This is a genomic window from Myxococcus dinghuensis (assembly GCF_024198235.1).
GTDB lineage: Bacteria > Myxococcota > Myxococcia > Myxococcales > Myxococcaceae > Myxococcus > Myxococcus dinghuensis.
On the sequence record NZ_JAKCFB010000021.1, the window covers coordinates 1 to 55,615 of the forward strand.

Sequence of the window (55,615 nt, forward strand, 5' to 3'; positions counted from 1 at the left end):
CTTGCCGGCCACGGCGGCCTGGGCCACCGTCGTGGGCGCGGTGGAGGCGGCGGCGGGCGTCGCCACGGGCTCCGGCGGGGCGACGGCGGGCGCGGGCGTGGGCTCCGCCACGACGGCGGGCGGAGGCGCGGCGGCGGTCTTCGCCGCCACGGGCGCCGGGGCCAGCTGCTCCGTCAGGTCGTGGTTGACCGAGCGCACCGCGTCCTCGGCGATCTCCACCGTCTCGTCCGTCAGCTTGCGGTCGCCGTGGGCGAGCACCACGCGGTAGGTGCCCACGCGCAGCGACAGCCGCGCGGGCGTCATGTCCACGTTCTTGCCGTCCACCTGCACCACCAGGCCCGGCGGCGTGGAGGTCACCAGCAGCAGGCCGCTGCGCGCCTCCTCGAGCACGGCCGGGTCCTCCGGCTTCTGCGCGCGCGAGGCGACCTTCGCCGCGCGGGTGCGCGGGGCCTGCCGCGCGGGTGGCTCCCGCGGGGCCTTGGCCTGCTGGGTCCGGTTGTGCTCGCGCGACTGGAGGTCGGTGGCGATGCGCAACAGCTCCACCAGGTCACCCCCCGGCGTCTTGCGCAGGCTCAGCGCCTCCGTGAACTCGCTGACGGCCTTGTCGTAGTCGCGGTCCTCCAGCGCGGCGAGGCCCGAGGCGCGGCGCGCGCGGGCCAGGCCCTCGCTCGCGTCTTCCGCGCGGGGCGTGGGGGTGGGCTCGGGCGTGGCGGGCGGGGCCACGGGCGGCGGGGCCACCGGGGCGGTGGCGACGGGCGCGGGCGGAACGGGGTCGACGGCGCGACGCTTGCGCACCACCACGTAGGCCATGGCGTTGAGCGCGAGCGTTCCGACGACGATGACGGCAATCCAGGTCTTCTGTCTCATCGAATGTTTCATCCCGTCACCCGCACCGGGGACCGCGGATGCATGAAGCCGTCGCTCAGGCGACGAAGTACCAGAACAGGGCCGTCGCCAGGGCGGCGAACCCGGCCGTCGCGACGATGGCCCAGGGGAAGGGCGGGGCGGCGGCGGCCTCCAGGGGGGCCAGCGACAGCGAACCGCTGCCGGGCACCGGGCCGCGCGCGGTGGGGGAGGTCCGCTCCTCGGGGGGCGGCGGCGCGGGCCGCGCCGAGGACGCGCCCGGCGTGCGCTCGCTGGTGATGCCGCTGGCCTGCGAGGAGCCGAAGGTGGACAGCGCGGTGGCGTGCTGGCCCGTCTTGTCCGGGGGGAACAGCGACGTCACCAGCGTGGCCAGCTCCCGGCCACCGGACGTCCAGCTCTGCGCCGCGCGGAACCGCTCCAGGTCCAGGGCCAGCTCGCGCGCGCTCTGGTAGCGCGCCTCCGGGTCCTTCTGCAGCAGCCGCAGGATGATGCGCTCCAGCTCCGGCGCGAAGCCGGGGGAGACCTCCGACGGCGGCGTCACCTGCGCCTGGGTGGCGGCGATGATGGTGGCCTCCACCGTGTCGCGCTTGAACAGCCGCCGCCCCGTGGACGCCTCGTAGAGCACGATGCCCAGCGAGAACAGGTCCGAGCGGTGGTCCAGCTCCCGGTTGGAGATCTGCTCCGGGGACATGTACGCGTACTTGCCCTTCACCACGCCGACGCTGGTGCGCTCCACGTTGACGGCGCTCTTCACGATGCCGAAGTCCGCCAGCTTGACGATGCCGTCGCGCGACACGAGCACGTTGCCCGGCGTCACGTCGCGGTGCACCAGCTTCAGCGGCGTGCCGTCCGGCAGCGTCTTCGCGTGCGCGTACGCCAGCGCGTCCGCCACCGCGATGCCCACGTCCACCGCCACCCGCTGCCCCAGGGGGAACGCCGACTTCCACGCGTGCCGCAGCACCCGGTCCAGCGACTGGCCCTGGATCCACTCCATGGCCAGGTAGTACTGGCCGTCGATCTTCCCGAAGTCGAACACCTGGACGATGTTGGGATGCGTCAGCAGCGCGGCGACCTTCGCCTCGTCCGCGAACATCCGGCTGAAGGCCTCCAGGCTGGCGTACTCCGGCAGCACCCGCTTGATGACGCAGGGCTTGGAGAAGCCATCCGGCCCGTCGATGGAGGCCAGGAAGATGTGGGCCATTCCACCCGCGGCGAGCCTTTGGAGAATCCGATATTTCCCGAAGTGTACCTCTTCCACGGGAACTGGCAGCGACGCGTCGAGCCTGTCCAACTTTCGCCTCAGGATTTAGCTGTAAGGCTTGAAAAGATACAGGCGGACCTCCTACCCCACAAGTTCGCGACCCGTGCGGGTGTCAACACATTTTGGAACTCAAGCGACCCGGTGGGGGGCGACCCCTCACCGCCGCGACTTGCGGCGCGCCTTGCGGCGGCGGGAGGGGCGGGGCGGCTCGGTGACCTCGGCGAAGCGCAGGCCGGAGACGCCCGCGTGCTCCAGGGCTTCCTTGATGCCCTCGGAGACGATGAGGCTGACGGGCCAGCCCCAGGTGCGCAGGACGCGGACGCCGGCGGCCCTGCGGGCGTCGATGCGCAGGCCCCGCACGGTGCGGTAGTGACCCACCCGCTCGGCGGGGACTTCGTCGGCGGTGTAGCGGGAGGCCTCGGCGCAGGCCGGGTCGTCGATGCAGGGGACCAGCCGGGTGGCGACGAGGACGAAGTAGGGCTCGCGCGTGCCCTCCACGTCGACGGGGAGCAGCTGCACGTCGTCGGGGGCCAGCTCGCGGAAGACGGTGGCGGCGCGCGCGTGGACGATGGGGGTGAGACCCGCGCCAGCCAGGGAGAAGTCCAGCGGCGCTCCCTCGGGGTCGGGGGTCACCTCGAGGCGGCCTCGGGGCGGGGCCACGGGGGTGCCGGAGGTGTAGAGCCAGACGGAGTCGGACTTGCGGCCATCCGGGCCCACCGGGTCGCTCAGCTCGCGCCGCGCGGGGTGGCGGAAGTCGTCGTGCAGGTCGAAGTAGCGGGTGGGGCGGGAGGCCCGCGCGGCGGCGCGGCGGGCGGCCGGCTTCGGGCGGGGCCGGTCCTCCGGGAGCTGCGGAGGAGGGAAGAGCGTCTCCCGCGCGGAGGGGACGTCGCCCCCGGCGCCCGGGATGCGCCGGGTGAGCTTCCGGAGCGCTTGGGTGAGCCGCCTGAACATCCGCCGATGTTACTTCGAGGGTCCGGGGTGGGGGCGAGCAGAACGTCCAGGCAGGCGGCTGCCCGGCGCGGAGCGGGGGAGGGCCGGCGGGTGGCCGCCCGTCCCGCTGGCGGCTACCACCCGGTGTGCAGTCCGTAGTGGCCGGCGCGGGTGTCCAGGCTGAGGAAGGAGAAGCGGCCCTCCGAGCACGTGCCGCTGTTGAGGAACAACTGGCTGCCGTGCTCCACGCGCATGCCCTGGTGGGTGTGGCCGGTGACGACGATGTCCGCGCTGCTGTCGCGCGCGCGGGCCAGGGCCCACTGCTGGAAGGTGCACCGGGCGGGGTCCGGCAGCGCGGGCATCAGGCGGGCATCCAGGGCCTGGAACATGCGGAACATCGCGCGCAGGCGCATGCGGCGCAGCCAGGCGCCGGTCCACACCGCGGCCTCGGAGAACCAGCGCGCCTTGCGGATGACCCAGTCGTGGTGGTGGCCGTGGGTGAACAGCAGCCGCACGCCGTCCGCCTCCACCACCCACTGCTCGGGCGCGCCCAGCACGGTGCCCGCCACCAGGTCGTGGTTGCCGTGGATGAAGTGGTACTGGGGCCGCTCGAAGCGCCGCACCAACTCCGGATGGGCGGCGCGGGCGGCCGCCAGCTCCTCCACCTGGTGACCGGGGGCGCGGGAGGTGAGCGTCTCGAAGATGTCCCCGAGCAGGACGATGCGCTCGAAGTTGCCCTCCAGCATGCGCAGGAAGCGAGCGAAGGCGGAGTCCTCGTGGCCGAAGTGGTCCGCCACGTCGCGTCTGCCCAGGTGCAGGTCCGATATCACCGCGATGCGCATGCCAGCTCCCTTCCCATGCGAGTGCAAGGGCGAGGCCGGGGGCGCGGCAGACGGCTCCGCGAGGCTCGCCAGGGTGGGTATGTAGCGTGCTCCTCTCTCATGTGCCCTGCGTTCTCCGAAACGGGGTCGCGCATGCCGCGCCCCGGACCTCCCGGGCGGGTGCCCGGGGCCCCGCCGACACTCGCGGTCCGTGTGGCCGGTCCGCCATGCAACCCTGCGCACGGGCGGCGCATCCGGCCACGGGGTGGGATGTCCGGAAGTCCAAAGGAGGCCGTGCCCCGGGCGGATGACGCGCGCGGTCACGTCTCATTCCAGTCACCGCGGCCCTGGCCGGAGGCGCCGGTCGGACGCGCCCGCGGCGGGGGACGGAACGGGCGCCGCCCACCACCCGCGCACGGTTCATGTTGCGTTCGTGTTGGTGTGACACTAACAATGTGTCCACTGAACACGAAGTCTGGGGGTGGACGGATGCTCATCGGGTACATGAAGGCGGCGCCGACGACGTACGTGATGCAGTTCGAGGGGGGCGGGGTGGTGCGGGAGGGGGCGGGGCTCTCGTTCTTCTACTGGAAGCCCTCGGCGACGCTGGTGAGCGTGCCGCTGTCGAGCGCGGACGCGCCCTTCGTGTTCAACGAGGTGACGCGGGACTTCCAGGCGGTGACGCTCCAGGGGCAGGTGACGTACCGGGTGTCGGACGCGCGCAAGCTGGCGGCGCTCCTGGACTTCTCGCTCTCGCCGTCCGGGCGCTACCGGTCGGACGACCCGGAGAAGCTGCCGGAGCGGCTGGTGCAGGTGGCGCAGGTGCGGGCGCGCACGGTGGTGCAGGGGCTGACGCTGCGCGAGGCGCTGGTGAGCGCGCAGGCGCTGGAGGCGCGGGTGCAGGAGGCGCTAGGGCAGGCGGAGGCGCTGCGCGCGCTGGGCGTGGAGGTGATGGCGTTCTCGCTGCTCTCCATCAAGCCCACGCCGGAGATGGCGCGGGCGCTGGAGGCGGAGGCGCGCGAGGGGCTGCAGCGCGAGGCGGACGAGGCCATCTACGCGCGGCGCAACGCGGCGGTGGAGCAGGAGCGGCGCATCAAGGAGAGCGAGCTGGCGACGGAGCTGGCCGTGCAGGAGCGCCAGCGCCAGATTCGCGAGGCGCAGATGGCGGCCGACATCGCGGTGGAGGAGCAGCGCTCGGCACTGATGGAGCGCTGGAGCCAGAACGAGAAGCAGGCCGCGGACGCGCGCGCGTACGGGCTGGAGAAGACGCTGGCGCTGGTGCGGGACATGGACTGGAAGACGCTGATGGCCACGTCCGCGGGGGGCGGGGACCCGGCGCTCAACATCGCGCTCGCCTTCCGGGAGATGGCGGAGAACGCGGAGCGCATCGGCGAGGTGAACGTGTCCCCGGACCTGCTGCACGCGCTCATGGGCCCCGGTTCGGCCACGGCCCCGGCCCCGGTTCAGGCGCTGGCCCCGGTCGCTCGCAAGCCGCGCTGAGGCCCGCGAAAGGAGGGCCACCATGTACGAGAAGATCGTCCTCGTCACCCGCCCCACGCGGCTCGCGGGGCTGGTGCAGCGGTTCAACACCAAGCGGCAGGCGAAGTTCTACGTGGAGCACGCGGGCCAGGACTTCCAGCAGTTCGAGCACGAGGACGGGGCCTACAACCGCGCGGTGGACACGCTGCGCGGCGCGCTGGACGTGGGGCTGCCGGTGCAGCAGGTGGACCGGGGGTTGGTGCCGACGTTCCTGTTCACCGGCAAGGAGGTGGTGGTCGTCGCGGGGCAGGACGGGCTGGTGGCGAACGTGGCCAAGTACGTGGGGGAGCAACCCCTGGTGGGCGTGAACCCGGACCCGGAGCGCTTCGACGGGGTGCTGCTGCCGTTCCAGGTGGCGGGGGCGCGCGCGGCGGTGCGCCGGGTGCTGGAGGGGCGGGCGCGCTGCCGCCGCGTCACGCTGGCGGAGGCGGCGCTGGAGGACGGGCAGCGGCTGCTCGCGTTCAACGACCTGTTCATCGGGGCACGGACCCACGTCTCCGCGCGCTACCTGTTGAGCCACGGGGGGCGGCGCGAGGCGCAGTCGTCCAGCGGGGTGCTGGTGTCCACGGGGGCGGGCTCCAGCGGCTGGCTGTCGTCCGTCTTCACGCTGGCCCGGAAGCTGACGGAGACGACGGGGGGCGTGCCGGGCGAGACGTGGAAGCTGGCGTGGGAGGAGCCGCGGCTGGCCTTCGTGGTGCGCGAGCCCTTCGTCAGCCGCCACTCGGGCGCGGAGCTGGTGGGGGGCTTCGTGACGTCGGACCAGGCGCTGATGGTGGAGTCGGGGATGGCGTCGGGGGGCGTCATCTTCAGCGACGGCATGGAAGAGGACTTCCTCGCTTTCGGCGCGGGGGCCCGGGTGCACGTGCGGCCGGCGCGGCAGCGGGCGGCGCTGGTCATGGCCTGAGTGGCGCGCCGCGGCGAAGCCGGTTCGGAGGAGGTCCGCCGGTTCCGCGCTATGGTTCCCGCACGGGGCCTCTTCCCGTCACGCCGGGAGACGACGCCTTCCCGGCCCTGCGCCCCGCTCGGGAGACTGCATGTCCAGGACGCTCGCGGTGATGACTTCCGGTGGGGATTCGCCGGGGATGAACACGGCGCTGCGCGCGTTGGTCCGCGTGGCGGCGGTGCGCGGCGTCCGCGTGCTGGGCGTGGAGTTCGGCTACGAGGGGCTCATGGAGGGGCGCTTCCGGGAGCTCACCCGCGTGGACGGGGAGGGCGGCCCGCTGGTGCCGGAGCCGGAGCTGGACGCGAGCGGCCACCTGGGCGGGACGATATTGGGGAGCGCCCGCAGCCAGCGCTTCCTCACCGCGGAGGGGCGCGCGGAGGCGGCGCGGCGGCTGGAGGGCCTGGCGGGGCTGGTCGTCATCGGCGGCAACGGCAGCCTGACGGGCGCGCACCTGCTGGCGCGCGAGTGCCGCACGCCCGTGGTGGGCATCCCCGCCTCCATCGACAACGACATCGGGTGCAGCGCGTCCGCCATCGGCGTGGACACCGCGCTCAACACCATCGTCGAGGCGTGCGACCGCATCTCCGACACGGCGCGCGCGCACCGCCGGGCGTTCGTGGTGGAGGTGATGGGGCGGCACTGCGGCTACCTGGCCATGGCGGCGGCCGTCTCCGCGGGCGCGGACGCGGTGCTCTTCCGCGAGCAGGGGCGCGGCGAGGCGGACATCCTCCAGGCGCTGGAGTCCCTGGTGCGGCGCAACCTGGCGGAGGGCCGGGCCAAGCGCCGGGTGCTGGTGCTGAAGGCGGAGGGCGTGGAGCTGCCCACGCAGGTGCTCGTCTCCCGGCTCCAGGAGCGCATCAAGGACATGAAGGGCGTGGAGGCGCGCGGCGTGGTGCTCGGGCACCTGGTGCGCGGCGGCGGCCCCACCCACCACGACCGGATGATTGCCGGGCGGCTCGCCTTCGGCGCCGTGGAGGCGGCGCTGGAGGGCGTCACCGACGTCATGGTGGGCTGGCAGTCCACGGTGCCCGGCGGCCAGACGACGCCGGACCCGTACGTGAAGCGCTACCCGCTGGAGCAGGTGCTCGCGGAGACGGCCGCGCTGCTGGATGGCTCGAGCCCGGTCACCCAGCGGCGCGTGAAGATGATGGAGTCCGTGCAGGGCGTGCTCGCGCTGTGACGCGAGGCGCGCCTCACTTCGCGGCGAGCGTCGTGTCCACCGGCGCGCACTTCACGTCGACGCCCTTGTAGTCGCCGTCGGCCGGCGGGGCCTTGGCCTTGTCGGGGGTGACGTCCATCAGCGCGCCCCGGAAGGTGATGGTGTACGCGCCGGGCGTCGTCGCGCCGTAGGCCTGGGAGATGTCCACTTCCCGGGTCACCGTCGCGCCGGGCTCCACCGTCACGTAGGAGTCCGCGGTGGGCGGCGCGCGCTTCACCATGGGGCCCTGGTACGGCAGCTCCACGCCGTCGCGCGACACCTCGAACATGTCGTTGAGGATGCGGCCCTCCAGCGGCGTGTTCCACGTGAGCACGTACAAGGGCTGGCTGGACGTGTTGGTGACGCTGAAGGACACCTGCACCGGTCCGCCCGCGACGAACCTCGAGGGCACCTTCATCGCGCAGGAGAGTCGTGCCGCCATGGGGGATGCCTCGTTGGTGGAGGGGGACTCGGCCGCCTCGGTCTCCTGCGGGGCCTGGGGCTCCGCCCGGGTCTCCTCCCGCTTCGAGGCGCAACCCGCGCCGGCGACGGCCATGGCCAGCAGCGCGATACGGCCCATCTGTCCGCGTGTCATGTGTGGGACTCCCGCCCTCGGCGGCGACGGGGGCGTCACGGCCCCGGGTCGCCGGAATGGTTGAGGGGCCTTCACATCACGTCGGCCGTGGCCTGTCACGGGACGCGTGGCGGGTGGGCGACCCACCGCGAGCGCGACTCAGGGCCGCGCGTAGGTCACCAGCAGCACCACGAGGGTGGCCGCATAGCCGAGCATCAACGGCCCGAGGGCGAGGATGGCGGTGTCGTAGAGGCTCTCACGCTGGTCGTTCATGACTTGCTCCGGTTCGCCGCGGAGGTGTGTTTCGCGGCACCCGGACACATGAGCAAGGCGTGGGCCAGCGTGGTTCGACGCGTGGCCCGAGGGAGGCGCCCGTCGCGCGGGCCCGCGGAGTGTCCGGACGTGGGACGAGACACGCGGGAGCGGGAACACGCGCGGGTGTGAGGGCCTGGCCCACGAACGAAAACGGGGGCGCTCGACCGCGCCCCCGCTTCGCTTCACGTCGTCGTCACGAAGGCCGCATCAGTTCTGCGCGGGCGTGTTCTCCGCGAAGTACTCGTGGCTGTCCGCGTTGTCGCGGGCGCGGGTCTGGTTGGAGCTCGTGAGGCTCTTGCAGGCGCTCTGGCCGTAGGCCCAGTCATCCGTGTCCGCCACGACGGTGAAGTGGCTCATCTCGTGGACGAGGGTGCCGCCCTTGGAGTCGGTGCCCGACATGGGCGCGCTCCAGAAGGCGTTGCACACGTAGATGCGGTACGGCTGGTTCTTGTAGACGTACGCGTACGCGCTGTCCGAGCACGCGCAGTCGACGATGACCGACTTGGTGTCGAACGCGGTCTTGATGGCGGCGTAGTGCGTCTTGATGAGGTTGACGTTCGTGGTGTTGATGGTGCCGAACCACGTGGAGAAGCGGGGACCAATCGTCCCGTTGAGGTAGGTGACCGCGCCGTTGGTCATGCTCTGGGCGGTGGTGAAGGCCGTGGTCACCGTGGCGGCCGGACGCGAGCCCGTGCAGCTCGAGGTGCTCAGCGCCTGCGCGGTGACGACGCCCGTCGAGTCCGCCACGGGGTGGACGAACGGGCGGCCCTCGATGGAGAGCGCCAGCGCGTCCGAGCGGAGCTGCGACAGGCCCTCGTGGCCGACGTCGGAGTGATGGCCGTCCGAGTCGTAGCGGATGCTGTACGCGCCCGTCACGGACAGGTCGTAGATGGCGCCGAGGTCGACGTCGTGGGAGACGCTCTCGCCCGGGGCCAGGCGCAGGAAGTCGCTGGCGACGGGGGTGGCCCACTTGTAGTGACGGCCGTTGTACTCCGCCTTCTGGCCGTTCACCGTGACGGCGAACAGGTCCTCCTTCAGGCCGTCGGCCGCCGTGTGCCACTTGAGCAGGCGCACGGTGTCCTTCGACACGTTGGTCAGCGTCACGCTCACCATCACCGCCTCGCGCGCGGCCAGCGAGGAGCGCGGCACGGAGAGGGTGACCTTCACGTCGCCGGCGATGGCGTCACGCGCCGTCTCGCCCTGCACGGGCGTTGAATCCTGCGTCTGCTCATCCGGTGCGCCACAGCCACCGAGCAGCGACACACTGACCACGGCACCCACAATCCAATTCAGACGACCACCTGAGCTGAGGCTCATGTCGGGGACTTCCTTTCGGGGGGCTACGCTTGGGGGAGTCACTACGCGGAGTGGCGACGGGCGCTCATTCGAAGAATGCGGCCCTGTCGCGTAATCCTGCTTATAGCGGCTCCCCGGTAATCCCGTCCAGGGCCCGACGCGTCATGCTTCAGGGGCGTGCGTAGGCGACCAGCATTGCCACCAGCGTGACGGCGTAGCCGAGCATCATCGGCCAGAGGGCGATGATGCCCATGTCGTAGAGGCTCTCACGCGCATTGTTTCGAATCATGAACGTGCTCCGGTGTGCGGCGAGGGATGTCTCGCCGCACCCGGACACATGAGCAAGGCATGGGCCATCCCCCACGCGCGCGAGGTTCCCTCGGGGTATCGCGGGGTTGCGGCGCGAAGAGAGATGGGGGGCGCGAGGCGCGCGCAGGATTGGCGCGCCTGGTGCTGTTCCGCGCCTGGGACGGCGGTGCGCGGACGCGGCATTTGCGTGCGCGCGGTCCGCGCCGGGTGACGTCACCGCGCGGCGGAGGCGGCCTCTTCCTGGGCGAGCTTGCGGACGAGCTCCAGGGCGCGCCGCACGTGCTCGCCCACGCGAATCTGGGACTCGAAGCTGTCGCGGACGACGCCCTTTCGGTCCACCACGAAGGTGACGCGGCCGGGGAGCATGCCGAGGAAGGACGGGGCCACGCCGAAGGCCGCGCGCGCCGTGCCCTGCTCGTCGCTCAGGAGGGTGAAGGGCAGCCGGTGCTTCGCGGCGAAGCCCTGGTGGGAGGCGGTCGAATCGCTGCTGATGCCGATGACCTCCGCGCCCGCGGCGACGAAGTCCTCGTACTGGTCCCTCAGGCCGCAGGCCTGCACGGTACAACCCGGTGAGTCGTCGCGCGGGTAGAAGTAGATGACGAGCACGTTCTTGCCCACCAGCTCGTGCAGGTGCACGAACTGGTCGTCCGAGCGCTTCAGCACGACGTCGGGCACCGAATCCCCCTGCTGCAGCGGCTTCTTCCTCGTCATGAAGTCCTTCCCACGCGTCGCCGGAGGGTGGGCCCGGCGTGCCCAGGGCAACCAGTCAAGCATGCCCCGAAGGGAGGGGCGAGCCTGCGGGCGGGCGCGGCTCTCGAGAAGCGAGAGGCGACGGTGGGGTGCATCTCCCCCACGCCGGATGCATCCAATCAGGTGTGGGGGAAGCGAGGGCGCTCCCCCGTCCGGCAGGCGACAGCCCTGGGCGCGGCCGGACCCGAAATTTCGGGCACGGGGGGCTCTGGCGTCTTACCTTTCGACACAGGACGTGAGAGCTTATCTGGGGAACAGGGCGGAAACTTTCGCCGGAGTTGCGCAACGCGACGTTCAGGCGTAGGACGCAGCTTTCCGGGGGGTTGGTCAGGAGTGAACATGGTCGGCCTCGTCGTCGCATCGCACGGGCGTCTGGCGGAGGAGCTGGTCTCCACCGCGGAACAGATCGTGGGGAAGCTCCCCGCGGTGGCAACCTGCAACATCGAGCCGGGGACTCCCGTCGAGGACCTCCGCGCGAAGATGAAGCAGGCGGTGTCCCGCGTGGATGACGGGGAGGGTGTCATCATCCTCGCCGACCTGTTCGGCGGTACGCCCTGCAAGGAGTCGCTGATGATGTGTCAGCGCATGAACCTGGAGGTGCTGGCCGGGGTGAACCTGCCCATGCTCCTCAAGGCCAACTCCCTCCGCTCCGAGTCCCTCACCCTTCCGGAGATGGCCAACCAGCTCGCCTCCTATGGTCAGCGCAACATCACCTGTGCGTCCGCCCTGCTTCGAGAGGCCCAGCAGCAGCCGCGAACTTGACGGACCGACGCGGGTCGGCGATTCGAGACTGCTGTGATCACCCTGGTCCGCGTCGACAACCGCCTCATCCACGGCCAGGTCGTCGAGGCCTGGCTGCCCTTCCTCAAGGTCGCCCGCGTCGTCGTCGCGGATGACGAGGCGGCGTCCAGCCCCCTCATCCGCGCGGCCATGGCGCTGGCGGTGCAGAGCGCCATCGAGGTGCAGATCCTCCCCCTGTCGCAGGTGGACTTCGCGGCCCTGTCGAAGGACGGGGTGCGCACGCTGGTGCTGCTGCGGGACGTGGCGTCCGTGCCCTTCGCGTACGCGCACGGGCTGAGCCTGGGGGAGCTGAACCTGGGCAACGTGCACTTCGGCACCGGGCGGCGGCAGGTGTCGCCGTCCGTGTTCCTGGCGGAGGCGGAGCTGAAGACGCTCCAGCAGATGGCGGAGCAGGGCGTGCGCGTGGAAGCGCGCGCGGTGCCCGCGGAGAAGCCGGTGGAGCTGCCGGACCTGACCGAGCGGTGGACGAAGGCCGGGTGAGCGCGTGAGCGTCGTCTGGGTCCAGGTGGCGCTCGCGGGAGTGTGGGGCGGACTGGTGGCCGTCGAACGCAAGGCGTTCCTCCAGGCCATGATGTCGCGCCCCCTGGTCGCGTCCTCGGTGATGGGCCTGTTGCTCAACGACGTGCCTTCCGGGCTGGCCGTGGGCCTGCTCCTGGAGCTGTTCTTCCTGGGCACGGCGAACCTGGGCGCGGCGCTGCCGGAGAACGACACGCTGGCGGCCACCGCGACGAGCGCCGCGGCCGCGACGATGACGGCGGCGTCCGGCGCGGGCTCCACGCCCGCCATCTGGTCGCTGGCGGTGCTGCTCTTCATCGGCATGGGCCGGGTGGGGCGGCGGGCGGACCGGCTGCTGGAGGGCTACACGGCGCGGCTGGCCCGCGTGGCGCTGGCCTCCGCGGAGGCCGGCAACCTGACGCGCGCCATGCGGCAGAACCTGTGGGGCATGTGGCCGCACTTCGCGCTGTACGGCGTGCTGACGGCGCTGTGCGCGCTGGCGGGCTTCTTCGTGGAGCCGGTGCTGCAGCGGCTGCCCCACCTGCTGGTGCGCGGGCTGGCGTGGGCGTGGCCGGCCATGGCGTCCGTGGCGGCGGCCATCGCGGCGCAGGGCAGCCACGCGCGCCGCGCCCCGCTCTACGCGGCGTTGGGCGCCGCGGCGGTGACGGTGGCCATCGTCCTCTCGCTGCTCCTGGAGCGGCCATGAGCGCGGCGGAGACGGCCCTCCCGCGGAGCGTGCTGCTGCGCGTCTTCCTGCGCTCGCTGTTCCTGCAGGCGTCGTGGAACCCCCAGGGCATGCAGAACCTGGGGCTGGCCTACGCGGTGTTCCCCGCGCTGGAGCGGCTGTACGCGGCGGGCCCGGCGCGCGAGGAGGCGGTGCGCCGGCACCTCGTGTTCTTCAACACCCACCCGTACGTGGCGGCGGCCATCGTCGGGGGCGTGGTCTTCCACGAGGAGCGCATCGCCCGGGGCGAGGAGGCCCCGGACCGGGTGGTGGCCTTCAAGGCGGCGCTGATGGGGCCCCTGGCGGCGCTGGGGGACGGCTTCTTCTGGCTGTCGCTCAAGCCCGCGGCGGGCGCGGTGGGGGCGGCGCTGGTGCCGCTGTTGGGGCTGTGGGCGGTGCCCGCCTTCCTGGTGCTGTACAACCTGGTGCACGTGCTGCTCCGGGTGCGGTTGTACTGGCTGGGGCTCACCCTGGGGGACCGGCTGGTGGAGGCGGTGGCGCGGGCCAACCTGCCCGCGCGGGGCGCCCGGCTGCGCACGGTGGCGGCGGTGTGCGCGGGGGGCCTGGCGGCGTGGCTGGCGGTGTCGTTCGGGGCCAACGCGGGGGGGGCGCACGCGCCCCTGCTGGCGGCGGGGTGCCTGGCCCTGGGGGTTGCATCCTACGTGCTGGTCAGCCGTCGGGTGCCCAACTACGTGGTGCTCTACCTCGCGGCGCTCCTGGCCTGCGTGGCGGGGGCCTTCCTTTAGAGACGAGAGGTAGGAGTCGCGATGGCAACCGAGGCGAAGGGAACATACGAGATCATCAACGAGCTGGGGCTGCATGCCCGGGCGGCGGCGCAGATGGTCAAGGTGGCCAACCGCTTCAAGAGCGACGTCCTCATCGAGGCGCAGGGACAGCGCGCCAACGCCAAGTCCATCATGGGGGTGCTGATGCTGGCGGCGGCCCAGGGGGTGCAGGTGACGCTGACGTGTAAGGGGGACGACGCCGAGGCGTGTCTCCAGGAGTTGGCAAAGCTCATCGCCGACCGTTTTGGCGAGTCGAAGTGACAGGTGAAGATGCAAACGCGGTAGGTCCGGGAGGGAAGAACCGAACGTGAGCAGCCAGGCCACCCCCACACTGAGGTTGATGGGCATCGGCGCGTCACCTGGCGTGGCGGTCGGCCACGCCTTCATCCTGGACAGGAAGCGCATCCGCACGCCCAAGCTGCGGCTGGCCGAGGCGGAGGTCGAGCCCGAGCGCATGCGGATGAAGACGGCCGTGGACCTGTCCGACCGTCAGCTCGCCGAGCTCAAGGAACAAATCACGCGCACCGAGGGCAGCGACCACGCGCTCATCCTGGAGGCGCACCGGTTGATGCTCCACGACCCCATGCTGGTGGACGCGGTCAACCAGCTCATCGTGGAGGACCGCATCAACGCCGAGTGGGCGGTCCGCCGCGTCGCGCGGAAGATCAAGCACCTCTTCGACAACATCCCCGACGAGTACTTCCGCGAGCGGCGCTCGGACGTGGACTACGTCGCGGACCGCATCATCCGCAACCTCATGGGGCAGGTGGTGGACGAGGAGGTGGAGGTCCCCGCGGAGGCCATCGTCGTGGCGCACGACCTGCCCCCGGCGGACGCGGCGCTCATGGCCCGCAGCGGCCGGGTGGCGGGCTTCGTGACGGACCTGGGCGGGCAGACGAGCCACACGGCCATCGTCGCGCGGGCGCGCGAGACGCCCGCCGTGGTGGGCGCGGGCCGGGCCAGCGAGCAGATCTCCCCGGGCGACCTGGTGGCCATGGACGGCACCCGGGGCATCATCCTGGTGAACCCCACGGACGAGCAGTTGGAGAGCTTCCGCGAGGAGCAGCGCCGGCACCAGGAGGCCGAGCAGCTCGCGCTGGCCACCAAGGACCTGACGGCGGTGAGCACGGACGGCTTCCGCATCCGGCTCAACGGCAACATGGAGTTCCTGGAGGAGATTCCGTCGCTCCTGGCGCACGGCGCGGAGGGCATCGGCCTGTACCGCACCGAGTTCATGTTCCTGGACCGGAAGACGGCGCCCACGGAGGAGGAGCACTACCGCGCCTACCGGCAGGTGCTGGAGGCCATGGGCGGGCGCCCCGTCACCATCCGCACGTTGGACCTGGGCGGCGACAAGGTGCCGGGCAAGACGAAGCACGAGAAGGAGCCCAACCCGGCGATGGGCCTGCGGGCCATCCGCTACTGCCTGTCCAACCGGGAGCTGTTCCGCACGCAGCTGCGGGCGCTGCTGCGCGCCAGCGTGCACGGCAACCTGCGGCTGATGTTCCCCCTCATCTGCGGGGTGAGCGAGCTGCGCGAGGCCCGCAGCGAGCTGGAGGCGTGCCGCACGGAGCTGGGGCGCGCGGGCGTGCCCGTGGGCAAGCGCTTCCCGGTGGGCATCATGGTGGAGACGCCCAGCGCGGCGATGATCGCCGACCGGCTGGCGCAGGAGGCGGACTTCTTCTCCGTCGGCACCAACGACCTCATCCAGTACTCGCTGGCCATCGACCGCCAGAACCGCGAGGTGGCCTACCTCTACCGGCCGCTGCACCTGTCGGTGCTGCGCATGCTGGAGAGCATCGTGGGGGCGGCCAAGGCCGCCAACATCCCCGTGTCCATGTGCGGGGAGATGGCGGGAGATCCGCTCTACACGCTGGTGCTGCTGGCGCTCGGCTTCGACGAGCTGTCGATGACGTCCGGGCAGATTCCGGCCGTCAAGCGCTTCATCCGGCGGGTGCGCCGCGCGGACGCGGCGGAGCTCCTGAAGGACGCGATGGAGCTGACGACGGCGGAGGAGATCGAACGCTTCGTGCGCACGGAGATGGACCGGCGCTTCCTCGAGACGCCGGAGCAGGGGGGCTCCGCGGAGGACGCTCCCCTGTCGACGCCGCCCTCCGGCCGCACCACGGGCTGAAGGGCGCGCACCCCGCCCGCCGGGAGGACTTCCGGCGGGTGCCTGCTCGCCGGCCCGCCATCCAGCGGGCCTCCCTGGAGCCGGCGCGGGGCGCCATGGCCAGCTTTCAGGTCCGGGCTGCGTCGAGCCCGACCTGGGAGGAGGGCATGTTCAATCCAGCGGACATCCGGAAGGGCATGGTCGCGAGGGACCGGGACGGAGAGAACCTGGGCCTCATCACCCGCGTGGACGCCGGGGGCTTCTTCGTCGAGAAGGGCGCCTTCTTCGTCCGGGAGTGCCGGCTGGCGTTCTCGGACGTGACGGACATCGACGGGGAAGACGTCTACCTGCGCGAGGACCTGGCCCGCCTGCCCTCCGTACGGCCGGAGGTGCGGGAGGCGCGCGGGGACCTGTCCGAGCGGGCCCCCGTCGCCCTGGGGCATGACCTGACGGGCGCCCTGGGCGTCCTGCCGGCCGACGACGGGGCCGCGCCCCGGCATTGAGCGCGACGTCCTCTGCCGCTCCAGTCCGCGCTCAGCCGTCCAACTCGTCCGCGTTACGGGAGACGGGCCCCTGCCCCTGTCCATCCAGGTGCAGCCCCTTGCGGACGCGGTAGCGGTGGATGGCGCGCTCCACGGGGCGCAGCCCCAGGAGCGCGAGCAGGGCGATGGCGACCGTGATGGCCGCCGTCAAGGCGAAGCCGAGCCCCGACGAGAGGCCCACGGACGCGGTGAGCCACAGGTTCGCGGCCGTCGTCAGCCCCTTCACCTGTCCCCGGTCCCGCATGATGGCGCCGGCGCCGAGGAAGCCGATGCCCACCACCACCTGGCTGGCGATGCGGCTGACGTCCGCCTGGGCCCCGTGGGGCGGCCGGCCCTCCAGCGAGAACTCCACCATCACGCTGCACAACGTGAACAGGCACGCCCCCAGCGACACGAGGATGTGCGTGCGCAGCCCGGCGGCCTGGCCGCGCAGCTCCCGCTCCAGGCCCAGCACCGCGCCCAGGAGCGTCGCGAGCCCCAGCCGCATGACGATGTCGATCTCGTCCACGGCCGGGGACGCTACTACTCGCCCAGCTCGATCTTCTCGTCCTTGTCCGCTTCGGTCAGCTCGGGGTTGGGCAACGTGTTCAGTACCGCGCCCAGCAGCTTCGCGGTGGGCACGACGTACGGCGCCACGCCCTCGCCCAGCTCCTGGCTGTACTGCGTCACCCGCTGCGCGTAGTCCTCGTCCTTGGAGCCCCAGCTCCCCGCCGCCTCCGCCGACCAGACCTCCTCGCCGTCACGGCAGCGCACCAACTGCGCCTTCACCGCCGCGTCCGCGCCGCCGCCCACCAGCTCGAGCGTCGGGTCCAGCCACAGCACGCCCTCCACGCCCTCCACGCACTGGGCCCGGAAGGTCAGGTCCTCGGGGCGGCCGTCCTGCGCGACGTTGTCCTTCACGATGAAGTCGCGGTTCTGGTTCACCCACTGGCGGGCGATGAGGCTCCACAGGTCGCCCACCGGGCGCTTGCCGTCCGGCAGCGGCTGCGTCACCACCACCAGCCGCTTCACCTGCTGGCGGTCCACCTGCGCGTAGTCGTCCCGGACGCGGTGGTGCTTCACCGCGGAGCAGCCCGCCAACAGCCCCAGCCCGAGCAGGGGCGCCCATCGCATCGTCGTCATGTCCCTCTCCCGGCTCCCTCCGGAGGATGGAGGGAGCCTCGTCACTCGAATCAGGCGGCGCGCGTCGAGTCGCCCTCGCCCGCGGGCGCCTGCGGGAGGCCTCCCTCGGGGGTCGACTCGCGGCTGCGCCGGTCATGCATCAGCTGCATCACCGCGGCCAGCACCGTGAAGGACACCACCAGCGTGGTGATGAGGCCGATGCAGGCCACCATGCCCATGGAGCGCAGCCCGTTGTGGGCCGCGGCCAGCAGCGCCGCGAAGCCCGCCACCGCCGTCAGCGTGGAGGACGCGACCGCCGCGCCCACGCTGCGCAGCGCCACCAGCGGTGACGTGCCTTCCAGGAAGCGGTGCAACAAGTACAGGCCGTGGCTCACCCCGAAGCCCAGGAGGATGGGCAGGATGATGATGTTCATGAAGTTCAGCCGCAGGCCCGTCAGCGACATGATGCCCAGCATCATCGCCACGCCCACGCCCAGCGGAATCACCGACGCCAGCGCCAGCTTCACGTTGCGGAAGTCCAGGAAGTGCATCGCGAGGATCCACAGCGCGGTGAGCACCACGGTGACCTTGCCGTCCCACAACACGATGCGCGCCAGCTTGGCGTAGAGCTGCGTGGCGCCCGCGGCGCGGAACTCCTTCTGCGCGGTGGGCGTGGCCGGGTCGAAGTCGTTCTTGTCGTAGCGGCCCGGGTAGTACGTGACGGGGATGTCGCGCGTCTCGTCCGCGAACTGCATCATCTTCTGGCCGTCGAACAGGTCCACGCTCGAGTAGATGAACGTGAGGTAGCCCTTGTTCTGCGCGGTGGGCAGGTTCTCGAACTGGCTCTTGTAGTTGGCGGGCACGCCGTGCACGTCGAAGGGCTTGGCGTCCAACACCTTCATGAAGAACTCCGCCTTCTCCTGCATCTCCGGCGGCAGCGCGGCGATGGAGAAGCCCCGCGCCTCCAGGTTCTTCATCTCCTCCTTCCACTGGATGAGCACCTTCTCGTTGGCCTGGGCGGTCTGCGCCGGGGGCACGAAGGTGAAGATGCTCACCACCTGGTCGATGGAGGGGTACTTGTGCGCGTTCTGCGTCAGCTCGCGGTACACGCCCTCGGCCTCGTCCAGGTCCCGGGTGTAGACGGCCATGGGGTCGCTGGAGATGTTGAAGCGGACGTTGATCTCATCCTGGAGGAGCACGGAGGACATGCCGTCCGGGATGAGCGCGCGGGTGTTGTAGTTGAAGCCCACGCCGTGCTTCACGCGGTCGAGGAAGCCCAGCTTGCCCTCGGGGGGCTCGCCGGTGCCGGCCCACGGCACCGCGGCGGCGCAGATGAGCGCGACGATGGCGGTGCTCACGCCCAGCACCAGGCCGGGGCGGGGGATGCGCAGCTCCTGGCCCTGGGCGGAGTTGACCGGCGGCGGCTTCATCTCGCCGATGAGCTTCTTGGGCCACTCGGGGTTGATGCGGCCCACCAGCGCCAGCAGCGACGCGCTCCACAGGAACAACGTGAAGCCGAGGATGAGCGTGCCGCAGCCCGCGAGGAAGCCGAACTGGCTGAAGCCGCGGAACTCGCTGACCATCAGCACGAAGAACGAACCACCCGTCACCACCGCGGACACCAGCGCCGGCCGGCCCGCGTTGACGAAGGCGTCGCGGATGGCCACGTCGTACGGCTTGCCCGCGCCCAGCTCCAGCCGGGTGCGGAAGGTGAAGTGGATGCCGTAGTCGATGCCGAACCCCATCAGGATGCCGCCCAGGATGGACGTGATCATGTTGAGTTCGCCGATCGTCACGTACGTGAAGCCCAGCGTGTACAGCGTGCCGATCACCGTGCCGCTGACGACGATGAAGGTCGGCGCCAGCTTGCGGAAGAAGACGATGGTGATGCCGAAGATGGAGAGCAGCGCGATGATGGTCACCGGCTGCAGCGACTCCTCGATGGCGAACGAGTCGTCCACCGTCGTCTTGTACGAGCCGGTGTAGCCGTAGGCGATGGTCTGCCCGTCGCCCATCTTCTGGTAGTCCTCGACCAGCTTCGCGTTGCCCGGCTTCGCGGAGTACGCCGCCAGGTCACCGTTGAGCTTGTCCAGGTACTCCTTCGTCTTGCCGATCTCCGTCGTGTCCCACATCGGCTTGATGAGGATGAGCAACATCTTCTTGTCGTTGGAGATGTTGTAGTCGTCCCGGATGCTCTTCTTGCCGACGGAGGAGTACTTGTCGACCAGGTCCTGGAGGTTCAGCTCCACGGGCTTGGTGGCGCCCATGTCGATGTAGAAGGGGTTGCTGCGGCGCAGCTTGTCCTCGAGGAAGGCCATGATGCGGCGCTTGCCCTCGACCAGGTCCTCCGTCTTCACGAAGAGGACCATGTTCTGCTGGATGAACTCGACCGGCAGCTTGTAGGAGACGGTGCGGACGTTCTCCTTGTCGGCCTGGAGCATGCCGGCGATGTCGTCCGCGGTCTTCTTCATCGCGGCCTCGTCGGACGAGCGCATCGCGAGCATGAGGAAGCCGCTGCCTCCCACCATGTCGATGACCTGCTTGACGTCCTTCACCTCCTGGAGGTCCTGGGAGATGAGGTCCAGCTGGTTCGAGTTGATGCGCAGCTGCAGCGTCGCCCAGGTCGACAGGGCGAGCAGCGTCAACATCACGACCAGGATGGTGCCCGGCTTGCGGACCAACAGCTCCGCGAAGGCGTAGGCGAGGCGGGAATGGGAGTTCGGGTTGCGAGAGGCGCCACTCATGCGGCGGGGACCCTACCGGCAAACGCGCTCCCCCGGAAGCGCGGCCCGGCCGCTCGGCTGGTTTCCTGGTCGAGGCCCCTCCTCCACGCGGGCGCCGGGAAGCATTGACACCCCCGTGACAGCGTGGCTGGAACGCCCCTCGCCGGGCCTCAGGGCGGCTCGTGGGTGGGGACGCTCGCGGGGTGCGGGGGGGCGGCCGGGGGGGCGTCCCGGGGCGGCAGGAGGAAGGAGCGGGGGGCGCTCAGGAAGCGGGCCGCCACGGCCCGCAGGAAGGGCAGGGCCTCCCCGGAGGGCACGTCGCGTGCGCGGGCCGCGACGCCCAGGGCCAGCGAGAAGGAGACGGTGAAGTTGAGCAGCCCCGTCAGGGCCACGCCCCCCAGGGCCGCCAGGAACTCCGGTCGCAGCACCCCGTCCGCACCCAGCGTCCAGCCGGCCATGGCCAACTGGCCCAGCGCGAAGGTGACGTGGCGCACGTCCAGGGGCAGGCCGATGAAGCGCCCCAGCACCGACACCAGCCCGAGCAGGAAGCCCAGCGTCACGTTCGCGCCCAGGCCGGACGCCGCGTGCAGCAGCCCCTGGGCGAGCCTGCGCGCGCCCGCGTCGCCCAGGACGTGACGCAGGGCGCGGTGGTGGGCCAGGGCCTCCGGCAGCCGGCGGTAGACGACGAAGTTCTCCAGCCAGCCCCCGGCCACGCTGGACGCCCACAGCAGCACGCCCGTGAGGGCCGCGTACGCCGCGGTGGGGCTCCTCCACGGGTGGAGCGAGGCCACCGTGGATTGCGCCTTGGCCTCGGACAGGAAGGCGTGGTCGGTCAGGGCCTGCCACCCCAGGGCGATGAGCACCACGGCGGGGGCCACGCAGCCCAGGTTGCCGGCGAAGGCGGCCAACTGCGAGCGGGTGATGCGGGGGATGAGCTCCACCAGGCTCGACAGGCGCTCGCCCCGGGCGCCCTCGCTCACCGCGCCGGCCAGCGTGGCCGCCGTCACGGAGGGCTGCTTGGTGGCGAGCGTGAAGCCGAAGGCCTGGATGAGGACGAAGGCGACCGCGTAGTTGAGGCCCGTGGCCAGCCACGCGAAGAACGGCGCGAGCGCCACCGCGGCGATGGCGAACTTGAGCGTCACCGCGACCGCCGTCACCAGCCCGCCGCCCGCCGCCGACTCCACCATGCGGTGGAACTCCGCGGCGGTGGTGGTGATGTAGTGCTCGCCGGAGTGACCGGCGCGTTCGATGATCTTCCGCGCGAGCATCCGCACGTTGCGCCGCACCAGCTCCAGCACGGAGCGGTCCGCGTGCGCGCGGCGCAGGAGGTCCGACAGGAGCGCGAGCGCCTCCCGCCAGCGCGGCTCGCCCCGGGGCGCGCCCAGCACGCGGCAGATGGCCTCGATGCGCTCCAGGCCCCGGCGGATGCGCTCCAGCCGGTAGACCAGGTCCACGCTGACGCCCGCGGACTCCAGGTGCTGCGACACGCTCGCCACCACGCGCCGGCAGTCGCCCACGCACGTGCCCACGTCGCGCAGCGTGTCCGGCGCCGCGTCGCGCGCCAGCACGGCGTCGCACGTGAGGCGCAGGCGCAGGAAGGGCGAGGCCCGGAAGGACGTCTCCGGGTCGCGGTCCCGCACGTCCTCCGTCAGGCCCAGGGCGGCGGTCTGCACCGCCAGGAGCAGCAGCGCGTCGAGCAGGTCCGCCCGCACGCGCGTGGCCGGGAGGACGGCCGGGGGACGTGGCTCGCCGACGAGCTGCGCCAGCTTCGCCAGCAGCGCGGGTGACAGCGCGGCCAGCCACGCCGCGTCCTCCTGCGAGGGGAACAGACGCGGCAGCAGCTCCGACAGCTTCGTGGGCTCCGGCGGGGCGGGCAGCAGCGCGCGGGCCAGCCGGTCGGAGGCCTCCGACAGGAAGCCCTGGCCCGCGGGGAGGCCCACCTGGGAGAACAACTTCAGGCCCCGGCTGCCGTCGCACACGGCGGAGACCAGGTGGGTGAGGCCGGCGCGCAGCGCGGGCTCTCCCTCGAGCACGCGGACCATCAGCGCCAGGCGCGAGTCGGGGGCGGAGGTGCCGGCCTCCCCGGCGTCGTCCCCCAGGCCGTGGGCGGGGATGCGCTCGCGCAGCCACTCCACCCAGCGCTCCACCCAGTCCAGCCGCGCCTCGAGGCCTTCCTCGGGGAGGTCGCGCAGCAGCCGGTACAGGTCCCTCACGGCGGGGTGGCCCGGCGCGCGCGGCGCGTACTGCACGCAGAAGGCGTCCACCTCCCTCTCGGAGGGCCCATGGTGGACGCGCGAGGGCGTGGGCTGGGCGGCGGGGAGGGGGACGGTCATTCGGCCAGGACTGCGGGGGAGGGGCGAGCCTACGCCAGGCATCGCCCCCTCGGAACCCCTCCGACGGCCGCTGGCCCGGTGGCCTGGCCGGCGGAGGCGGGTGCGGCGACTACTTCTTCGCCAGCTCCTGGCGCATGCGGCCCAGCAGCAGGTCCCAGCCGCCCTGCTGGAGCAGCGGCTGCACCTGCGTGTCGCGGATGTCCTGGAGCATGGAGGAGCCGAGCACCGTCACGTCCACCACCTTCCACGAGGTGGCGTCCTTCACCAGGCGGTACTTCAGCTTCATCTCCTGCGTCTTCAGCGGGTGCTTGATGAAGACGGTGGAGTCCACCGTGGCGTCGCCGCCCGTCACCTGGGCGGGCTCGTAGGTGATGGAGTCCAGGTTCTTGAAGTTCTCCCGCACGCGGGGGAAGGCGATCTTCGCGAACAGGCCGTGGAAGAGGGTGACGAACTCCTTGCGCTGCTCGTCGGTACCCTTCGCCCAGGACTCACCCAGGAGGAACTTGCCCTGCTCCTCGCCGCCGAAGAGCTTGAGCGCGGCGGCGTCCCGCTCGTAGCGCACGGACTGCACCACCGTCTTCACCGGCTTGGCGACCGCGTCCTCCTTCGGTGCCGCGGCGAGCGCGGGGACGGCGAGGGAGAGGGCGGCCAGGAAGGAGAGGGTACGGAAGCGGGCGTTCATGTCGGGCGGTTCTCCAGAGGGAATGCTCGGCGTTCTGTTAGCCCAGGAGAACGCCCCCTGCCTCGCGAAATTCACGGGCGGGTGACGAGGCGCTCCTCCGTGGCCCGCCCGGTTGCCCTCCGTGGACGTCCACTGGGCGAATGAATCCGGCCCTTTGGGCGTTTGACTCCCCTAGGACCACACTTTAGTGTCCGACCCTCGCGCGACATACCGCGTATGCGCCGCGTCATGCGTCGTCATACGGCGCCCCCCTCTGCACACAGAGCCGACATGCCTACCGATTTCCTGTTCACGTCCGAATCCGTCACCGAGGGCCACCCGGACAAGATCGCCGACCAGATCTCCGACGGTGTGCTCGACGCCATCATCGCCAAGGACCCGCAGGCGCGCGTCGCGGTGGAGACGCTCGTCAAGACGGGGCTCGCCATCGTCGCGGGCGAGGTGACGACGAACACCTACGTGGACATCCCGCGCATCGTGCGCAGCACCATCTGCCGCATCGGCTACACCGACAGCTCGATGGGCTACGACGGCAACACCTGTGGCGTCATGGTGGCCATCGAGGGCCAGAGCCAGGACATCGCCCGGGGCGTGGACAACAAGAAGGAGCAGGGCGCCGGTGACCAGGGCATGATGTTCGGCTTCGCGTGCGACGAGACGCCGGAGCTGATGCCCGCGCCGCTGCACTACGCCCACGCGCTGACCCGCAAGCTGGCGGACGTGCGCCGCAAGCAGCACGACTGGATCCGCCCGGACGGCAAGAGCCAGGTGACGGTGGAGTACCGCGAAGGCCGCCCGGTGCGCATCGACGCGGTGGTGGTGTCCACGCAGCACTCCGAGGACGTCTCCAACAAGAAGATCCAGGAGGCCATCCGCGAGGACGTCATCGCGAAGGCGCTGCCCAAGAAGCTCATCGACAACAAGACCAAGTTCTACATCAACCCCACGGGCCGCTTCGTGGTGGGTGGCCCCATGGGCGACTCGGGCGTGACCGGCCGGAAGATCATCGTCGACACCTACGGCGGCATGGGCCGTCACGGTGGCGGCGCGTTCAGCGGCAAGGACCCGTCGAAGGTGGACCGCTCCGCGGCGTACATGGGGCGCTACATCGCCAAGAACGTCGTGGCCGCGGGCCTGGCCCGTCGCTGCGAGGTGCAGGTGTCCTACGCCATCGGCGTGGCGGAGCCGGTCAGCGTGATGGTGGAGACGTTCGGCACGGCGACGGTGCCCGAGGCGCGCATCGCCCAGGCCATCCGCGCCACGTTCGGCCTCAAGCCGCGCGAAATCACGGAGCACCTGGACCTGCTGCGGCCCATCTACCAGAAGACCGCCGCGTACGGTCACTTCGGCCGCACGGAGAAGGACTTCACCTGGGAGCGCACGGACCGCAAGGACGCGCTCAAGGATGCCGCCAGCGCCCCCACCAGTGGCAGCCGCCTGAAGGCCGTCTGAGTTTCCGCGTCGGTGGGCGCGCGCCCTTCGCGGTGCGCGCTCCTCCGCCGCCCACGCGCCTGTCCCTTCACGAGGGGCGGGCGCGTTTTCGTTTCCCGGCTCGCGTCCGAGGACCCTCGCGCACATGGCCAAGGCCGTCCGTCCGAAGAAGGCTCGACCCTCCCTCGTCGTCTCCAACGACATCCGCGACGTCGCGCTGGCCGACGCCGGGCGTGAGCGCCTGGAGGCCGCCGCGCGCGACCTGCCCGTGCTGCGCGCGGTCCAGGAGCGCTTCGCGAAGCAGGCCCCGCTCGACGGCGTGCGCGTGGCGGCCTGTCTGCCGTTGACCGTGGAGACGGCGCACCTCGCGGTGACGCTGAAGGCGGGAGGCGCCCTCGTCAGCCTGTGCGCCTCTCGCCCGGCGGACACGCGCGACGACGTCGCCGCCGCGCTGGTGGTGGACCACGACATCCCCACCTATGGGCTCCAGGGCGAGGACACGGCCACGTACCTCCGCCACGTTCAGGCGCTGCTGGACACCCGGCCGCAGCTCGTCCTGGAGGAGGGCGCGGACGTGACCGGCGTGCTGCACACGCGGCGCAGGGAGCTGCTGCCCCTGGTGCTGGGGAGCACGGAGGAGACCCCCACCGGAGCGCACCGGCTGAGGGCCCTGGCGCGGGCCGGCGTGCTCGGCCATCCGGTCGTCGCGGTAGGGGAGGCGCGCACGTGGCGCCTGTTCGACGCGGGGCTCGGGCGGGCGCGGGCCGCCATGGACGGGGTGCTGCGCGCCACCCGGAGGTCGCTCGCGGGCCGCGTGTTCGTCGTCGTGGGCCTGGGAGACACCGGACGGAGCGTGGCCCGACAGGCGCGCGCGCTGGGCGCGGAGGTGGTGGTGACGGAGTTCGAGCCCGTCGCCGCGCTGGAGGCCGCGATGGAGGGCTTCCGCGTCCTGCCCCTGGGCGAGGCCACGAAGCGCGGGGACGTCCTCATCGTCACGGCGGACGTGCCCCAGGTCCTCCGCGCCGAGCACTTCGAGAAGATGAAGGACGGCGCCGTCGTGGTGAACGCCAGCGCCCATCGCGCGGCGCTGGACGTGGAGGCGCTGGCGCGGCTGTCCCGACAGCGCGTCGACGTGGACACGGGCGTGGCGGAGCACACGCTGGAGGGCGGGAGGCGGCTCATCGTGCTCGCCGAGGCACGCCCGCTCCAGCAGGAGGGTGCTGGCGCGCGCGGCGTTCGCGACGTGGTCTGTGCCCACCATGCGCTGGTGGCCGAGTGGCTGGCGGCGCACTCGGGGACGCTGACGAAAGACGTCCACGCCGTCCCGCCCGCGCTCGAGGACACGCTGGCCCGGCTCGCGCTGCGGAGCCTGGGCCTGAAGTGCGACACGCTCACCGAGGCGCAGGCGCTCCACCTCGCCGCGTGGCGCGAGGGCACCTGAGCGCGGCGCCGGGGCCCGGACTCAGAGCAGGCCGTGGCCCTTCAGCGCGTCGATGGCGGCGACGAGCGCGGGGGGCTGGGCCGGACTCTCTCCGGGCGGGGACTGCACCGCGCTGACGAAGATGTGGCGCCCCTTCGGCGACGACACGTGCCCCACCAGCCAGGTGACGTCCCCCGTCTTGTGGGTGTACCAGCCCGTCTTCGCGCTCAACACCGCGCCGTCCTTCCACGGCCCGCCCTGGTTGATGCCGGCGCGGACGCTGGCCACGGTGTCGGGGCCGTGCACCAGCATCGCCTTGACCGCGGCGGAGACCTCGGGGCGCACCGGCAGCTCGTCGCGATAGAAGCGCGCGAGGAAGTCGAGCTGCTCCTCCGGAGAGATGCGCAGCGGCCCGCCGAGCCAGAAGAGGGTGATGTCCCCCGACGCGTCCTCCGTCCCGTAGTGGAAGCGCTTCAGCCACGCCTCCATGCGCGCGCGGCCAATCTTCTTCGCCGTGCCCTGGAAGACCCAGAGCGCGGAGCGGCGCATCGCGGTGTCCAGCGTCTGGTCCTGGTTCCAGGCCTCCACCCCGCGCTTCGTCCCATCCCACGTGTGGACATCGTCGACGTGGGCCACCACGCCCGTCTCCAGCGCGATGAGCGCATGAGGCACCTTGAACGTGGACGCGGGCGGCAGTCGCGTCGCGCACAGGGCCTCGTCGGAGCGTGTCACCTCGCGCGTCTCCAGGTTCATCAGCAGGAAGCAGCGCTTCGGCGCGGGCGGTGCCTTCGCGGGCTTCACGGGAGCCGCGCCGAGCGCGCTCCCCCAGGCGAGGAGGACGGTGGTGAGCAGGCCGGCGCGCAGGCGCTGGAGACGCGGGGACTTCGACATGTCGGGCTCCTGTGGGCGTGGGCTCGGAACAGGGGCCGCCCACGTGCGCGTATGTGGGAGCAAGGCGTGGGCCACATGGCCTGTCCCCGAGCTTCCCTGGGACGAGGTGGGCGGTGCCGGTCTCCGACGTGTCTTGAGGGCCACGCCCCGCGTGGCTTCGGGGCCGCGCGAGTGGTGTCGGGGGTTCCGCTTCTGAACAGGCGGACTCACGGGGCGCGAGGGGCCCTTGGGGGACGGCGCGGGGGTGGACACGCTCGGGAGACGATGCCTCCCTCCAGTGAACATCGACTCGTGCGAGTCGAGGACTACGCCCCGTTCATCGGCGAGGAGGCGGTGGAGCGCATCCTCGACAAGGCCCGCCCGCTCCAGGACCTGCGGGTGGCCCACGTCAACTCGACGTACTACGGCGGTGGCGTGGCGGAGCTGTTGTCGCCGCTCACGCTGTTGATGAACAGCGTGGGGTTGCTCACGGAGTGGCGCGCCATCCAGGGGCCTTCGGACTTCTTCAGCATCACGAAGAAGATGCACAACGCGTTGCAGGGCGGGTGCCTCCGCTTCACGCGGATGAAGCGGCGCATCTATGAAGAGGTCGTCTACCAGAACGCGGTGCGCAACCTGCTGGACCACGACCGGGTCATCGTCCACGACCCGCAGCCGTTGCCGCTCGTGCGGCACAGCCGCAAGCGGGGACCTTGGATCTGGCGCTGCCACGTGGACCTGTCCCAGCCGCTGCCGGAGCTCTGGGACTACCTGCGGCCCTATGTCGAGGACTACGACGCGGCCGTCTTCAGCGTGCCGGAGTACGCGCAGTCGCTGAAGACGCCCCAGCGCTTCTTCATGCCCGCCATCGACCCGTTCTGCATCAAGAACCGCGACCTGACCGAGGCGGAGATCGACGAGCGGCTGGCCCGCTACTGCATCCCCACGGACCTGCCGTTGGTGGTGCAGGTCTCCCGCTTCGACCGGTGGAAGGACCCGGAGGGCGTGGTGCGGGCCTTCCTGCTGGCGCGCCGCGAGGTGCCTTGCACGCTGGTGCTCCTGGGCAACATCGCCAACGACGATCCGGAGGGCCAGGAGGTCTACGAGGCGCTGTTGAAGCACCAGGAGGAGCGCGTCATCCTGCTCATCCGCGAGGACACCGCGCTCGTCAACGCGCTCCAGCGCCGCGCCGCCGTGGTGGTCCAGAAGTCACTGCGCGAGGGCTTCGGGCTCACGGTGGCGGAGGCGATGTGGAAGGGCACCCCCGTCATCGGCGGCAACGTGGGCGGCATCCGCCACCAGATACAGAACGGGCACAACGGCTTCCTGGTCGACTCCGTGGAGCAGTGCGCCGAGCGCATCGTCCAGCTCCTGAAGGACCCGCGGCTCCGGGAGCGGCTGGGACAGCGCGGCCGCGAATCGGTGAAGCGCCACTTCCTGCTCACCCGCTACCTGGAGCAGTACCTGGACCTCTTCGCCGGCTTCGAGGCGCGCTATCTCCTGAAGCACTGAGTCGCCGCGGGCCTCAGCGGGCCTCGGGCCGGGGCGCGCTGGTGAGGCCGAAGCGCTCGGCGACGAGCTGGTAGGAGCGCATGCGGTCCTCCAGGTCGTGCACCATGGTGCTGAGCATCAGCTCGTCGGCCTGGGCCTCCCGGGCCAGCCGCAAGAGCCCCTCGTGCACCGTGGCCGCGTCGCCGATGACCTGCGTGGAGAGGAAGTCGTTGGCCACCGCGCGCTCGTCGGGAGTCCAGGGGTACTGACGCGCCTCCTCCACGGAGGGCAGGGGGCCCGTCTTGCCGGTGCGGATGCGCACCCAGGTGAGCCCCAGCGAGCTGGCGATGTCGCGCGCGCGGGACTCCGTGTCCGCCGCGACGGTGCCCACGGCGAGCAGCACGCGCGGGGCGTGGGCGTGGCCCGCCTTGGCGAAGCGCTCGCGGTAGATGCGCACGGCGGGCAGGGTGTTCTGCGGGCTGAAGTGGTGCGCGAAGGCAAAGGGCAGGCCCAGCACGGCCGCGAGCTGCGCGCTGAAGAGGCTGGAGCCGAGCAGCCAGATCTGCGGCGCGTTCTCCGGGCACGGGACGAGCTTCACGCTGCTGAAGGCGCCCTCCCCGGCGGCCTTGCCCGCGAACAGCGACATCAGCTCCTGGACGTCGGAGGGGAACTCCTCGGCGGAGCGCGGGTCGCGGCGCAGCGCGTACGTCGTCGCGGGCTCGCCCCCGGGCGCGCGGCCCAGCCCCAGGTCGATGCGGCCAGGGTGCAGGCACTCGAGGATGCCGAACCGCTCCGCGACGGCGAGCGGCGAGTGGTTGGGCAGCAGCACGCCGCCGGACCCGACGCGGATGCGCGACGTCACCTGCGCGGCGTGGGCGATGACGAGGTCGGGCGCGGAGCTGGCGATGCCGGGCATGCCGTGGTGCTCGGCGTACCAGAGGCGGTGGTAGCCGAGCGCCTCCACGTGCTGGGCCAGGCGCAGGCTGTCGCGCAGCGCCTGGGCGCCATTGGAGCCGGAGCCGATGGGGGCGAGGTCGAGGACGGAGAGGGGGATGCTCATGGGGTCTCCTGGCCGGAGCGGATGAGGGGAAGCAGGACGTGGTCCACGACGTCCTCGATGCTCCCGTCGGTGATGGGCTGCCCCGACATGAGGCAGCGGTGGAAGAGCAGCGCGGGCCCCACGTCGAGCACGGGGGGACACTTTCCGGACAGCAAGGCGCGCAGTCGGTGGGCGGGAAGCTCGCCGCGCTTCTCGGCACGCTCGAGCGCGCGGCGCAGGGCTTGTCGCTGGCGCTGGAGCCACTCCTTGCGGAAGGCCGTCGCCAGCTCCGGGTGGCCACACGCGGTGGAGACCATGCCGCCGAGCACGCGCTGGAGCATCTGCGTCCGCGCCCCACCGGGATGCCCCAGGGCGGCGAGCAGGTCCTCGCGCAGACCGACGCCCGCCCCATCCGGTGGTTCGAGCGAGGTCAGTGAGGCGAGCGCGTCGACGGTCAGCGCCTCCTTGGAGTCCCAGCGGCGATAGAGCGTCGCCTTTCCCGCGCGTGCCCGCTCGGCCACGGCCTCCATGGTGAGCTGCTCGTAGCCGACCTCGCCCAGCACCTCGAGCGCCGCGGTGAGGATCTCCGCGTCCCGGGTGCTGTCGCGAGGACGCCCCGGACGGGCCGGACCCTCGCTCGCGACCTTCGACGCCATCGACTCGCTCCTCGCCAGACTGTCCGCTCGCCGGACCAATAATGGAACGCGACGCGTTCCGGAATTCACTCAGTAATGGTGGGGAGGGTGGGGCGCCAGCGATTCCAGCGGCGGGCGAGGAGGCGGCCGGAGGCTGGCGCGCGGCGACGACCGGGATGCGCGGTTGCGTTCGTAGGTGGAGAGGCGGGGGCCGGCTCGCGGTGAGGGAGTGGTCATGGCGAAGCGATGGAAGGCATGGGGGATGCTGGCCGTGGTCCTGGCGCCCGTGGTCGGTGTGGCGCAGACGTCGGGGCCCTTCATCCCGACGGGACCCGGAGGCGGCAAGGACCCGACGGAGATCGGCGACAAGCCGCCGCCGGACCCCACGGATGAGGGGGGCATCTGCCCCGGGCTGCCCGGCTCCGACTGATGCGGCGGCGAGGCGTGGCTCGACACTCGAGCATGGACGCCGTGGCCGCCGAGCGGGGCCACGGCGCTTCGCTGTCGGAACGCGATGCTAGGGTGCCTTCTTCGCCTGGAGCCGTTTCGCAGGGAGAAGTCATCGCCATGTGGCCCGTTCCTGTTCCTCCGCCGGAGTTGAGGGCGCTGCTGCGCTCCCGCTCTCCCTCCCTCGCGCGCGACGTCGAGCGATTCCTCGCGGATGCCCCGCGTGGTTGTGCGTACGTGCGTTCGGAGCGCGTGGCCTCGTCCCCGTTGCAGCCCTCGCTGCTCCACCGGCTGCGCGGGATGCGCGCGGCGCGTCCGGTGCTCGGCGTGCTCGACAGCAAGTTCGGCGGGGTGCCGTATGTCGAGGAGGCGGACCTGTCCTGGAAGGACCACCGCTTCCTCGGGCAGGTCCAGTTCGAGCAACTCCGCGATTCGCCGCCGGGGATGCCCGCCCAGGGACTCTTCGCGCTCGACCTGGTGGAGACGCGGTTCGGCGCGCCCGCGTTTCGCGTGCGCTGGTATCCGGAGCCGTCCGAGGTGCGGGCCCGTTCCGTCGTGACTCCGCGTTCCGTGGGGCGGTGGGAGGCGCGGATGGTGTTCGCTCCGGGGCTGTCGCTCCCAGGGGGGCCGGCCTGGATGGCGCCTCTTCCCACCGATGACGAGGAGCTCCTCGACGCCTGGATGGAGTGGACCCCGCATGGCTTCCTCGAGGACGAGTGGGGCGCGGAGCCCTGTCATCGCCTGCTGGGGCACGTCAGCGGAGGGCTCGAGGACCTCGGGCCGGTGCCCGGGCGCAGGGAGCCGCTCGGTGCCTACGAGATGCTGTGGCGCATCGACCTCGACCGCTCGGCGGATTTCGACTGGGGCACGAACTGGGTCTACGTGCTGGTCCACCGCGACGACCTCGCGGCGAACCGGCTGGAGCGCGCGGTGGTGGTGACCGCCAACGCGTGAGGCGGGCCGGGGCTCAGGCGCGCTTGCCGGTGGAGGGCTCCTCGAACGTCGCGCCCATCGCCCGAGCGCGCTGCTCCACCGCGTCGCGAAAGGGTGTGACCCACTGGTGGGCGACGATGAGCTGGTCGGGGCGCAGCTTCGCGAGCTCATCGAGGCCGCGCAGCACGTCCCGTTGGGTGAGCGCCTCGAAGGCGTCGTTCATCGTCGTGGTGAAGACCTGGACGGTGAGCCGCCCCGAGGCATCCCGCGTGAAACGGAAGCCGCTGCTCCAGTCCTTCTCGGAGTGACGCACCAGCCGGAGGGTGACGTCGGGCACCTTCAGCTTCGCGAGCAGGTGGAGGAACGCGGTCACCTCCGTCGCCGCGTCAGGCCCGTGGAGCCCCTGCACGCGGACCTGCAATTGCTCCAGCCTCGCGATGAGGGGGGAGGTGAGCATCGCCTCCAGCTGCCGCGTGAACACGGGCACGTCGAGGACTCGCAGCCGGGGGAATGCCTTCTCGTCCTGGATGACCTCGGCCCATCCATCCTCGGGGGACCGGCAGACGATGGACTCGAGGTGAGGCAGGTGCCGGGCCAGCTTCACGGGGCCCAGGTCGCTGTGGGCCAGCGAGCGCAGCGCCTTCATGACCGGATGCAAGGTGACGTCACGGTCGCCGCGACCCTCGAGGTGCTCGACGGTGGCCCAGAGCGGATGCCCCACGCTCTTCGCGATGGCGGTCGCGATGGACGTCGCGTTGCCCTGCTTCAGCACGGCCCGCGACAGGAACCCTCGTGAGAAGGTGCTCTCCGGCTTGAGCGCCGCGTCGAGCGGGCCGAGCAGCTCCGCGCGCGAGTCCTGGAGGAGCTGCTTCTCCCGCTTGCGCTCGGTGGGCGTGAGGGTGCGCTCACGGGCCGCGAGCTGGAGCGACAGCAGCTCACCCCGAGGGTGGCCCGCTTCGAGCAAGACGTCCGCCAGCACCGCGCGCAGCTCGTCGTCCTCGGGCTTCTCGAGCACCTGGGCCAGCAGCGCGTCCGCGTCGACGGCGCGCGCGGGGGTGCGCCCTGACGTGTCCTCCTGGAGGACCTGGTCCAGCGCCGCGAGCGCCCGTTGGTCCTCGTCGGACAGGGGCGCGTCGGTCGCGGCGAGCAGCTCGTCCCGGATGCGGTCGACGTGCCCCGCGAAGAAGGCTTCGTGGCCGATGTCCGGGTCGTAGCCGTCGCGCGCCTTCAGCATCGCCCGCGCCGCCTCTGCATCCCGGATGCGCCGCGCCAGGGGTGCCAGCCGCGTCCAGAACGGACGGGCGCCCGAGCTGGTGAACGGGGGCTCCACGAAGAGCTGGGCCACCCAGCGGTCGATGCGGGGGTCCTCCGGCCACGAAGCCAGCGCCTCGACGCGGGAGCGCCCCTGCACCGAACCCTTGTCGAGCAGCGCCGGGAGCAGCGCCGAGAGCGCCACCGGGTCCGGCTTCGTCCCCACCGTCTTCCAGTCGACGGGCGTGTGCTGCCTGCCGGCCGCGAGCCGTCCCACGGCGACCACGCGGTCGGCCAGCTCACGGTGGGGCGCGGTCCTCCAGGCGTCGAGCAGGCCGGTCAGGACCACGCTCCACGCGCCCCGGCTCGCGGGCTCCACGAGGGACGACAGCGCGTGCTTCGTCGGGGACATCGTGCTCCTGGGGGAGGAGGCTCACTTCGGGAAGGTCTCGAGGGTCAGCGACTCGGGGGGGACGGCCAGGTCGCGGGGCGAGCGGGCGTCGCCGGAGTGGTAGCGCCAACCGGTGCCGTCGTGGCGGAAGAAGGAGCGTTCCACGAAGGAGCGCTCCTTTCCCTTCTCGAACACCTTCGCGAAGAAGAGGACCTGGGCGACACCCTGGGCGTCCGGGGGCCTGCGGTCCATCACCACCAGCTTCGGGTACTGGTGGGCGCGGGCGAAGTCGCGCAGCTCGCGGATGACCTCCTCCTGGGGGCGGGCGCGGTCGGGGTGGTCCGGGTGGAGTGTCTTCCACAGGTAGGCCGCTTCCCGTTGGGCGAACGCGGCGTAGCGGCTGCGCATGAGACGCTCGGCGTCGGGGGGCTCGGCCTCGCCTCGGTGGAAGGGGGCGCAGCACTCGCGGTAGCGCAGGCCGGAGCAGCAGGGGCAGGGTGGGGCAGGGGGCATGTCGCGAAGAGGAGCCTACCCGGAGCGGGGACCGCGTGCTCGTCAGCACACACATCCGGGAACGCTCTTGCTGGCGGAGGTCTCCGGGCATACATCCGGGGACCGCGCCTATGAGCCTCCTCGAAGCCATCGTCCTGGGCCTGGTCCAGGGCCTCACCGAGTTCCTCCCCATCAGCTCCACCGCCCACCTGCGCATCGCCCCCGAGCTGTTCGGCTGGAAGGACCCGGGGGCGGCGTACTCGGCGGTCATCCAACTGGGCACCGTCGCCGCGGTCCTCATCTATTTCCGCAAGGACATCGTCTCGTTGACGGCGGCGTTCTTCCGGCAGCTCCTGAAGAAGGACCCGTTCGGCACCGTCGAGTCGCGGCTCGCCTGGTTCGTCCTGGTGGGGACGCTGCCCATCGGCCTGCTGGGGCTGGCCTTCAAGAAGGTCATCGAGACGCAGTTCCGCTCGCTCTACGTCATCTCCGGCAGCCTCATCGTCCTGGCGCTCATCCTGCTCGTGGTGGAGAAGCGCGCGTCGCACCAGCGGACGCTCGCGGACATGCGCTGGAAGGACGGCATCCTCATCGGCCTGTGGCAGGCGCTGGCGCTCATCCCGGGCTCGTCGCGCTCGGGCACCACGCTCACCGGGGGCCTGTCGCTGGGCCTCAAGCGCGAGGACGCGGCGCGCTACTCCTTCCTGCTCTCCATCCCCGCCACCACGCTGGCCGGCATCTTCGAGCTCAAGCACCTGCTGGAGGCCACGGAGCGGCCCTCCGCGGTGTCGCTGTGGGTGGGCACGCTGGTGGCGTTCGCCTCCGGCATGGCGGCCATCGCGTGGCTGCTGAACTACCTGCGCTCGCGCACCACGCTGGTGTTCGTGGTGTACCGCGTGGCGCTGGGGCTGCTGCTCCTGGGGTTGCTCCAGGCGAACGTGCTCCAGCCCATGTCGGGCGTGGAGAACGTGGACACCGCGAAGTCGCCCGGCGAGCCGCCGGTCGAGAAGCAGTTGAACGATTAGCGGGAGGGCATGGGTCGTGAGCGTGGAGGCGCTGTTCCAGGCATTGGAGACCCGGCTCGCGTCGCGTCCCGCGCGCGACGTGGACCTGCCGGGCTTCGTGCTGCGCGAGGCGTCCGTGCTCGTGCCGCTGTTCGAGCGCGACGGCGTGCCCCACATGCTCTTCACCCGCCGCCCCGCCACGCTGCGCACGCACGCCAACCAGTACAGCTACCCCGGCGGCGGGCGTGACGCGGAGGACCTGACGCCGCTGCACACGGCGCTGCGCGAGACGGAGGAGGAGCTGGGCATCGACCGGCGCGGCGTGCGCGTGCTGGGCATGTTGGACGAGGTGCCCACCATCTCCCAGTACCGCATCCGGCCCTTCGTCGGTGTCATCCCCGGAGACGGGAAGTACGCCCCCAGCCCCGAGGAGGTGGCCTTCATCCTCGAGGTGCCGCTGTTGAACCTGCTCGACCCGGCCATCCTGCGCATCGAGAAGAAGGAGGTGCTCGGGGCGGAGCGGGACCTGTACTTCTACACGTACGACTCCCACGTCATCTGGGGCGCCACCGCGCGCATCCTCCGCGACTTCCTCAACCAGGTGGCGCAGGTGCCCGGCGTGGAGTCGATGCTGGGCGCGCCTCGTTAGGCCCCGGGCGCTTCGCGCACCATCACCACCTTGGGGTAGGCGACGAAGAACCCCAGCCGCTCCATGTTGCGCTGGGAGGGCGTGCCCGGGTGCGTGCTGCTCGACGCCAGCGTGCAGCCCCGGTCGAGGGCCCAGGCGAGGCGCGCGGCGATGAGCGCCTGTTGGAGACCGAGTCCCCGGAAGCGCTCGCGCACGCCCGTGCCGGACAACGTCGCGACGCCGTCGTGGACGGCCACGGTGCCACCTCCCGCCGGCTCGCCGTCCGCCCACGCGAGGAAGCAGGTGGTCCCCGCCATCGTCGCGGCGGACAACATGAGGGCCGCCTCGTCGTCCGTGAGCTCCTCGCGCCCGAGGAACCCCTGTCCCACCGTGCGCGCGAACAGCGCGGCCTCGGCCGGGCGGATGGGACGGGCCTCGGCGCCCACGGTGGGGAGCGGGGCTCCGGGCAGGGCGCGCGCGAACACCTGCTGGAACTCGGACACGCGGTAGCCCCGGCGCGCCAGCTCCTGGGCGAGGGAAGGATGGGCGAAGGGCGTCAGCTCGATGGGCATGGGCCCGCCGCCCTGCCCCAGGTGGGCCTCCAGCCGGTCGAGCATCGCCGCGTCGACGGGTTCGTCGAGGCCCAGGGCGAGCGCCTGCGTGAGCGGAGAGCCAGGGCCGTTGAAGAGGGCCCGTCCTCCGGCGACGTCGAGGATGCCGTGGGCGGGCGTGGCGCTGCGGTTCTGCTCGGCTTGGGCCCGCTCGATGCGGCGGGCGAGGGCCACGTCCACGACGGGGCGCGAAGGTTGGGACATGCGCCGCACCTTCGACCACCGCGCGAGGCGGCGTCTATCCGCTTCCGACCGTCCTTGTCGTGAAGGCGCCTTCTGGTGGCTCCACCGCGGCCTTGCGCAAGCGCGCGGGCGTCAGCGCGAAACGGGCGCGGAACAGCGCGGTGAAGTGGCTCTGGCTCGCGAAGCCCGTGCGCCGCGCGATGTCCGCGAGCGGGTGGGGTGTGGTGAGGAGCAGCTCCCGGGCCCGCTCGAGCCTCCGCGCCAGGACGAACTGGTGCGGCGTGGTGCCCGTCGCCCGCTTGAAGCTCCGCGTGAAGTGCGAAGGGCTCAGGTCCACCACCGCGGCGAGCGACTCCAGGCCGAGCGCCTCCTCCAGGTGGGCCTCCACGAAGTCCATGACGCGGCGGAGCTGCCACGTCGCGAGCGCCGCGGAGGGGCTCCGGGCGCGGAGGCGCTGTCCATCGAGCCTCAACAACCGCGAGGCCAGCACCGTGGCCAGGGCCTCGACCTCCAGGCGGGACGGGGGCCCGTCCTCGTCCAGGGCTTCGCCGTGGGCCCGCAGCAACTCGCGAATCAGCGGGTCGCGCATCCTCGACGGGCCCAGCTTCCTCAGGGCCTCTTCCGTCCCGGGCGCACCGTGCAGTACCGCCAGCCGTCGCGGTTCGAGGAAGAAGGACGTCGCCTGGACGCCGCCGCTCCAGGCGAAGGCGTGAGGGAGGTCGGCGCCGACGATGCAGACCTCGTCTCGCGTCAGGCGGAGGTCCAGGGGGCGCCCGCTGGTCCTCCAGCGGCCTCGGATGCCGCCACCGCTCAGGGGCATGAGCAACTGCAAGGCGGGGTGGTGGTGCTCACCCGTGTCCAACTGCCCCTGTCGGTAGAGCGCCATGCCCACGCCCTGCCACGCCGCCGTCGTCATGGACCTCTGGGTCGCTCGTGTCATGTGCGTCGTCCCGACGAGGGCTCGGCTCCTGTCCTGAGTGGGGCCGCATCCGCGCACGCGGCGAGGTGACGAGACCTGGCGCCGCCGCGATGCCTCCCCGGGCCACGCGGCTCCGGGTCAGAACTGGAGGTAGACGTACGGGCGCGTCTCCACCGCGGACAGGTGGCGGATGCCCAGGCCGAGCAGCACGAGGGCCACGGCGCGCACGGGGACGGGCATCCGGACGAACAGCTCCGCCGTGGTGGTGTAGAGCTTCATGGGCGTGGCGTGGAAGAACACCGCCGCCGCGAGCATTCCCCACACCAGCGGGCTGACGTTGGCGATGCCCGGCACGCCCGCCATCATCCGCGCGTAGAACTCGCCCGCGTGGGTCAGGTCCGGCGCGCGGAAGACGACGCGCGTGAGCACGACGATGGTGAACGTCGCCAGCATGCCCACCGCCACGCGGGGGATGCCCGGCTTCTCCGCCTTGCCCACCGTCCACTCCCAGCAGCGCAGCACGCCGAGCGCCACGCCGTGTACGCCACCCCACACCGCGAAGCGCCAGTCCGCCCCGTGCCACAGGCCGCCCAGCACCATCACCGTCATGAGGTTGAACAGCACGCGCGGCTTCGACACGCGGTTGCCGCCCAGCGGCCGGTACAGGTAGTCCCGCAGCCAGGTGGACAGGCTCATGTGCCACCGGTTCCAGAACTCGCCCAGGTTCTTCGCCAGATACGGCCGGTTGAAGTTCTCCGGGAACTTGAAGCCGAACAGCGCCGCCACGCCCAGCGCGATGTCCGAGTAGCCCGAGAAGTCGTAGTACAGCTCGAAGGTGTAGGCGATGGCCGCGACGATGCACTCGGCCGACGCGTACTTCTCCGGCGCGGTGAACACCGGGTCCACGATTCCGCTGCCCAGCACGTCCGCGATGACCAGCTTCTTCACCAGGCCCACGGCGATGCGGAACATCGCGCGCCCGCCGTCGTCCGGGGTGAGCGTGGGCACGTCGCCGAAGCGCGCCATCAGGTCCGACGCGCGGACGATGGGCCCGCTCACCACGCGCGGGAAGAACAGCATGTAGAGCAGGTGCTCGAGGATGTTGTGCCCGGCGCTCGCCTTGCCCCGGTACACGTCCACCGTGTAGCTGATGGCCTGGAAGACGTAGAACGACAGGCCCACCGGCATCAGCAGGTTGAACGGCTCGGTGCGCACCTCGAGGCCCCACGGGGCCAGGAGCGCCAGCGCCGTCTGCCGCAGCATCTCCAGGTACTTGAAGCCCGCGAGCAGGCCCAGGTTGGAGACGACGGACAGCGTGACGAGCAGCTTGCGCACGCCGGGCGACTCCCAGCGCGCCATGCCCTTCACCAGCAGGTGGTCCACCGTCACGCCCACCAGGAAGATGATGAGCGGGAAGGGCGTGAAGGCCGCGTAGAAGTAGACGCTCGCGACGAGCAGCGTCAGCAGCCGCGGCCAGTAGTGGCGGTGCACGGCCCAGTACAGCGCGAAGACCGCGATGACGAAGACGAGGTACTGGAGGCTGTGGGACAGCACGTCAGTTGCCCTCCATCCGCGCGGTGGGCTCGCCCTTCTTGCGAGCCTCGTAGGCCGTGAGCAGGTCGCGCGCGAACGCGCCCGCCAGCCGCGCGTAGCCCTCCGGCGTCAGGTGAACGCCGTCGGGGTTGCCGAGCACCGGCTGGGCGTGCTGCCAGCGCAGCATGGCCCGCTCGCCGCCCATGGCCGCGCGCGCAGACCAGTACGCGCAGCCCGCGTCCTTGGCCACCCGGGGCAGCGTGTCGAGGACCGAGGCCAGCGCGGGCGCCTCCGTCCACCGGCCACTCGCGTCCTTCTCCAGCCGGTCGGTGGGGCCCAGCAGCAGGCACTCGGCGTTGGTGGCCTTGCGCAGGCGGGTGATGAGCGCGGCGTAGTCGTGCCGCAGCGTCGCCGCGTCCAGGTCCGCCTTGCCCGCCTCGTTGGTGCCGTACCAGAACACCAGCAGGTCCGGCCGTCGCGAGGCGAGCTGCGCGTCCACCGTCGCCGCGTCCATGTCCCGCAACGTGAAGGCCGTGGCACCCGGCAGGCCCAGCGCGTCCAGCACCACGCCCGGCGTGTCGTACTCCAGCGCCGCGCCGAGCACGGTGGCGCCGCCGCCCTGGGGCGCGACGACCTCCACGCTGTGCGCGGGGCCCGTGACGGGGAAGGAGCGGATGCGCACGGTGGGCGTGGTGAGCGGCTCCGGCGGCGGCGCGTCCGGGGGGAGCGCCTCGCCGTCCACGCGAATCTCCGGCGAGGCCACCTCCGGCACGTCCATCGCGTACAGGTCCAGCCGCCCGGCGGGCTCCTTCGCCTCCGCGCAGCCCTTGCAGAACTCGATGCGCAGGCTGGCGCCCGGCGCGCCCACGGCCCGGATGCCCGTCAGCCCCCACAGGCCACCGGGGGGCGCCTCGAGCGCGTCCTCCACCTTCCAGTCGCCCTCCAGCTGCCGGGCCACCTTGGCGCCCTCCAGCCGGGGAGAGGCCTTGCCGGCGGCGATGAAGCCCCGGCCCGCGTCGCCGAAGCGCCTGGCCAGCACCTCGCGCACCGCGTCCGTGAAGGAGTGGGCCGCCGTGTGCGAGGCGCCGAACTGGGAGATGCCCACGCGCAGCGACTCGCCCTCCTCGCGGCGGCGCAGCCGGGCGAAGGTCTTCGTCAGCGCGGTGTCCGCGTCCCGCAGGCCCGGGGTGTCCGCCACCGGCACGAGCGGCGCGCGCGACTTCGCGAAGCTGCGCTGGAGCGCCAGGTCGAAGAGGTGGCCCAGCAGGTCCGAGCCCTTCGCGCGCGGGTGCACCAGGTCCTCCAGCATGAGCCCGGCCTCCAGCCACCGCAGCGCCGCGCCCTCGCCGCCCATGGCGGTGTACGCGTCCCAGAAGGCGCAGCCACCCAGGCGCGCCTCCTCGCGGAAGATGTCGGAGACCTCCTTCGAGCCCCGGCGCGGCACCAGCTCGCCGCCCATGGTGCGCACGCCCGCGTCGATGGGCGACATGACGAGGCACGCCGCGTCCGGCACGTTGGCGCGCACGCGCGACACCAGCTCCTTCATCTGCGCGCGCACGTCGTCCAGCGTGGTGCGCTCGCGCGAGTAGAAGAAGGCCTCGTTGCCGCCCACCATCAGCACGACCATGGAGGGCTTGCGCTGGCGCAGCTGCGCGCGGAAGGCCGCGGGCTGGGCGCGCAGGTACACCTCCGCCATGCCGCCCAACAGGCCCACCGTGTCGTAGATGACGCCCGGCGTGCCCGTCTCCAGCGTCACGCCGTGCAGCTCCACCTTGCCGGAGGTGCTGAGCGTCAGCGTCTTCGCGCCGTCCGGCAGGTTCACCCGCGCGAACGCCGCCTCCGACTTCGTCTTGGAGAAGCCGCGCGTCTGGATCTTCTGCAGCGGCCGGCCATCCACGGACAGTTGCACGGCGCCGCTGGCGGGCTGGGCGAGGAAGAACAGCTCCGCCACCCGCGAGCCCTCCACGTCATAGCGCGTGCTCTGCGAGCCGCCGCCGGAGGTGAAGGCCACGCCCGTCCAACCCACCCGGTCGCGAGGCCACTTGGTGTCCACCAACCGGGCAATCTCCCAGCCGTCCGAGCCGCGCCCCGAGCGCGTCCACCGGCCCGCGCTCGCCGGGCGGGTGATGAAGAGGAAGCCCTTGCCGCCCGAACCGAAGCGCTCCTGCAGCCGGTCGCGCACCACGTCCGTGATGTAGTCCGACGCCACCAGCGAGTCGCCCAGGTGCACCACGCGCACGGGCGTCCGGCGGGTGTCCGCGCGCAGCTCCGAGAGGGCGCGGTGGAAGGGGGCCAGCCCGTCCTCCTCGCAGGCGCCGTCCGCGCGCGCCTTGCGGCAGTTGAGCTCGATGTCCACGTGCTGGGCGCTCATCCGCTCGCGCAGCGCCTCCAGCTCCATGGCCCGCGCCAGCGTGGACGCGCTCAGCTCCTCCAGGCCGATGCCGGGCGTGCTGGGCACCACCGGCAGGTCGGGCGGGAGCTCCGCCACCGCCGTCCCGCTGTCGGGCTCCTCGTCCTCGCCCTGGGGGGGCGCGGTGGTCGTCGTGCCCGTCCCCGCGGTGGCCGCGTCGTCGGGGAGCCGCGTGGCGCGCTTGCCCGTGAAGGACGCGGGCACCACCAGCGCAACCAGTTGCTGCTTCAATGGTGCGCGCTGGAGGCTCGGAAGCGGGCGCCACGCCTCGGGAATCGGGGCGAGCGACAGCCCCAACGCCAACGCGACGGCGAGGGCGAGCGTCAGCCCGGTGGTTCTGGCCTTGAGGAAGTCCAACAGCGCGGCATGAGACTGGCTTTTTGGGGGCGGGTCAAAACTCCCGCCGCTTTCGGCCGCTCCATCGTCCGGGGGGCGGGCGGGCGGGCGACGGGAACCCCTCTTTCCAGGCGGGGCCGAAACGGTAATGTGCGCCGCCATCCACCGGGAGCGCCCTGGTGGGCATACGCCGGCTGCCTCGCCGGCTCGCAGGAGTCGTACCCCGCATGGCCCTCTACCCCGTCATCATGGCCGGTGGTTCCGGCACGCGTTTCTGGCCGCTGTCGCGTCAGGCGCGTCCCAAGCAGTTCCTCCCGCTGGCCTCCAAGCAGCCGCTCATCACCGACACGGCCTCGCGCCTCAAGGGCCTGTCGCCGGTGAAGAACACCTTCATCGTGTGCGGTCCGCAGCACGCGAAGAACGCGGCGAGGCTGGTGAAGGGGCTGCCCAAGGGGAACCTGCTGGTGGAGCCGGTGGCCCGCAACACGGCGCCGGCCATCGCGCTGGCCGCGGTGGTGGTGGCCGCGAGGGACCCGAAGGGCATCCTGGTGGTGCTGCCCTCCGACCACCACGTGGCGGACGTGGCGGCCTTCAAGAACACGCTGGCGGAGGCCGCCCGCATCGCCGAGGGCGGCCACATCGTCACCCTGGGCATCAAGCCCCACGGCCCGGAGACGGGCTACGGCTACATCCAGGTGGGGGACGCGCTCTCCGGCGGCGGCCGGGCGGTGAGGGCGTTCAAGGAGAAGCCCGACCTGGAGACGGCGCGCCAGTACGTGTCCTCCGGCGAGTACCTGTGGAACGGCGGCATCTTCGTCTTCCGCGCGGACGTCATCCTCGACGCCTTCGCGAAGCACATGCCGGAGATGAAGAAGGGCCTCGCCGCGCTCCAGCAGGCCGTGGGCAAGCGGACCTTCGGCGCGGTGCTGAAGAAGGTGTTCCCCAAGCTGCCGTCCATCTCCATCGACTACGGCGTCATGGAGAAGGCGTCGAACATCGCGGTGCTGCCGGGCGACTTCGGCTGGTCGGACGTGGGCTCGTTCGCGGCCATCCCGGAGGTGCGGCCCGCGGACGCCAAGGGCAACGTCGTGTCCGGCGACTCCGCGGTGGTGGTGGACTGCGAGCGCTGCGTCATCCTCGCGGACGAGCGGCCCCTGGCGGTGGTGGGCCTGTCCGACGTGGTGGTGGTGGACTCCGGCGACGCGGTGCTCGTGGTGCCGCGCGAGAAGAGCCAGGACGTGCGCAAGGTCGTCGAGGCGCTCAAGGCCCGCAAGCTCCAGAAGTACCTGTAGGCCTCGCGGGCGTCAGTGTGCGCTGGAGAAACTTCCACGCGCGGGGCTGAAACTTCTACCGGGACGAGGTGACGGGTTTGTCGGGGTTCTCGGTCCGGTGGGAGGTTGTGCTGTCCGGTCGAGGACGAAGTCGGGGGTGCACGCCCGTTGCAGAGCCGGGTCCGCCCGCCCCATCCAGGGGCGGCAGGGCGGTGGCGAACATGGCATGCAGGCACTGCGCGGTGGAGCACCCGGCGGGCATCTCCTGTCCCAGCAGCTTCTCGCGGGCCGCGTCGCTGGAGGGGCAGCGGCACGGGCCGCTGCTGCTGCGGTCGGTGGTGGGCTCGGGCGCGCTGGGCACGGTGTACCTGGCCGAGCACGCGCCCACGGGCCACCGCTTCGCGGTGAAGGTGCTGCATCCCCACCTCGCCTCCCGCCCCCGGGTGCGCGCGCGCTTCCTGGCGGAGGCGCGGGCGCTGCGGGGCCTCACCCACCGCAACGTGGCGCGCGTGCTGGACGCGCGTCGCGGGCCGGGCGGCCTGCCGTGCCTGCTGATGGAGTACGCGGAGGGCGAGCGCTTCTCGCGGCTGCCGGTGCCGCTGGCCCCCGCGGAGGTGGTGGAGCTGCTGGACCAGTCGCTGGCGGCGCTGGAGGCGGCGCACGCGCGGGGGCTGGTGCACGGGGACGTGTCCGCGGACAACCTGGTGCTCGGGTGGGACGCGCGCGGGTGGCGGCAGGTGAAGCTGCTCGACTTCGGGGCGAGCGCGGTGCTGTCCGCCAGCCTCTCCGAGGCGGAGCGCGCGTGCGGCATGGTGGTGGGCTCGCCGGCGTTCATCGCCCCGGAGCAGTGGGCGGGGCAGGTGGTGGATGGCCGCGCGGACCTGTACGCGCTGGGCGTGGTGGGCTACCTGCTGGCGACGGGGCGGCTGCCGTTCGGCTTCGGGCGGGTGGGAGAGGTGGCCGCGGTGTCGCCGCACCAGCTCAACCCCCGCATGCCGGAGGCGCTCTCGCAGGTGCTGCTGCGCGCGCTGGCGCAGCGGCCGGCGGAGCGCTTCGCGTCGGCGAAGGACTTCCGAGCCGCGCTGTCGGCGTTCGGGGCGCGGGCGTCCGCGCGCACGCGCACGTCCCGGGGGACCCTCTCCGTCTTCGGCGACGTGGTGCCGGAGGACGGGGCCACGCCGCTGCACGTGGCGCTCCTGGACGCCGCGCATGGGTACGTGGAGGCGGAGGCGCCGGTGTCCGGGCCGCGCGTGGCGGCGCCCTCGGGGCTGGGCGTGCGGCTGGGGCTGGGGACGGACGCGGAGCTGGTGCCGGTGGCGACGGGCGACGTGACGGTGGAGGGCTTCTTCGCGCACTGGGCCGGGCCGCTGCCGCCGCTGGCCGCGCAGGTGCCGGTGGAGCTGACGTTCGAGGGGCGCGTGGTGGCGTGTGACGCGGACGTGGTCCGCCACGTGACGGGCGAGGAGGCGCGCGCGTGGGACGGCGCCGCCGGGCTGTGCGTGCAGTTCGCGAGCGAGTCGGCGCGGGGGCTGCTGGGCCAGGCGCTGGGCCGGCGAGGCGTGCCGCGCGGGATGCTGGATGACGAGCCGGTGCCGGACACGGAGCTGGCGCGGCTCCTGTCGCGCGCGGCGGTGGTGGTGAGGGACCCGTACGCGCTGCTGGGCGCCGCGCCGGACGAGGACTTCGAGGGCGTGCGCCGCCGGGTGGGCGCGGTGCTGCGCCGGCTGGGCGCGCTGGGCCAGCGGGCCCTGCCCACCGGGCAGCGCCGGGCGCTGGAGGCGCTGCGACGCCAGGTGGAGCGGGCGGGGAGGACGCTGGGCGAGCCGCTGTCGCGGGTGGGCTTCGATGCGGTGCGCGGCAACCTGGCGGGGGTGTCGCGGTGCGTGCAGGCGGGGCTCGCGGACGAGCGCGTGGAGCCGCTGCGCAAGGCGTACCTGGAGGCCCGGCCGCTGGCGGAGCGCCGCGCGCGGGCGCTCTTCACTCAGGGGCACGCGCTGGAGGTGGGCCAGTCGCTGGAGGAGGCGCTGACGCGGTACGCGGAGGCCCTGTCCCTGGACCCGCTCAACACCCCCTGGCTGCGGCACTATGAGAATCTGCGCGCGCGGGCCCGCGCCGCGGAGCCGGTGGAGGAGGGCGCCACGGCGTCGTTCTGAGCCGGGCCGGGCCCGGCGGACGTCACGGCGCGGAGGAGTCCCGTGGGACGCTCCGTCACGGGGCGTCACATGCGTCCTCCGCGCCCCACCCGATGGAGGGTGTCCTCGACCCGTCGCATGCCCGGCGAGCGGGCGGAAGCGTGTGGAACCCGGGGTTGATTGGCACCCCAGGGACCCGCTCCTCCCTGGGTCGGAGGGAGTCCGTTCAGCAGTCGGCCCCGGGTGTCCGATGGGTGCCGGGAGGGCCCGCGCTCGTGTAGAGTCCGCCCCCCTCTAAGTCCTTCCGGCTCACGGAGGGCGGGACACCTTCATGAACGCGCATATCTTCCGCGAGTACGACATCCGGGGTCTGGTCGACAAGGACCTCACGGCCGAAGTGGTGGAGCTGCTGGGCAAGGGCCTGGGCACCATCATCCGGCGCCAGGGCGGCCGCTACATCGTCGTGGGTCGCGACTGCCGCGAGTCGTCCACGCGGTTCCGCGACTCGCTCTGTGCCGGCCTCACCTCCACCGGCCTCAACGTCTTCGACGTGGGCGTGGTGCCCACGCCGCTGACCTACTTCGCCGCCAACACCCTGCCGGTGGATGGCCTGGCCATGATTACCGGCAGCCACAACCCGCCGGAGTACAACGGGTTCAAGATTGGCGCGGGCAAGACGACGTTCCACAGCCATGAAATCCAGGCGCTGCGCAAGCTCATCGAGGCGCGCGACTTCGTGGTGTCCGCCACGCCCGGCTCCGTCACCCCGTTCGACATCATCACCCCCTACAACCACTTCGTCCGGCAGACGGTGAAGGTGGGCCGCAAGGGGATGCGCATCGTCATCGACGCGGGCAACGGCACGGGCGGCGCCATCGCGGTGCCGCTGTTCGAGAGCATGGGCTTCGACGTCGTCCCGCTGTTCTGCGAGATGGACGCCACCTTCCCCAACCACCACCCGGACCCGACGGTGGTGGAGAACCTCCAGGACCTCATCGCCGCGGTGAAGCGCGAGAAGGCGGAGGTGGGCATCGCCTATGACGGCGACAGCGACCGCATCGGCGTCATCGACGACCAGGGCAACATCCTCTGGGGCGACCAGCTGATGGTCCTCTTCAGCCGCTACGTGCTCAAGGAGAGCCCGGGCGCGGCCATCGTCGGCGAGGTGAAGTGCAGCTACACGCTGTACGACGACATCGCCAAGCGCGGCGGCAAGCCCGTCATGTGGAAGGCGGGCCACTCGCTCATCAAGGCGAAGATGAAGGAGGAGCACGCGGAGCTGGCCGGCGAGATGAGCGGCCACATCTTCTTCAAGAACCGCTACTTCGGCTTCGACGACGCGGTGTACTCGTCCGCGCGCCTGCTGGAGATCCTCACCCACGAGCCGCAGAAGCTCTCCGGGCTGCTCGCCGACGTGCCGAAGACCTACGCCAGCCCCGAGCTGCGCTTCGACACCAAGGAGGAGAAGAAGTTCGAGATGGTCAAGCGCGCCACGGAGACGCTGCGCGCCGCGGGCCACGACATCATCGACGTGGACGGCGTGCGCGTGACGTTCCCGGACGGCTGGGGCCTCATCCGCGCCTCCAACACCCAGCCCATCCTGGTGCTGCGCTTCGAGGCCAACACGCCCGAGCGCCTGAAGGAGATCCAGGCCCTCATCGAGGGCACCGTGGCCAAGGTCCAGCGCGAGGTCGGAGGGTGAGCATGGGCGGTCCTCGCATCCTCGCCATCAGCGGCAGCCTGCGCGCCGGTGGCTTCAACCAGCTGCTCGTCAACGTGGCCGTGGAGAAGGCGCGCGAGCTGGGCGCGCAGGTGGACGTGCTGGATTCGAAGGCGCTGGACCTGCCGCTGTACGACGGGGACGTGGAGGCGCGGGGCCTGCCCGCGTCCGTGGTGGCGCTGCGCGAGCGCGTGGGCAACGCCCAGGCGTTCATCATCTCCAGCCCGGAGTACAACTCGTCGATTCCGGGGGGCTTGAAGAACGCCATCGACTGGGCCTCCCGCCCGCCGGGCCGGCTGTTCAAGGGCAAGTGGGCCGCCGTCATGGGGGCCAGCCCCGGACCCTTCGGCACCGCGCGCATGCAGCCGCACCTGCGGCAGGTGATGATGGCGGTGGGCTCGTTGGTGTTGCCCACGCAGTTCCACCTGGCGCGGGCGGCGGAAGCCTTCACCCCGGACGGGGCGTTGAAGGAGGAGGGCCGCCAGAAGGAAGTCGAGGCGCTCGTCACGGAGCTCGTGGACCGGGTGAAGGTCTGAGAAAGGACACTCCCATGCCGACGCTTGGAATCGACCTGGGTGGGACGTTTGCCCGCGCCGCCGTGGTGGATGGCGCGGGGAAGATGCTGGCGTCGTCGAAGGTGGCGCTCGTGGAGCGCAGCCCGTCCGGCGTGGTGGAGACCATCGCGCAGGCGGCGTCCGCGGCGGTGAAGTCCGCGGGCGTGGTGGTGGGCGGGTGCGGCGTCGGCGCCGCCGCGCAGATCCACAAGGACTCGGGCGTGTTGTCCGTCGCCCCGAACCTGGGCTGGCGCAACGTGCCGCTGGGCGACCTGCTCACCCAGCGGCTGGGGCAGCCGGTGCGCGTGGTGAACGACCTGTCCGCCGCGGCCTGGGGTGAGTTGCGCGCGGGCGCGGGGCGCGGGGCGCAGGACCTGCTGGTGGTCTTCGTGGGCTCCGGCGTGGGCAGCGCCATCATCTCCGGGGGCCGGCTGCTGGACGGCGCGGGCGGGGTCGCGGGCGAGCTGGGCCACATCAAGGTCGTGCCGGGTGGCCGGCGCTGCGGCTGCGGCGAGCTGGGCTGCCTGGAGGCGTACACGGGCGGGCACAACCTCATCGCGCAGGCGCGCGAGCTGCTGGTGGCCGGCACGTCCCCGGGGCTGACGGCGCTCACCCAGGGCGACGCGACGACGCTGACGCCGCTGGTGTTGGAGCAGGCGGCGGAAGCCGGCGACGCGCAGGCCCGGGAGGTGTATGAGCGGGCGGCGCAGTTCCTGGCGCTGGCGGTGGCCAACCAGGTGACGATGCTGAATCCAGCGAGGCTCATCCTGGGAGGCGGGGTGCTGAACCACTGCCCGGGGTTGCGCCGGCGGGTGCTGGAGGGTGTGCGGGCGTGGGCGTCCCAGACGTCCCGCGAGGGGCTGCTCATCGCCGACGCGGAGCTCGGCGACGACAGCGGCCTCATTGGTGCGGCGCTGCTGGCCGCGTGACGTGAGAGGGGAGAGGCATGGCCGAGTTCAAGAACAGGGTCACCTACCGCGGGCAGCCGGTGACGCTGGAGGGCGAGCAGGAGGTGAAGGAGGGCGACGTCGCCCCGGACTTCACCGTCTACAAGGGGCTCAATGCCAGCGACGCGGTGCACCTGTCCGACGTGAAGGGCAACGTGGTGGTGCTGAGCGTGTCGCCCAGCGTGGACACGAAGGTGTGCGCCATCCAGCTGCGCACCTTCAACAAGCAGGCGACGGAGATGGGGCCGGGCGTGAAGGTCTGGTACGTGAGCCTGGACCTGCCCTTCGCCCTCAACCGCTTCAGCGCGGCCGAGGGCATCCACAACGTCAGCGTGCTGTCGGACTACAAGGACCGGGAGTTCGCGCGGAAGTACGGCGTGTACATGAAGGAGCTGGGCCTGCTCGCGCGCAGCACCTTCGTGCTGGACCGGGACGGCAAGGTGGTGTTCCGCGAAATCGTCCCGGAGATGACGCACGAGCCGGACTACGACGCCGCGCTGGAGGCGGTGCGCAAGGCGCTCTGAGCGCCCCGCGCCGCCGCCCCCGGGCGGGTGACGGCCTCAGGCGGGCACCACGCGGGCCTGCTTGAGGCCGATGAGCTCCAGGCCCGCGAAGACGGCCACGGCCAGCGCCTGGAACGCGACGAAGGCCTGGCCCCACACCGTGGGCTGCACCCAGCCGCTGGCGAGCAGCACGAAGCTGTCCACCGTCCACGTCACGTTGATGGCGATGATGGCCCACACGAGCGCGCGCGGGGCGAGCGGGCGCAGGGACAGGAACACCAGCAGCGCGGCGAAGGGCAGCAGGCCTCCGCCCGCGCCGCGCAGGAGGGCGGGGCTCAGCCCCAGCCACTCGCTCAGGGCGTTGCCGCCGAACAGGCCCAGCGCGCCGGTGGCGCCGGTGGCGAGACCGTCGGTGAGCAGGGCGTAACCCAACAGCGTGCGGGACGAGGGGACGGCGTTCATGGGGTGGCTCCTCGGGACTTCGGGTGGGGACCGCCGGCGCCCGGACCTCCGTGCGCCGTGTTGGACCCAAGGTGCGCGCCGGACGAATCGAAGTCGATTACGCGCGAGGTAATTGGAGCCCTTCCCCCGCGTTCCTATGGTTCCGGCATCATGATGACGCCGAGCCGCCCCGTGGGAGAGTTGCTGCGCCAGTGGCGCCAGCGCCGCAGCCTGAGCCAGCTGGACCTGGCGCTGCGCGCGGAGGTCTCCGCCCGACACCTGAGCTTCCTGGAGACGGGGCGCTCCTCGCCGAGCCGGGAGATGCTGCTGCACCTGGCCGAGGAGCTGGACGTCCCGCTGCGCGAGCGCAACGCGCTGCTGGTGGCCGCGGGCTTCGCGCCCGTCTATTCCGAGAGCGAGCTGGAGGGCCCGCAGATGCGCGCGGCGCGAGACGCGGTGGAGCTGGTGCTCTCCGGCCACGAGCCGTACCCGGCGCTCGCCGTGGACCGGTACTGGAACCTCGTCACCATGAACCGCGCGGTGGGCCTGTTGATGGCGGACATCCCCCCCGAGCTGCTCCAGCCCCCCATCAACGTGCTGCGCCTGAGCCTGCATCCGGACGGCATGGGCTCTCGCATCCTCAACCTCGAGCAGTGGCGCACCCACGTCCTGGGTCGGCTGAGCCGGCAGGTGGACACCACGGGCGACGCGCGGCTCGCGGCGCTGCACGACGAGCTGCGCGCGATGCCCATCCCCGCCGGGTCGCACGGTGGCCCGCAGGGGCCGGACTTCGCGGGGGTCGTCATCCCGCTGCGGCTCCAGACGCGCCACGGCGTGCTGTCGCTGTTCAGCACCACCACCGTGTTCGGTACGCCCGTGGACATCACCCTGGCGGAGCTGGCCATCGAGTCGTTCTTCCCCGCGGACGCGGCGACGGGCGCGCTCCTGCGCAAGGTGGCGGAGGGCTCGCGCGGCGGCGACGCCTGAGTCGGGGGCGTCCAGCCGGACTCCGGGCCCGCCCGCTTTCCGGAAGTCATCAGGGCGCCCGCTCCGTCCGTCAGAATCTGGGAATTGGGGGGTGGGCGCCGGGGGGCGACGTGGCGGTGGAGGCGGGAATTGCCGCAGGGTGGAGGGGCGCGGCGCTTGCGCTGGGAGACACGCATGGCGGCACGGACCATCCGGGTGGGCGTGATTGGGACGGGGTTCGCGCGGGGCACGCAGGTGCCCGTCTTCCGCGCCTGCCCCGGGGTGGAGGTGACGGCGCTGGCGAGCGAGCGGCCGGAGCGGGCCGACGCGGCGGCGCGGGAGCTGGGCGTGCCACACGCGACGACGGACTGGCGCGCGCTGGTGTCGAGGCCGGACGTGGACCTCGTCTGCATCGCCACGCCCCCGGCCCTGCACCGCGACATGACGCTGGCGGCGCTCGCGGCGGGCAAGGCGGTGTTGTGCGAGAAGCCCACGGCGCTGGACGCGCAGGAGGCGGAGGCCATGTGGCGCGCGGCGCGCGAGCGGCGCCTGCTGGCGCTCCTGGACCACGAGCTGCGCTTCCTCCCCTCGCGCCGGCGGATGCGGGACCGGGTGCGTTCGGGGGAGCTGGGCGCGGTGCGGGGCGCGCACGTCTACTACCGCAACGACAACCGGGCCTCGGCGGAGCGGCCGTGGGACTGGTGGTCGGACGCGGCGCGCGGGGGAGGGCTGTTGGGCGCGCTGGGCTCGCACGCGGTGGACTCGCTGCGCTTCGTGCTGGGCCGCGAGCCGGAGGAGGTGCTGGGGCAGTTGGCCACGCACGTCGCCTCCCGCATGGACCCGCTCACCGGGAGGGCGCGGCGGGTGACGAGCGACGACGAGGCGGTGCTGCTGCTGCGCTTCGGGCCCGTCCACGCGTCGGTGGCGTTGTCCTCGGTGGCGCCCGGCAAGCCGGTGCACGGCCTGGAGGTGTCGTGCGAGCGCGGCGGCCTGCGCGTGGAGGGGCGTGAGCTGTGGTGCTCCCGCGTGGGGAGCCGGACCTGGGAGCAGGTGGCGCTGCCCGAGGAGCCCGCGCTGCCACCGGGCCTGCCGGACAACGAGTGGGCGCATGGCTTCTGGCGCTACGCGCGGGCCTTCACGGACGCGCTGCGGGAGGGGCGCGGCGAGGTCGAGGACGCGGCCACGCTGGAGGATGGCTGGCGCACCCAATGCGTGCTCGACGCGGCGCGACGCTCCCATGGGGAGCGGCGGTGGGTGAGGTTGGACGAACGCCCGGCTGGCTCGCCTCGGACGCGGACATAGCTTGCGGGAGTGCCCATGGCTCCCTCGAAACCCGGCTCATCGAGTGGGACGGTCGGCGCGCCCTCCCCGGGCGTCGCCTGGCACGCGCTGTCACCCGAGGCCACGCTCGGGCGCCTGGGGAGCGGGGCGCAGGGGCTGACGGACGAGCAGGCCCGCGAGCGCCTGGCGCGTCACGGCGCCAACGTGCTGGAGCGGCAGAAGCGGGAGGGGCCGCTCGCGCTCCTGTGGCGGCAGCTCAACAGCCCCTTCATCTGGGTGCTCATCGTCTCCGCGGTGCTGGCCGTGGTCATGGGCAAGGTGACGGACGGCCTGGTGGTGGCGGTGGTGGTGGTGCTCAACACGCTCATCGGTTTCGTGCAGGAGTTCCGCGCGAGCAAGGCCATCGAGGCGCTCAGCCACATGGTGCCGGAGACGGCCACGGTGGTGCGCCGGGCGCGCAAGGCCGTGCCCGCGGCGGAGCTGGTGCCCGGGGACGTGGTGTCGCTGGCGGCGGGCGACAAGGTGCCCGCGGACATGCGGCTGTTGTCCTCGCGCAACCTCCAGGTGGAGGAGGCCGCGCTCACCGGGGAGTCGGTGCCCTCCGCCAAGCGGCCCACGCCGGTGGCGGAGGACACGGAGGTCGGGGACCGGGCGAGCCTCGTCTTCGGCGGCACGCTGGTGACGTCGGGCGCGGCCCTGGCCGTGGTGGTGGCCACCGGCGGGGCGACGGAGCTGGGCCGCATCAACGCGCTGCTGCGGGACACGACCGACCTCCAGACGCCGCTGACGAAGACGCTGGCCTTCATCGCCAAGGTCATCACGGTGGCCATCCTCGCCGTGTCGCTCGTCCTGCTGGGCGTGGGCGTGTGGCGGGGCTATCCCCTGAGCGAGGCGGTGGTGGTGGCCATCACCCTCGCGGTGGCCGCCATCCCGGAGGGCCTGCCCGCCATCGTCACCATCGCCCTGGCCATCGGCGTGCAGCGCATGGCGGCCCGGCGCGCCGTCATCCGCAAGCTGCCCGCGGTGGAGACGTTGGGCAGCACCACCGTCATCTGCTCCGACAAGACGGGCACCCTGACGCGCAACGAGATGACGGTGCAGGCGCTGTGGACGCCCGTGGCGCGCTACGCGCTCACCGGCGTCGGCCATTCCCCCCGGGGCGTGCTGTGCCGGGGTGAGCAGGTGATGAACCCCGTGGTGCCGCCGGACGACGCGCGGGCGCTGCTGCTGGCGGGCGTGTTGTGCAACGACGCCGCGCTGCGCGGCGCGGAGGGGGCCTGGGAGATGACGGGTGACCCCACCGAGGGCGCGCTGGTGGTGGCCGCGGAGAAGGCGGGCCTGCACGTCGAGGCGGAGCGGGCCCGCTACCGCCGGGTGGACGCGATTCCGTTCGAGTCGGAGAACCAGTACATGGCCACGCTGCACGACGATGGCCGGGGTGGGCGCCTGCTCCTGCTCAAGGGCGCGCCGGAGGTCGTCGTGCCCCGCTGCGTGCCGCGGCCGGAGACCGCTCGCGAGCTCGTGGCCACGGAGGTGGAGCGGTTGGCGCGGCAGGGCATGCGGGTGCTGGCGGTGGCCTCGCGCAGGCTGCCCGCGTCGCACGCGGCGCTGGAGGTGGAGGACGTGGCGGGCGGCCTCGAGCTGCTGGGCCTGGAGGGGATGCTGGACCCGCCGCGCGAGGAGGCCGTCGCGGCGGTGCACGCCTGCCACGAGGCCGGCATCGTGGTGAAGATGATGACCGGCGACCACCTGGCCACGGCCGAGGCCATCGGCGCCCGGTTGGGGCTGCACGCGCCGGGAGCGCGGGGGCTGACGGGCGCGACGCTGGCGACGCTGGACGACGACCAGCTCCTCGAGGTGGCCGAGCGCACGAACGTGTTCGCCCGCGTGGCGCCCGAGCACAAGCTGCGGCTGGTGCGCGCGCTGCAGCGGCGCCGGCACGTGGTGGCGATGACGGGGGACGGGGTGAACGACGCGCCCGCGCTGAAGCAGGCCAACATCGGCGTGGCCATGGGCATCACCGGCACGGCGGTGTCGAAGGAGTCCGCGGACATCGTCCTGACGGACGACAACTTCGCCTCCATCGCGGCGGCGGTGGAGGAGGGGCGGCGCGTCTACGACAACCTCATCAAGTCCCTGGCCTTCGTGCTGCCCACCAACCTGGGGCTGGCGCTCATCCTCCTGTTCGGCGTGGCCTTCTTCCCCATCCAGGACTTCGGGGGCGGGCGCGTGCCGCTGATGGCCATGCTCCCCACGCAGTTGCTGTGGATCAACCTGGTGGCCACCGTGTCGCTCGCGCTGCCCCTGGCTTTCGAGGCGCGCGAGTCGGACATCATGCGCCGCAAGCCCCGGAGCCCCGACGAGCCCGTGCTCAGCCACTTCGTGGTGATGCGCACGGGCCTCGTCGCGCTGCTCATGGCGGGGGGCGGCATCGGCCTGTTCCTGTGGGAGTACACGCACGCGTCGACGCACGTGGGCCACGCGCGGGCCCTGGCCGAGGCGCAGACGATGGCGGTGAACACCGTCATCAGCTTCCAGGTCTTCTACATGGTGATGTGCCGCACGCTGACGGGCTCGTTGCGCAAGGTGGGGCTGTTCAGCAACCCGGCGGTGTTCATGGGCATCGGCACGCTGGTGCTGCTCCAGCTGGCCCTCATGTACGTGCCCTTCATGCGCGAGGTGTTCGGCACCGCGCCGCTGTCCCTGGAGGCCATCGCCTTCTCCGTGCTGGTGGGCGCGGTGGTGGTGCCGGTGGTGGGCCTGGAGAAGTGGCTGCGCGGGCGCGGAGAGCGGAAGGCCGCGCCGCCGCTCGGCCGCGAGGAGCGCGGGCCTCCGACGGGCCCCCGCGAGCGCTTGCCGGCGTGACGGGGCGTCAGCGCCCGCTGGTGCGCGGTGGGTGCTCCGCGGCGTCCGGCAGCGTGGGGTCTTCCTTCTCGAAGACGAGCTTGCACTTGTCCAGCTTGGGGCCGCAGGCGCGGTCCAGGTCGCTGCGCGTGTCGCAGCCGGGCCGCTCCTCGCAGGCGTCCGGCAGGAAGGCCCAGACGAACTGGAGCACGTTGCCCCGGCGTCCCTCGGGGAGCGCGGCGAGGAAGTCCTCGCGGTAGGTGTCGAACAGGCGCGCGAGGTGGACGGTGTCCCGGTCCAGGCGCACGTGGTGCTTGTCGCCGACGAAGCGGCGGCAGGCCTCGTTGAGCTGCGCGTCCAGGAACTCGGGCTGGAAGTGGGAGCCGTCGAGCCGGGGCCCGCCGCGCGTGCCGTCGAACAGCGCCAGGTGGACGCGCGGGTCGGCGTACTCGCGCCCGAGCACCCGGTGGCGCAGTGAGTACAGCGTCATCCGCGTGCCGCCCACGGGCCAGGCGCGCCCCCAGAAGAAGCGCCCCAGCCAGGGCTGCTCCACGCTCTCCAGATACGGATAGCCATCCACCAGCTGCTGGAGGACGAGCGCGTTGTACGCGTTGAGCCAGTACGCGAGCCCATCCTCCGCCGTGGGGAAGGTGTCCGGCCGGATGTGCGGGGAGAAGGTGGCGAGCGAGTCGACGAAGCGGTCCAGGTCCCGCCGCTCACGCCCCATGGCCGAGAAGTCCACGTCGCCGTCCGGCTGGACGTGGCGCAGCACCTTCTCGTAGCCCAGGTAGTTGAAGGGCTCGTCGCCGGAGGGCACCGTCGTCGGCAGGAGTCCCTGGACGTGCAGCGTGACGAGCGCGCCCGTGAGGCTCACGGCGGCGAAGGCCACGGCGGGCACGAGCAGGCGACGCCGGCTGGAGGGTGAGGGAGCGGGTGCGTCCACGGAGCGCGCAGCATAGACCAGGGCGTGGCCCCCGAGGGGCGCGGGATGCACCCCCGGCCGCGCGGCGGGCGGCAGGACTTCCGCCGTGTGGCCCCCTCCCGGCGTCCGCGGGACGGGGGCCGGCGTGCCGCTTCAGCGGACCGGGAGCCGCTGGCCCGTGCGCGACGACTCCGCGACGGTGTCCAGCAGCCGGTGCAGCGCGAGCGCGTGCTCGAAGCCCGGCGTGAGCGACGTGCCCGCGTCCACGTCCCGGGCGAAGGCGGCATACAGCAGGGCCATCTGGTGCGCGTCGTCGGACAGCGCGCCCTTCGGGCTGGAGACGTACCGCTCCGGCGTGGGGAGCGGGGCGAGGGGCTGGTCGTCGCCGCGCGCGCCGGACACGGTGAGGTCCTGCGAGAGCACCAGGTCGCCCTCCGAGCCGGTGATGGTGCAGGAGATGACGCCGCCGTTGCGCTTGCCCGCCTCGACGTGGGCGGACAGCACGGCGCCGCTCGCCAGCGTGCCGTGGAAGAGCACCTGGTCCGGCGCGGTGACGGGGATGACCTCCTCTGTCTCCACCAGCGTGGTGTGCTCGAACTGCCGCGCGACGAGCCCGGACACGCTGTCGACGTCGCCCACCGCGGCGAGCACCGTGTCGAGGAAGTGCGCGGTGATGGTGGCCAGCACGTTGACGCCGTTCGCGGCGTCCGCCGTGTAGGCGGAGGCCTTGGGCCGCTTCAGGCCGAGCAACGACAGGCGGACCTGGAGCGTCACCGAGCGCACCTTGCCCACGTAGCCCTCCTGGAGGAGGTCGCGCAGGTAGCGCACCCCCGGGGCCTGTCGCCGCTGGAGGCCAATCACCGTGCGCACCCCCGCCACCCGCGCTCGCTCCGTCAGCTCCGTCGTCTCCG

Annotated in this window: 50 protein-coding genes (1 of these 50 cut by a window edge); 26 read left to right on the forward strand and 24 right to left on the reverse strand. The window is 72.1% G+C overall.

Annotated features, from left to right (window positions below; genetic code table 11):
• The 4 genes from LZ198_RS25285 to LZ198_RS25300 form a co-directional block, all read right to left on the reverse strand.
• Window positions 1-867: PEGA domain-containing protein (locus tag LZ198_RS25285; protein WP_253974610.1), on the reverse strand; the 867-nt coding region annotated here is incomplete at its 3' end.
• A gap of 55 nt (window positions 868-922) precedes the next feature.
• Window positions 923-2,065 carry a serine/threonine-protein kinase gene (locus LZ198_RS25290; RefSeq protein WP_253974611.1) on the reverse strand — a complete coding sequence of 381 codons (1,143 nt, stop codon included), beginning with the start codon at window positions 2,063-2,065 and terminating at the stop codon, window positions 923-925.
• A 216-nt stretch (window positions 2,066-2,281) separates the two neighbouring features.
• Window positions 2,282-3,076, reverse strand: coding sequence for an imm11 family protein (locus tag LZ198_RS25295; protein WP_253974612.1), 795 nt, complete (start codon window positions 3,074-3,076; stop codon window positions 2,282-2,284).
• 113 nt (window positions 3,077-3,189) lie between these two features.
• A complete protein-coding gene (locus tag LZ198_RS25300) occupies window positions 3,190-3,897 on the reverse strand; it encodes a metallophosphoesterase family protein (RefSeq protein ID WP_253974613.1) in 708 nt (235 codons plus the stop codon).
• A 468-nt stretch (window positions 3,898-4,365) separates the two neighbouring features.
• Here LZ198_RS25300 and LZ198_RS25305 point away from each other — a divergent pair, with 468 nt between their 5' ends.
• From LZ198_RS25305 to LZ198_RS25315, 3 genes are all read left to right on the forward strand, one after another.
• Entirely contained in the window at window positions 4,366-5,376 is a 1,011-nt protein-coding gene (locus LZ198_RS25305; RefSeq protein WP_253974614.1) for an SPFH domain-containing protein, read from the forward strand.
• 22 nt (window positions 5,377-5,398) lie between these two features.
• On the forward strand, window positions 5,399-6,319 hold the full coding sequence (locus LZ198_RS25310; RefSeq protein ID WP_253974615.1) for a diacylglycerol kinase catalytic domain-containing protein: 921 nt from the start codon (window positions 5,399-5,401) through the stop codon (window positions 6,317-6,319).
• Window positions 6,320-6,449: 130 nt separating this feature from the next.
• On the forward strand, window positions 6,450-7,538 hold the full coding sequence (locus LZ198_RS25315) for a 6-phosphofructokinase (protein ID WP_253974616.1): 1,089 nt from the start codon (window positions 6,450-6,452) through the stop codon (window positions 7,536-7,538).
• Window positions 7,539-7,551: 13 nt separating this feature from the next.
• Here the strand turns inward: LZ198_RS25315 and LZ198_RS25320 are convergent, their stop codons facing one another.
• The 3 genes from LZ198_RS25320 to LZ198_RS25330 all read right to left on the reverse strand — a co-directional run bounded on the left by LZ198_RS25320 (window position 7,552) and on the right by LZ198_RS25330 (window position 10,761).
• Window positions 7,552-8,151 (reverse strand): protease, encoded by a 600-nt coding sequence (locus LZ198_RS25320; protein WP_253974617.1) that lies wholly within the window; start codon window positions 8,149-8,151, stop codon window positions 7,552-7,554.
• Window positions 8,152-8,652: 501 nt separating this feature from the next.
• Complete coding sequence (locus tag LZ198_RS25325) at window positions 8,653-9,717, reverse strand: M35 family metallo-endopeptidase (RefSeq protein WP_323382870.1); 1,065 nt, start codon at window positions 9,715-9,717, stop codon at window positions 8,653-8,655.
• A gap of 546 nt (window positions 9,718-10,263) precedes the next feature.
• The gene (locus LZ198_RS25330) at window positions 10,264-10,761 is read right to left on the reverse strand and encodes a peroxiredoxin (RefSeq protein WP_253974619.1); all 498 of its coding nucleotides are present in this window, start codon (window positions 10,759-10,761) and stop codon (window positions 10,264-10,266) included.
• Between the two features lie 378 nt (window positions 10,762-11,139).
• On the opposite strand from LZ198_RS25330, the gene LZ198_RS25335 reads away from it, so the two are divergent.
• From LZ198_RS25335 to LZ198_RS25365, 7 genes are all read left to right on the forward strand, one after another.
• Entirely contained in the window at window positions 11,140-11,562 is a 423-nt protein-coding gene (locus tag LZ198_RS25335; RefSeq protein WP_253974620.1) for a PTS sugar transporter subunit IIA, read from the forward strand.
• A gap of 33 nt (window positions 11,563-11,595) precedes the next feature.
• A complete protein-coding gene (locus tag LZ198_RS25340; protein WP_253974621.1) occupies window positions 11,596-12,081 on the forward strand; it encodes a PTS sugar transporter subunit IIB in 486 nt (161 codons plus the stop codon).
• Window positions 12,082-12,085: 4 nt separating this feature from the next.
• Window positions 12,086-12,802, forward strand: coding sequence for a PTS sugar transporter subunit IIC (locus LZ198_RS25345; RefSeq protein WP_253974622.1), 717 nt, complete (start codon window positions 12,086-12,088; stop codon window positions 12,800-12,802).
• Window positions 12,799-13,566, forward strand: a complete 768-nt coding sequence (locus tag LZ198_RS25350; protein ID WP_253974623.1) for a PTS system mannose/fructose/sorbose family transporter subunit IID — start codon at window positions 12,799-12,801, stop codon at window positions 13,564-13,566. Before LZ198_RS25345 ends, LZ198_RS25350 begins: the two co-directional genes overlap by 4 nt.
• 21 nt (window positions 13,567-13,587) lie before the next feature.
• On the forward strand, window positions 13,588-13,866 hold the full coding sequence (locus tag LZ198_RS25355; protein WP_234072202.1) for an HPr family phosphocarrier protein: 279 nt from the start codon (window positions 13,588-13,590) through the stop codon (window positions 13,864-13,866).
• Between the two features lie 46 nt (window positions 13,867-13,912).
• On the forward strand, window positions 13,913-15,739 hold the full coding sequence (gene ptsP, locus LZ198_RS25360) for a phosphoenolpyruvate--protein phosphotransferase (RefSeq protein WP_253974624.1): 1,827 nt from the start codon (window positions 13,913-13,915) through the stop codon (window positions 15,737-15,739).
• Between the two features lie 146 nt (window positions 15,740-15,885).
• The gene (locus LZ198_RS25365) at window positions 15,886-16,221 is read left to right on the forward strand and encodes a hypothetical protein (protein WP_253974625.1); all 336 of its coding nucleotides are present in this window, start codon (window positions 15,886-15,888) and stop codon (window positions 16,219-16,221) included.
• Between the two features lie 31 nt (window positions 16,222-16,252).
• Here LZ198_RS25365 and LZ198_RS25370 read toward each other — a convergent pair whose 3' ends face one another.
• The 5 genes from LZ198_RS25370 to LZ198_RS25390 form a co-directional block, all read right to left on the reverse strand.
• On the reverse strand, window positions 16,253-16,768 hold the full coding sequence (locus LZ198_RS25370) for an MgtC/SapB family protein (protein WP_253974626.1): 516 nt from the start codon (window positions 16,766-16,768) through the stop codon (window positions 16,253-16,255).
• 14 nt (window positions 16,769-16,782) lie between these two features.
• On the reverse strand, window positions 16,783-17,382 hold the full coding sequence (locus LZ198_RS25375) for an MXAN_6521/LA_1396 family lipoprotein (RefSeq protein ID WP_253974627.1): 600 nt from the start codon (window positions 17,380-17,382) through the stop codon (window positions 16,783-16,785).
• 50 nt (window positions 17,383-17,432) lie between these two features.
• A complete protein-coding gene (locus LZ198_RS25380) occupies window positions 17,433-20,105 on the reverse strand; it encodes an efflux RND transporter permease subunit (RefSeq protein WP_253974628.1) in 2,673 nt (890 codons plus the stop codon).
• A 149-nt stretch (window positions 20,106-20,254) separates the two neighbouring features.
• Window positions 20,255-22,417 carry a site-specific recombinase gene (locus tag LZ198_RS25385; RefSeq protein WP_253974629.1) on the reverse strand — a complete coding sequence of 721 codons (2,163 nt, stop codon included), beginning with the start codon at window positions 22,415-22,417 and terminating at the stop codon, window positions 20,255-20,257.
• 109 nt (window positions 22,418-22,526) lie between these two features.
• Entirely contained in the window at window positions 22,527-23,099 is a 573-nt protein-coding gene (locus LZ198_RS25390) for a Tgt2/MlaC family protein (RefSeq protein ID WP_253974630.1), read from the reverse strand.
• A gap of 270 nt (window positions 23,100-23,369) precedes the next feature.
• On the opposite strand from LZ198_RS25390, the gene metK reads away from it, so the two are divergent.
• A complete protein-coding gene (metK, locus tag LZ198_RS25395) occupies window positions 23,370-24,551 on the forward strand; it encodes a methionine adenosyltransferase (RefSeq protein WP_253974631.1) in 1,182 nt (393 codons plus the stop codon).
• A 124-nt stretch (window positions 24,552-24,675) separates the two neighbouring features.
• Window positions 24,676-25,971, forward strand: coding sequence for an adenosylhomocysteinase (locus LZ198_RS25400; protein ID WP_253974632.1), 1,296 nt, complete (start codon window positions 24,676-24,678; stop codon window positions 25,969-25,971).
• Between the two features lie 21 nt (window positions 25,972-25,992).
• Here the strand turns inward: LZ198_RS25400 and LZ198_RS25405 are convergent, their stop codons facing one another.
• Complete coding sequence (locus LZ198_RS25405; RefSeq protein ID WP_253974633.1) at window positions 25,993-26,841, reverse strand: penicillin-binding transpeptidase domain-containing protein; 849 nt, start codon at window positions 26,839-26,841, stop codon at window positions 25,993-25,995.
• A 291-nt stretch (window positions 26,842-27,132) separates the two neighbouring features.
• Here LZ198_RS25405 and LZ198_RS25410 point away from each other — a divergent pair, with 291 nt between their 5' ends.
• Window positions 27,133-28,332 (forward strand): glycosyltransferase, encoded by a 1,200-nt coding sequence (locus LZ198_RS25410; protein ID WP_253974634.1) that lies wholly within the window; start codon window positions 27,133-27,135, stop codon window positions 28,330-28,332.
• 13 nt (window positions 28,333-28,345) lie between these two features.
• On the opposite strand, the gene LZ198_RS25415 is transcribed toward LZ198_RS25410, so the two are convergent.
• Together LZ198_RS25415 and LZ198_RS25420 are read right to left on the reverse strand one after the other, a co-directional pair.
• Complete coding sequence (locus LZ198_RS25415) at window positions 28,346-29,371, reverse strand: LLM class flavin-dependent oxidoreductase (RefSeq protein ID WP_253974635.1); 1,026 nt, start codon at window positions 29,369-29,371, stop codon at window positions 28,346-28,348.
• On the reverse strand, window positions 29,368-30,006 hold the full coding sequence (locus LZ198_RS25420) for a TetR/AcrR family transcriptional regulator (RefSeq protein ID WP_253974636.1): 639 nt from the start codon (window positions 30,004-30,006) through the stop codon (window positions 29,368-29,370). The genes LZ198_RS25415 and LZ198_RS25420 overlap by 4 nt, the downstream gene beginning before the upstream one ends.
• A 214-nt stretch (window positions 30,007-30,220) precedes the next feature.
• Between LZ198_RS25420 and LZ198_RS25425 the strand changes: the two genes are divergently transcribed.
• Together LZ198_RS25425 and LZ198_RS25430 are read left to right on the forward strand one after the other, a co-directional pair.
• On the forward strand, window positions 30,221-30,415 hold the full coding sequence (locus LZ198_RS25425; protein ID WP_253974637.1) for a hypothetical protein: 195 nt from the start codon (window positions 30,221-30,223) through the stop codon (window positions 30,413-30,415).
• A 137-nt stretch (window positions 30,416-30,552) separates the two neighbouring features.
• Entirely contained in the window at window positions 30,553-31,386 is an 834-nt protein-coding gene (locus tag LZ198_RS25430; protein WP_253974638.1) for a DUF1963 domain-containing protein, read from the forward strand.
• Between the two features lie 13 nt (window positions 31,387-31,399).
• Here LZ198_RS25430 and LZ198_RS25435 read toward each other — a convergent pair whose 3' ends face one another.
• Window positions 31,400-33,028 carry a TIGR02996 domain-containing protein gene (locus LZ198_RS25435; RefSeq protein ID WP_253974639.1) on the reverse strand — a complete coding sequence of 543 codons (1,629 nt, stop codon included), beginning with the start codon at window positions 33,026-33,028 and terminating at the stop codon, window positions 31,400-31,402.
• Window positions 33,029-33,049: 21 nt separating this feature from the next.
• Window positions 33,050-33,520, reverse strand: coding sequence for a YchJ family protein (locus LZ198_RS25440; protein ID WP_253974640.1), 471 nt, complete (start codon window positions 33,518-33,520; stop codon window positions 33,050-33,052).
• 110 nt (window positions 33,521-33,630) lie between these two features.
• Here LZ198_RS25440 and LZ198_RS25445 point away from each other — a divergent pair, with 110 nt between their 5' ends.
• Together LZ198_RS25445 and LZ198_RS25450 are read left to right on the forward strand one after the other, a co-directional pair.
• Entirely contained in the window at window positions 33,631-34,524 is an 894-nt protein-coding gene (locus LZ198_RS25445; RefSeq protein ID WP_253974641.1) for an undecaprenyl-diphosphate phosphatase, read from the forward strand.
• 16 nt (window positions 34,525-34,540) lie between these two features.
• Window positions 34,541-35,152 carry an NUDIX hydrolase gene (locus LZ198_RS25450; protein ID WP_253974642.1) on the forward strand — a complete coding sequence of 204 codons (612 nt, stop codon included), beginning with the start codon at window positions 34,541-34,543 and terminating at the stop codon, window positions 35,150-35,152.
• Here the strand turns inward: LZ198_RS25450 and LZ198_RS25455 are convergent.
• The 4 genes from LZ198_RS25455 to LZ198_RS25470 form a co-directional block, all read right to left on the reverse strand.
• Window positions 35,149-35,946, reverse strand: coding sequence for a GNAT family N-acetyltransferase (locus tag LZ198_RS25455; RefSeq protein WP_253974643.1), 798 nt, complete (start codon window positions 35,944-35,946; stop codon window positions 35,149-35,151). The genes LZ198_RS25450 and LZ198_RS25455 overlap by 4 nt on opposite strands.
• 34 nt (window positions 35,947-35,980) lie before the next feature.
• Complete coding sequence (locus LZ198_RS25460) at window positions 35,981-36,841, reverse strand: AraC family transcriptional regulator (RefSeq protein WP_253974644.1); 861 nt, start codon at window positions 36,839-36,841, stop codon at window positions 35,981-35,983.
• Window positions 36,842-36,982: 141 nt separating this feature from the next.
• Window positions 36,983-38,398, reverse strand: coding sequence for an MBOAT family O-acyltransferase (locus LZ198_RS25465; RefSeq protein ID WP_253974645.1), 1,416 nt, complete (start codon window positions 38,396-38,398; stop codon window positions 36,983-36,985).
• Between the two features lies 1 nt (window position 38,399).
• On the reverse strand, window positions 38,400-41,285 hold the full coding sequence (locus LZ198_RS25470) for a GDSL-type esterase/lipase family protein (RefSeq protein ID WP_253974646.1): 2,886 nt from the start codon (window positions 41,283-41,285) through the stop codon (window positions 38,400-38,402).
• Between the two features lie 65 nt (window positions 41,286-41,350).
• On the opposite strand from LZ198_RS25470, the gene LZ198_RS25475 reads away from it, so the two are divergent.
• The 6 genes from LZ198_RS25475 (at window position 41,351) to tpx (ending at window position 48,271) form a co-directional block, all read left to right on the forward strand.
• Window positions 41,351-42,415, forward strand: coding sequence for a mannose-1-phosphate guanylyltransferase (locus LZ198_RS25475; RefSeq protein ID WP_253974647.1), 1,065 nt, complete (start codon window positions 41,351-41,353; stop codon window positions 42,413-42,415).
• A gap of 200 nt (window positions 42,416-42,615) precedes the next feature.
• A complete protein-coding gene (locus LZ198_RS25480) occupies window positions 42,616-44,547 on the forward strand; it encodes a serine/threonine-protein kinase (protein ID WP_253974648.1) in 1,932 nt (643 codons plus the stop codon).
• Between the two features lie 310 nt (window positions 44,548-44,857).
• Entirely contained in the window at window positions 44,858-46,228 is a 1,371-nt protein-coding gene (locus tag LZ198_RS25485) for a phosphomannomutase/phosphoglucomutase (protein ID WP_253974649.1), read from the forward strand.
• A 2-nt stretch (window positions 46,229-46,230) separates the two neighbouring features.
• On the forward strand, window positions 46,231-46,782 hold the full coding sequence (locus LZ198_RS25490; protein ID WP_253974650.1) for an NADPH-dependent FMN reductase: 552 nt from the start codon (window positions 46,231-46,233) through the stop codon (window positions 46,780-46,782).
• Between the two features lie 14 nt (window positions 46,783-46,796).
• A complete protein-coding gene (locus LZ198_RS25495) occupies window positions 46,797-47,729 on the forward strand; it encodes an ROK family protein (protein ID WP_253974651.1) in 933 nt (310 codons plus the stop codon).
• A 17-nt stretch (window positions 47,730-47,746) separates the two neighbouring features.
• Window positions 47,747-48,271, forward strand: coding sequence for a thiol peroxidase (tpx, locus tag LZ198_RS25500; protein ID WP_253974652.1), 525 nt, complete (start codon window positions 47,747-47,749; stop codon window positions 48,269-48,271).
• A 36-nt stretch (window positions 48,272-48,307) separates the two neighbouring features.
• On the opposite strand, the gene LZ198_RS25505 is transcribed toward tpx, so the two are convergent.
• Window positions 48,308-48,712, reverse strand: a complete 405-nt coding sequence (locus LZ198_RS25505; protein ID WP_253974653.1) for a hypothetical protein — start codon at window positions 48,710-48,712, stop codon at window positions 48,308-48,310.
• A gap of 150 nt (window positions 48,713-48,862) precedes the next feature.
• On the opposite strand from LZ198_RS25505, the gene LZ198_RS25510 reads away from it, so the two are divergent.
• From LZ198_RS25510 to LZ198_RS25525, 3 genes are all read left to right on the forward strand, one after another.
• Window positions 48,863-49,678 carry a helix-turn-helix domain-containing protein gene (locus tag LZ198_RS25510; RefSeq protein WP_323382874.1) on the forward strand — a complete coding sequence of 272 codons (816 nt, stop codon included), beginning with the start codon at window positions 48,863-48,865 and terminating at the stop codon, window positions 49,676-49,678.
• A 174-nt stretch (window positions 49,679-49,852) separates the two neighbouring features.
• Entirely contained in the window at window positions 49,853-50,959 is a 1,107-nt protein-coding gene (locus LZ198_RS43260) for a Gfo/Idh/MocA family protein (protein ID WP_267145486.1), read from the forward strand.
• A gap of 15 nt (window positions 50,960-50,974) precedes the next feature.
• On the forward strand, window positions 50,975-53,803 hold the full coding sequence (locus LZ198_RS25525; protein WP_253974654.1) for a cation-translocating P-type ATPase: 2,829 nt from the start codon (window positions 50,975-50,977) through the stop codon (window positions 53,801-53,803).
• A 7-nt stretch (window positions 53,804-53,810) separates the two neighbouring features.
• On the opposite strand, the gene LZ198_RS25530 is transcribed toward LZ198_RS25525, so the two are convergent.
• Together LZ198_RS25530 and LZ198_RS25535 are read right to left on the reverse strand one after the other, a co-directional pair.
• Entirely contained in the window at window positions 53,811-54,671 is an 861-nt protein-coding gene (locus tag LZ198_RS25530; protein ID WP_253974655.1) for a DUF547 domain-containing protein, read from the reverse strand.
• A 186-nt stretch (window positions 54,672-54,857) separates the two neighbouring features.
• Window positions 54,858-55,615 carry the 3' portion of a Gfo/Idh/MocA family protein gene (locus tag LZ198_RS25535; protein ID WP_253974656.1) on the reverse strand. The gene runs 361 nt beyond the window's last position, so 758 of the gene's 1,119 nt are visible here — the last part of the coding sequence; its start codon lies beyond the right edge, outside the window — the gene reads right to left on this strand; its stop codon occupies window positions 54,858-54,860.

What these genes read in the sequence shown, in the direction of transcription:
- LZ198_RS25290 (WP_253974611.1), bottom strand. Translation starts at nt 2,065, where the DNA reads ATGGCCCACATCTTCCTGGCCTCCATCGACGGGCCGGATGGCTTCTCC.
- LZ198_RS25295 (WP_253974612.1), bottom strand. Translation starts at nt 3,076, where the DNA reads ATGTTCAGGCGGCTCACCCAAGCGCTCCGGAAGCTCACCCGGCGCATC.
- LZ198_RS25300 (WP_253974613.1), bottom strand. Translation starts at nt 3,897, where the DNA reads ATGCGCATCGCGGTGATATCGGACCTGCACCTGGGCAGACGCGACGTG.
- LZ198_RS25305 (WP_253974614.1), top strand. Translation starts at nt 4,366, where the DNA reads ATGCTCATCGGGTACATGAAGGCGGCGCCGACGACGTACGTGATGCAG.
- LZ198_RS25310 (WP_253974615.1), top strand. Translation starts at nt 5,399, where the DNA reads ATGTACGAGAAGATCGTCCTCGTCACCCGCCCCACGCGGCTCGCGGGG.
- LZ198_RS25315 (WP_253974616.1), top strand. Translation starts at nt 6,450, where the DNA reads ATGTCCAGGACGCTCGCGGTGATGACTTCCGGTGGGGATTCGCCGGGG.
- LZ198_RS25320 (WP_253974617.1), bottom strand. Translation starts at nt 8,151, where the DNA reads ATGACACGCGGACAGATGGGCCGTATCGCGCTGCTGGCCATGGCCGTC.
- LZ198_RS25330 (WP_253974619.1), bottom strand. Translation starts at nt 10,761, where the DNA reads ATGACGAGGAAGAAGCCGCTGCAGCAGGGGGATTCGGTGCCCGACGTC.
- LZ198_RS25335 (WP_253974620.1), top strand. Translation starts at nt 11,140, where the DNA reads ATGGTCGGCCTCGTCGTCGCATCGCACGGGCGTCTGGCGGAGGAGCTG.
- LZ198_RS25350 (WP_253974623.1), top strand. Translation starts at nt 12,799, where the DNA reads ATGAGCGCGGCGGAGACGGCCCTCCCGCGGAGCGTGCTGCTGCGCGTC.
- LZ198_RS25355 (WP_234072202.1), top strand. Translation starts at nt 13,588, where the DNA reads ATGGCAACCGAGGCGAAGGGAACATACGAGATCATCAACGAGCTGGGG.
- LZ198_RS25365 (WP_253974625.1), top strand. Translation starts at nt 15,886, where the DNA reads ATGTTCAATCCAGCGGACATCCGGAAGGGCATGGTCGCGAGGGACCGG.
- LZ198_RS25375 (WP_253974627.1), bottom strand. Translation starts at nt 17,382, where the DNA reads ATGACGACGATGCGATGGGCGCCCCTGCTCGGGCTGGGGCTGTTGGCG.
- LZ198_RS25380 (WP_253974628.1), bottom strand. Translation starts at nt 20,105, where the DNA reads ATGAGTGGCGCCTCTCGCAACCCGAACTCCCATTCCCGCCTCGCCTAC.
- LZ198_RS25385 (WP_253974629.1), bottom strand. Translation starts at nt 22,417, where the DNA reads ATGACCGTCCCCCTCCCCGCCGCCCAGCCCACGCCCTCGCGCGTCCAC.
- LZ198_RS25390 (WP_253974630.1), bottom strand. Translation starts at nt 23,099, where the DNA reads ATGAACGCCCGCTTCCGTACCCTCTCCTTCCTGGCCGCCCTCTCCCTC.
- metK (WP_253974631.1), top strand. Translation starts at nt 23,370, where the DNA reads ATGCCTACCGATTTCCTGTTCACGTCCGAATCCGTCACCGAGGGCCAC.
- LZ198_RS25400 (WP_253974632.1), top strand. Translation starts at nt 24,676, where the DNA reads ATGGCCAAGGCCGTCCGTCCGAAGAAGGCTCGACCCTCCCTCGTCGTC.
- LZ198_RS25405 (WP_253974633.1), bottom strand. Translation starts at nt 26,841, where the DNA reads ATGTCGAAGTCCCCGCGTCTCCAGCGCCTGCGCGCCGGCCTGCTCACC.
- LZ198_RS25415 (WP_253974635.1), bottom strand. Translation starts at nt 29,371, where the DNA reads ATGAGCATCCCCCTCTCCGTCCTCGACCTCGCCCCCATCGGCTCCGGC.
- LZ198_RS25420 (WP_253974636.1), bottom strand. Translation starts at nt 30,006, where the DNA reads ATGGCGTCGAAGGTCGCGAGCGAGGGTCCGGCCCGTCCGGGGCGTCCT.
- LZ198_RS25425 (WP_253974637.1), top strand. Translation starts at nt 30,221, where the DNA reads ATGGCGAAGCGATGGAAGGCATGGGGGATGCTGGCCGTGGTCCTGGCG.
- LZ198_RS25430 (WP_253974638.1), top strand. Translation starts at nt 30,553, where the DNA reads ATGTGGCCCGTTCCTGTTCCTCCGCCGGAGTTGAGGGCGCTGCTGCGC.
- LZ198_RS25435 (WP_253974639.1), bottom strand. Translation starts at nt 33,028, where the DNA reads ATGTCCCCGACGAAGCACGCGCTGTCGTCCCTCGTGGAGCCCGCGAGC.
- LZ198_RS25440 (WP_253974640.1), bottom strand. Translation starts at nt 33,520, where the DNA reads ATGCCCCCTGCCCCACCCTGCCCCTGCTGCTCCGGCCTGCGCTACCGC.
- LZ198_RS25445 (WP_253974641.1), top strand. Translation starts at nt 33,631, where the DNA reads ATGAGCCTCCTCGAAGCCATCGTCCTGGGCCTGGTCCAGGGCCTCACC.
- LZ198_RS25455 (WP_253974643.1), bottom strand. Translation starts at nt 35,946, where the DNA reads ATGTCCCAACCTTCGCGCCCCGTCGTGGACGTGGCCCTCGCCCGCCGC.
- LZ198_RS25460 (WP_253974644.1), bottom strand. Translation starts at nt 36,841, where the DNA reads ATGACGACGGCGGCGTGGCAGGGCGTGGGCATGGCGCTCTACCGACAG.
- LZ198_RS25470 (WP_253974646.1), bottom strand. Translation starts at nt 41,285, where the DNA reads ATGGCGGCGCACATTACCGTTTCGGCCCCGCCTGGAAAGAGGGGTTCC.
- LZ198_RS25475 (WP_253974647.1), top strand. Translation starts at nt 41,351, where the DNA reads ATGGCCCTCTACCCCGTCATCATGGCCGGTGGTTCCGGCACGCGTTTC.
- LZ198_RS25480 (WP_253974648.1), top strand. Translation starts at nt 42,616, where the DNA reads ATGGCATGCAGGCACTGCGCGGTGGAGCACCCGGCGGGCATCTCCTGT.
- LZ198_RS25485 (WP_253974649.1), top strand. Translation starts at nt 44,858, where the DNA reads ATGAACGCGCATATCTTCCGCGAGTACGACATCCGGGGTCTGGTCGAC.
- LZ198_RS25490 (WP_253974650.1), top strand. Translation starts at nt 46,231, where the DNA reads ATGGGCGGTCCTCGCATCCTCGCCATCAGCGGCAGCCTGCGCGCCGGT.
- LZ198_RS25495 (WP_253974651.1), top strand. Translation starts at nt 46,797, where the DNA reads ATGCCGACGCTTGGAATCGACCTGGGTGGGACGTTTGCCCGCGCCGCC.
- tpx (WP_253974652.1), top strand. Translation starts at nt 47,747, where the DNA reads ATGGCCGAGTTCAAGAACAGGGTCACCTACCGCGGGCAGCCGGTGACG.
- LZ198_RS25505 (WP_253974653.1), bottom strand. Translation starts at nt 48,712, where the DNA reads ATGAACGCCGTCCCCTCGTCCCGCACGCTGTTGGGTTACGCCCTGCTC.
- LZ198_RS25510 (WP_323382874.1), top strand. Translation starts at nt 48,863, where the DNA reads ATGATGACGCCGAGCCGCCCCGTGGGAGAGTTGCTGCGCCAGTGGCGC.
- LZ198_RS43260 (WP_267145486.1), top strand. Translation starts at nt 49,853, where the DNA reads ATGGCGGCACGGACCATCCGGGTGGGCGTGATTGGGACGGGGTTCGCG.
- LZ198_RS25525 (WP_253974654.1), top strand. Translation starts at nt 50,975, where the DNA reads ATGGCTCCCTCGAAACCCGGCTCATCGAGTGGGACGGTCGGCGCGCCC.